Below are 55142 nucleotides of genomic sequence, written 5' to 3'. Positions count from 1 at the left end.
CCCTGAAGAAGGAGGGCTCGGCGGGTACCGCGAAGATCACGCAGTACACCCGCTACCTGACCGTGGCGCTCGCCATCCTGCAGGGCACCGGCCTCGTGGCCACCGCCCGCAGCGGCGCGCTCTTCCAGAACTGCCAGGTCGCCAACCAGATCGTGCCTGACCAGTCGATCTTCACCACCATCGTCATGGTGATCACCATGACCGCCGGCACGGCCACCGTCATGTGGCTCGGCGAGCTCATCACCGACCGCGGCATCGGCAACGGCATGTCGATCCTGATGTTCATCTCGATCGCCGCCACCTTCCCGTCCGCCCTGTGGGCCATCAAGCAGCAGGGCGACCTGGCCGGCGGCTGGATCGAGTTCGGCACCGTCATCGCCGTGGGCCTGGTCATGGTCGGACTCGTCGTCTTCGTCGAGCAGGCGCAGCGACGCATTCCGGTGCAGTACGCGAAGCGCATGATCGGCCGCCGTTCCTACGGCGGTACCTCGACGTACATCCCGCTCAAGGTGAACCAGGCGGGCGTGATTCCCGTCATCTTCGCGTCGTCGCTGCTCTATATTCCGGCGCTGATTGTCCAGTTCTCGAACGACCAGCAGTCCGGTTGGGCGACCTGGGTCACACAGAACCTGGCGGACACGGGGGCACCCGTGCACGTCACCCTCTATTTCTTCCTGATTGTCTTCTTCGCGTTCTTCTACGTGGCCATCTCGTTCAACCCCGAGGAAGTCGCGGACAACATGAAGAAGTATGGTGGCTTCATCCCGGGCATCCGGGCTGGCCGACCGACCGCTGAGTACCTTTCCTACGTGCTCAACCGGATCACCTGGCCGGGCTCGCTGTACTTGGGTCTGATCGCTCTCGTGCCGACGATGGCGTTGGCTGGTTTCGGGGCAAACCAGAACTTCCCCTTCGGCGGGACCAGCATCCTGATCATCGTGGGTGTGGGCCTGGAGACGGTGAAGCAGATCGAGAGCCAGCTCCAGCAGCGCAATTACGAAGGGTTCCTCCGCTGATGCGTATCGTCCTCGTCGGGCCGCCGGGTGCCGGCAAGGGAACGCAGGCCGCGTTCCTCGCCAAGAACCTGTCGATCCCGCACATCTCCACGGGCGACCTGTTCCGCGCCAACATCAGCCAGCAGACGGAGCTCGGGAAGCTCGCGAAGTCCTACATGGACGCGGGCAACCTGGTGCCGGACGAGGTCACCATCGGGATGGCCAAGGACCGCATGGAGAAGCCGGACGCCGAGCACGGCTTCCTGCTGGACGGCTTCCCGCGCAACGTGTCCCAGGCCGAGGCGCTCGACGAGATGCTCCAGTCCGAGAGCATGAAGCTGGACGCGGTCCTCGACCTGGAGGTCCCCGAGGAAGAGGTCGTCAAGCGGATCGCCGGGCGACGCATCTGCCGCAAGGACTCCAGCCACGTCTTCCACGTCACCTACAGCCCGCCGAAGCAGGAGGGCGTCTGTGACGTCTGCGGCGGCGAGCTGTACCAGCGCGACGACGACTCGGAGGAGACCGTCCGCAAGCGGCTGGAGGTCTACCACACGCAGACCGAGCCGATCATCGACTACTACAAGGCGCAGGGACTGGTCGTCACCATCTCCGCGCTGGGCAAGGTCGAGGAGGTCACGGCGCGCGCCATGGAGGCGCTCAAGCGTGACGAGGACGGCAAGTAGGAGCGTTCCCAGCTCCGTACGCAGCTCAGGCCGCGGTTCCCTGTGAGGGGGCCGCGGCTGCTGCGTGGGGTGGGGCCGACCTGCTCCGCCCTTATGGTTGAAACAGTCCCTCCATCCGGTCCAGGAAAGGCCCCCGCCCCCATGGTGCAGATCAAGAACCCCGAGCAGATCGCCAAGATGCGTGAGGCGGGGCTGGTCGTCGCCGCCATTCACGCGGCCACGCGTGAGGCCGCGGTGCCCGGGGCCAGTACCAAGGATCTGGACGAGGTCGCGCGCAAGGTGCTCGCGGAGCACGGGGCCAAGTCGAACTTCCTCGGGTACGGCGGGTTCCCCGCGACGATCTGCACCTCCGTGAACGACGTCGTCGTGCACGGCATCCCGTCCGAGGACGTCGTCCTCAAGGACGGCGACATCATCTCCATCGACTGCGGCGCGATCATCGACGGCTGGCACGGCGACGCCGCCTACACCGCCTTCGTGGGCTCCGGTCACGCTCCGGAGCTGATCGAGCTCTCCCGGGTGACCGAGGAGTCGATGTGGGCCGGCATCGCGGCGATGAAGCAGGGGAACCGGCTCGTGGACGTGTCGCGGGCCATCGAGACGTACATCCGCCGGCAGCCGAAGCCGGGTGGCGGCAAGTACGGGATCATCGAGGACTACGGCGGCCACGGCATCGGCACCGAGATGCACATGGACCCGCACCTGCTGAACTACGTCGACCGGCGGCGGGGCAAGGGGCCGAAGCTGGTCCCGGGCTTCTGCCTGGCGATCGAGCCGATGGTCTCGCTGGGCACGCCCAGGACCGAGGTCCTGTCGGACGACTGGACGGTCATCACGACCGACGGCACCTGGTCGTCCCACTGGGAGCACTCGGTCGCGCTGACGGAACAGGGGCCGCTGGTGCTCACCGCTCCCGACGGCGGCAAGGCGAAGCTGGCCGAGCACGGGATCGTCGCCGCGCCGGATCCGCTCGCCTGAGCGCCGTTCCGCGGACGTCGTGCTTAATGATCTGCCGGTCAGGGCAGGATTCCCCGATTCGTCTTTCCGGGGGCGCTGACGTAGACTGACTCGTCGGCTCTCGTGCACCCGCATGTCCGCATGCGCCTGTATCCCCGCGAAACAGGGAAGCACAGGAGTCGATCAAGGTAGTCGATTCCGAAGGGCGAAGCGTGGCCAAGAAGCAAGGTGCCATCGAGATCGAGGGCACTGTCGTCGAGTCTCTGCCGAACGCCATGTTCAAGGTCGAGCTCCAGAACGGCCACCAGGTCCTGGCACACATCAGCGGCAAGATGCGTATGCACTACATCCGCATCCTCCCTGACGACCGGGTCGTGGTGGAGCTGTCTCCGTACGACCTGACGCGTGGCCGGATCGTCTACCGCTACAAGTAGATCTTGCCCGCATCCCGTTTCGGCGGGGTGGTGGCACTGACCCGGAGAACCTCAATCCCATGAAGGTCAAGCCGAGCGTCAAGAAGATCTGCGACAAGTGCAGGGTGATCCGCCGTCACGGTCGGGTCATGGTCATCTGCGAGAACCCGCGCCACAAGCAGCGCCAGGGCTGACGCACGACCGATCCCTCTGCATCCATCGCAGAGATTCGCGCGACGCAAGCTGAATATGTTCATACGCAGGACCCAGGCGAGCCTTTGCCTGACACCCCCGGTTCGGAGGCCGGGGACCCAGTTCGTACCTGGTACGGCGGCTGGGAGTCGGTTCTGCGGAAGACCTCCGAAGATCACCAGGAGCCATTGAATGGCACGCGTTTCCGGTGTTGACATCCCGCGCGAAAAGCGCGTGGAGGTCGCCCTGACCTACGTGTTCGGCATCGGCCGGACGCTCTCCCAGCAGACGCTGGCCGAGACCGGCATCGACCCGAACACCCGCGTTCGCGACCTCTCCGAGGAGCAGCTCGTCGCGATTCGTGAGTACGTCGACAACAACATCAAGACCGAGGGTGACCTCCGTCGCGAGATCCAGGCCGACATCCGCCGCAAGGTCGAGATCGGTTGCTACCAGGGTCTCCGTCACCGTCGTGGTCTGCCCGTCCGCGGTCAGCGCACCAGCACGAACGCCCGCACCCGCAAGGGCCCGCGTCGCGCCATCGCCGGTAAGAAGAAGCCGGGCAAGAAGTAGTCCTCAGCGGACAACGCTTCATCAGCGGTCTTCGCTGTAGGACCGACCACCTCCCCGTAGGAGTTAGCAGATGCCCCCCAAGGGACGTCAGGGCGCCGTCAAGAAGGTGCGCCGCAAGGAAAAGAAGAACGTCGCTCACGGCCACGCGCACATCAAGAGCACGTTCAACAACACGATCGTCTCCATCACGGACCCGTCCGGCAACGTGATCTCCTGGGCCTCCGCCGGCCACGTCGGCTTCAAGGGCTCCCGGAAGTCCACGCCGTTCGCCGCGCAGATGGCCGCCGAGTCGGCTGCCCGCCGCGCCCAGGAGCACGGCATGCGCAAGGTCGACGTGTTCGTGAAGGGTCCGGGTTCGGGTCGTGAGACCGCGATCCGTTCGCTTCAGGCGACCGGTCTCGAGGTCGGCTCCATCCAGGACGTCACCCCGACCCCGCACAACGGCTGCCGTCCGCCGAAGCGTCGTCGCGTCTGACGCACGGCTGCTTCGCGCAGACTTCGGGTTCGGGCGGTACGGCTCTTCGGGGCCGTATCGCCCTTACCCTTGCAGTACCCGTCCCTTTTGCCGGGGGCGGTTCCGTCGGACGTCAAATAGCGGGCGTCCACGAAAGAAGGATCTGATCCACACATGCTGATCGCTCAGCGTCCCTCGTTGACCGAAGAGGTCGTCGACGAGTTCCGCTCCCGGTTCGTGATCGAGCCGCTGGAGCCGGGCTTCGGCTACACCCTCGGCAACTCCCTTCGCCGGACCCTCCTGTCCTCGATCCCGGGTGCGGCGGTCACGTCCATCCGTATCGACGGCGTGCTGCACGAGTTCACCACCGTGCCGGGCGTCAAGGAGGACGTCACCGACCTGATCCTCAACATCAAGCAGCTGGTCGTCTCCTCGGAGCACGACGAGCCGGTCGTGATGTACCTGCGCAAGCAGGGTCCGGGTCTGGTCACCGCCGCCGACATCGCGCCCCCGGCCGGTGTCGAGGTGCACAACCCCGACCTCGTCCTCGCCACGCTCAACGGCAAGGGCAAGCTGGAGATGGAGCTCACGGTCGAGCGTGGCCGCGGTTACGTCTCCGCCGTGCAGAACAAGCAGGTGGGCCAGGAGATCGGCCGTATCCCGGTCGACTCCATCTACTCGCCGGTTCTGAAGGTCACGTACAAGGTCGAGGCCACGCGTGTCGAGCAGCGCACCGACTTCGACAAGCTGATCGTCGACGTCGAGACCAAGCAGGCGATGCGTCCGCGTGACGCCATGGCGTCGGCCGGTAAGACGCTGGTCGAGCTGTTCGGTCTGGCCCGCGAGCTCAACATCGACGCCGAGGGCATCGACATGGGCCCGTCCCCGACGGACGCCGCCCTTGCCGCCGACCTGGCGCTGCCGATCGAGGAGCTGGAGCTCACCGTTCGGTCGTACAACTGCCTCAAGCGCGAGGGCATCCACTCCGTGGGTGAGCTCGTGGCTCGTTCCGAGGCCGACCTCCTCGACATTCGTAACTTCGGTGCGAAGTCCATCGACGAGGTCAAGGCGAAGCTGGCCGGCATGGGCCTGGCCCTGAAGGACAGCCCGCCCGGATTCGACCCCACGGCCGCCGCGGATGCCTTCGGCGCGGACGACGACGCGGACGCCGGGTTCGTCGAGACCGAGCAGTACTGAGAGCTCGGGCGAAACGGTCCGTACTCGGGTGCGGGTGCGCTGTGCTTGATCGCGCAGTTCCCCGCGCCCCTTCCGGAAGCGCCCCTTCGGGGCTGCTTCCGGATCTCCGACAGGCGACCGCCTGCTCGGATACTGACCCCGGTACCTGACACGGCCGGGGCAGACACACAGGAGAAAGAACATGCCGAAGCCCACCAAGGGTGCCCGTCTGGGCGGCAGCGCCGCGCACGAGAAGCTGCTCCTCGCGAACCTCGCGAAGGCGCTGTTCGAGCACGGCCGTATCACCACCACCGAGGCGAAGGCCCGCCGTCTGCGGCCGTACGCCGAGCGTCTGGTGACCAAGGCGAAGAAGGGCGACCTTCACAACCGCCGCCAGGTGCTGCAGGTCATCACGGACAAGAGCGTCGTCCACACGCTCTTCACCGAGATCGGCCCGCGCTACGAGAACCGTCCGGGTGGCTACACCCGCATCACCAAGATCGGTAACCGCCGTGGCGACAACGCGCCCATGGCTGTCATCGAGCTGGTCGAGGCGCTGACGGTCGCTCAGGAGGCGACGGGTGAGGCCGAGGCCGCGACGAAGCGCGCTGCCAAGGACGCCGAGGTCAAGGTCGACACGACCAAGGGCGACGAGGCCGCTGAGGCTCCCGCCGAGGAGTCGAAGGACGCCTAAGCGTTCTGCCGGGGGGCTGTGCGATCGCGGCCGCGGCGCCGTCGTGGCTTGTCGCGCAGTTCCCCGCGCCCCTTCAGGGCGTTGGCGGGTCCGTTCCTTTTCGAGGGACGGGCCCGCTTTTGTGTTGCTGAGAGGATCTGTACGTGAGTGATGAAGTTGCGCCCGGGTACGTACGTGTGCGCCTCGATCTGTCCTACGACGGGACCGAGTTCTCCGGGTGGGCCAAGCAGGCCGGTGGACGGCGGACCGTGCAGGGGGAGATCGAGGACGCCCTGCGGACGGTCACGCGGTCCGGGGGGACGACGTACGAGCTGACCGTCGCCGGGCGGACCGATGCCGGGGTGCATGCGCGGGGGCAGGTCGCGCATGTCGATCTGCCGCGGGCGGTGTGGGCCGAGCACAGCGAGAAGCTGCTCAAGCGGCTCGCCGGGCGGCTGCCCAAGGATGTGCGGGTGTGGGCCCTCAGGGAGGCGCCCAGCGGCTTCAACGCGCGGTTCTCGGCGGTCTGGCGGCGGTACGCCTATCGCGTCACCGACAATCCGGGCGGCGTCGACCCGCTGCTGCGCAACCACGTCCTCTGGCACGACTGGCCGCTCGACGTGGACGCCATGAACGAGGCCGCCGGGCGGCTGCTCGGCGAGCACGACTTCGCCGCCTACTGCAAGAAGCGGGAGGGGGCCACCACCATCCGTACGCTGCAGGAGCTGAGCCTGGTGCGGGGGGACGACGGGATCGTCACCGCCACCGTGCGCGCCGACGCCTTCTGCCACAACATGGTGCGCTCGCTCATCGGGGCCCTGCTGTTCGTGGGGGACGGTCACCGGCCGGCCGACTGGCCCGGCAAGGTGCTGGCCGCGGGGGTCAGGGACTCGGCGGTGCATGTCGTACGGCCGCACGGGCTGACGCTCGAAGAGGTCGGCTACCCCGCCGACGAGTTGCTCGCGGCGCGGAACAAGGAGGCACGGAACAAGCGGTCGTTGCCGGGGCGGGCCGGCTGCTGCTGAGCCTCGGTCCTGGGAGCCGGTCCGCAGGAGGTCGGCCGGCTGTGGGGCCTCAGCCTTGGGACCAGGTTCGCAGGAGGTCGGCGAGGGCGTCCGTTGCCTCGTCCGCGTCGGGGCCGTTGTCGCGGGCGTCCGGGGCCAGTTCCACGTGGAGGAAGCCGGCGTGGCGGCGTTCGGCGGACATGCCCTGGACGTTCGTCGTGCCTTCCAGGGGGCAGCGGGCCTCCCAGCCGCGGCAGACCCGCAGACCGTCCGCGTCGAGGCGGTCGGCCAGGGCCGAGGCCTCGCCGGATGTGCTCTGGGCGGAGCCGCCGGACACGACGGCCTCGTAGGGGCGTTCGGAGGACTCGGCGAAGCCGTGGAGCTGGAGGCCGGGCACCCCGCGCTTCTGGAGTTCGACGACCATCGTGTGGAAGGCGCTGTCCTCGCGATGGGCGACGTCGGCGGCGTCCGAGCGGCCGGCCCGGCGGTGCGCGCCGGCCACCACCAGGGAGCCCGACGGCGTGTTCTCCAGCAGCCGGACGCCGAGTCGCTCGGTGTCGCGGTCGGACACCGGGTGGGGGACCTGGATGTTCCAGCGCACGTCGGAGTCCGCGGTCAGGTAGAGGCGGCCCCAGCGCGCGGCCTCGCCCTTCGGCCGCAGGGCGGCGATCTCGTCGTAGCGGCGGCCGGAGTCGGTGTCGGTGAGGCGGGTCACGCCGAGGCCCAGCGGGGCGAGCCGTCGCTCGGCCTCCGCCGCGTCGCCGTCCAGGAGGAGCCCCACGCCGTCGGCCAGCTTCTCGAGTTGGGATGCGCCGGGCGGGGTGTAGGGATCGTCGGGCTCGAAGCCGGCGGTGTACGTGAGGATCCTGCTCCGGAGGTCCACGAGCTCCCGGGCCTGCGGAACGGACTGTTCCGTCGCATCGGGCGATGTCGTATCACAACCGGCCACGGCCAGGATCAAAACTGTTTGAGCAATAATGCGAGCAAAACGTGATTGTCTTGTGATGCGAGAGACGGGTTGGCTTGTGAGGCGCGTGTGAATATGTCGCGGTGACATTCCGTAAGTCTCTCCGTATAGGTCGCTCGCTGGCGGTTCTGGGGGCTCTGGCCGGCCTCGTCGCCGCCTGTACCTCCGAGTCGGCCGGGTCGCAGGTGAAGTCGGGCGGCCGCTCGTTCACCGTCGCCGCCGCGGGCGATGTGCTCATCCACCCCGAGCTGGTCGAACAAGCGGCGAAGGACGCCAAGAAGACCGGTGAGGGGCAGGCCGGGCTGGACTTCGGACCGCTCATGGCCGGGCTGAAGCCGGTCATCAGCAAGGCCGATCTGGCCATCTGCCACATGGAGACGCCGGTCGGCTCACCCAAGGGCCCCTTCGAGGGGTACCCGGAGTTCCTCGTTCCACCGCAGATCCTCACGACCCTCAAGGACGTGGGCTACGACACCTGCTCGACGGCCTCCAATCACACCTACGACCACGGCCTGGGGGCCGTGAAGCGCACCCTGAACGTGATGGACAAGGTGGGCCTCGGGCACACCGGTTCCGCGCGTACGCCCGAGGAAGCAGAGCAGATCAACATCCGGGACGTCAACGGCGTCAAGGTCGCCCACCTCGCCTTCTCCTGGGAGTCCTTCCTCAACCCCACGCCCGAGAAGGAGCGTTGGGCCTTCAACCGGATCGCGTTCGACGCCGTCAAGAAGGCCGAGACGAAGGCCCGCAAGAAGGGCGCCGAGGTGGTGATCCTCTCGGTCCACTGGGGCCTGGAGCACTACAACGAGCCGAGCGTGCCGCAGCTCCAGCTGGCGGAGCGGATCACCAAGGACACCGGGATCAACCTGGTGATCGGCCACCACGCCCACGTGGTGCAGCCCATCCAGAAGCTCAACGGCACCTGGGTCGCCTACAGCCTCGGCAACCAGGTGGCCCGTCACTCCTCGCCGAGCGGCCTCACCGAGGAGGGCGCGATCGGCTGGTTCGAGTTCAAGGAGACGGCCGACGGCTGGGACGTCGGCGCCCGCTACCGGACCACCCTGGTCGACATCCCGCCGGAGCTGGAGGCGGGGGAGAAGGCGCCCGAGGACGCGGTCGTGGACCACCGGGTCGTGGACGTGCAGCAGCAGCTCGACCACCCCGGCGAGCTGTCCGAGGACCGGCTCGCCCGCTACCAGCTGGCCGCCGACCGCACGCGCGGCTTCCTCTACAACCGCGGCGCCCCGGGCGGCGACGGCCTGGAGCAGCTCTCGCTTCAGGAGTGACGAGCAACACAGCTGGCCGCCGGAGCCCAACCCCGGCGCGTGTCGGCTGTCTTCTTAAGTGACGGCGTCTCATGCCCGCGTCAGCGGTGGCTCCTGCGAGCGCCTGAGTAGTGAAGAGGCGAAGGAAACCACCGGTGACTTCAACCAAAGGCGTGCCCCGCCCCGTACGGGGCGGGCGGCGACGCATGCGCAGACGCGCCGACATGCCGCTCCTGGGCGGCATCAGGCCCCCGATCGCGCTGCTGTGCCTGCTGATCCTCGCCCTGGCCGGGCTGACCGCCAAGGTGCTGGGGCCCGCCGGCGAGCCGGTGGTGCCGAAGGCGGTGCTGGGCTCCCAGCAGTACTTCGCGCAGGACGGCGCGATCGCCCTACGCGCGTCGATCGACGAGCGGGTCACCGACCTGAACCGCATGGCGACCGCGCTGAACGCGGGAAAGCCCGCTGATCCGGAGCGGGTGCTGTCGGATCTGAGCGACACGTACCAGAAGTGGACCGGCACCACGGTGTTGGACCTGGAGAGCGGCAAGGTCCTCGCCGCCCGGGGAGAAACGATTCCTCTGGCCTGGCTGGACAAGGACGTCCTCACCGGCGAGCACGCCCTGAGGCCTCGCATGGTCCGCCTGGAGACCGGCGACGTACGGCTGATGACCATGGCCCTGCTGGACTGGAAGGACCGGCCGCAGCAGCTGCTGATCGCCTCCAACAGCCTCTCCGTGCCCGCCATCAACCTGGGCCCGTTCCGCTCGATGGCGGTCGTGGCCCGCGGCGGCGAGGTCCTCGCCACCGCCGGTTTCGAACAGGCCGAGGCGCTCAACTCGGACGCGGAGCGCAGCGAGCTCTCGTTCCTCCAGAAGCAGATGAGCCGGCTCTCGGAGCGGGCTGCGAAGGAGACCGAGGCCGACCCGGTCAGCGCGCGCGAGCCCGGCTCCCGCGGCTACCCGGGCGTCAGCGGAACCCTGGTCGGCGACTCCTACAACGGCCGTATCGCCACCGCCGGCTACGCCTCCCTCGCCTCCGCCGACCCGGAGCAGCGCGAGAGCGTCGGCGCGGGCCTCGGGCTGACCGTCGTGGCCATGCTGCCCGCCGTGCAGGAACACGCCGTCGGCCAGGAGCGGGAGCTGTACGGGCTGGTGGCGGCCGGAGTCCTGGTGGTGTTCGGACTGCTGGCCGCGGCCCTGCTGTGGATGGCGGTGCAGCGGCCCCTGCTCCAGCTCTTCCTGGAATCCCGCCGACTGGCCCGCGGCGATCTGACCCGTCCCGTCGACGTGCCCCGCTGGGGCGAGGCCGCCCGGGTGGGCGCCGCCCTGGAGCGGCTGCGGGCGCAGCTGTCCGGCGGGGCGGCGGAGCACCGGCCCGCCGGCCGCAGGGGCCGGTTCGGACTGCGGGTGCCGCTGGCGCTGACCGCCGTCCTGCTGTTGCTGTGGTGCGTGCCGGTCGGGCTGCTGCTCAACCGCACGGACGCCTCGGTGAGCGTGCCGAGCACCATGGTCAACGACCAGCGCGACCGCACCGACCTCGTCGCCGACCGGGTCCGCCGGGCCCTCAACGAGGCCCAGGCCGACCTCGTCTCCATCTCCCGGCTGATCGACGCGGACGACCCCGACGCCACGACCGGTGTGCTCGACGACGCCCTGCGCAAGCACACCCGCTACGGCTCCCTGTACGTCGTCGACAAGGGCGGCGACGTCGTCGCCCGCGCCGGCGAGGAACCGCACGCCGACTGGAGCGCCGGCGAGGCGGAGCTCGTCCGGGTGTCCGGCGAGGGCGGCAAGAAGCCGGTGATCCAGGCCGGGGCCGCCGTACCGGACAAGAAGGACCTGACCCTGGTCGGCGAGGTACGGGTGGAGTTCCTCAACTCGCTCCTGGACCGCCCCGGTCTCGGCGAGGTCCGCGTGGTCGACACCGAGGCCAGGACGATCGCCGCCAGCGACGGCTTCCTCGCCTTCGAGGAGCTGCCGCGCGAGTCGCTCACCGACCTCGTGCGGGCGGGCAGCGTGCGGGTCGGCGCGGGCCCCGTGGAGAACGGGCTGCTCATCCGCGAGGGGCGGTCGGTCACGGTCGCCGCCGCGGCGCCCTTCTCCGGTGGCGGTATCGCCGCGGACGTCGGCTGGACCGTGGTCAGCTGGCAGAACGCCAAGCACTTCGAGATCGCCCCGTACGAGCGCGAGGACCGCAGTGTGCTCGCCGGGATGCTCGGGCTCGCGCTGATCGTGGTCTGCCTGGGCTGGATCCACCTGGTCGTGGTCCGGCCGCTGCGCGCGCTCGCGAGCGGCGCCGAGAAGCTGGCCGACGGCGACCTCAAGACCGTGCTGTACCCCCGCTATCACGACGAGGTGGGGGCCGTCGTCCGCAGCCTCGAACTGGTCCGCCAGCAGTTGCAGGCCCGCAGGCAGAACCAGGCGCGCCGCAGTGCCGAGCCCCGGCTCGGCGCCGGAGGAAGGTGACCGGCCGTGCTCTACCTCTACCTCGTGCTGCTGATCGGCGGGGTGTTCCTGCTGATCGCCGGCATCATCGAACAGCGCAGGCACTACGCCGCCCTGCACACCATCCCCTCCCGGGTGCTGGTCAACGGCATCCGCGGCAAGTCCTCCATCACCCGGCTGTGCGCGGGCGCGCTGCGCGGCGGTGACCTGGTCACCGTGGCCAAGACGACGGGCACCGCCGCGCGCTTCATCCACCCGGACGCGACCGAGGAGCCGGTCTACCGCAAGTTCGGCATCGCCAACGTGGTGGAGCAGATCGGCATCGTCCGCCGGGCCGCCACCTACCGTCCCGACGCCCTCGTCATCGAGTGCATGGCCGTGATGCCGGCCCTCCAGGAGGTCAACCAGAGCAAGCTGATCCGCTCCACGATCGGCGTACTCTGCAACGTCCGGGAGGACCACCTCGCCGAGATGGGCCCGACCCTGGACGACGTGGCCCGCTCGCTGTGCCGCTCGATGCCGGAGGACGGCATCTGCGTCACCGCGGAGAAGGAGCGCTTCCACATCCTCCAGGAGGAGGCGGACGCCCGGAACTGCAAGCTGATCTACGCCGACCCGGAGACCGTCACCGACGAGGAGCTGCGCGGCTTCAGCTGGTTCACCTTCAAGGAGAACGTCGCCATCGCGCTGGTCGTGGCGGACCTGCTCGGCGTCGAGCGGGGGGTCGCGCTGCAGGGCATGTACGACGCCCCGCCGGACCCGGGTGTGCTCTCGGTGGAGAAGTACGTCGCCCCCGACGGCAAGCGGCTCGCCTTCGCCAACGTCTTCGCGGCCAACGACCCCGAGTCGACGCTGATGAACATCAACCAGCTGCTCGACCTCGGCGCGATCCGCCGCCCCCTGAACGTCGTGATCAACTGCCGCCCGGACCGGGTGGAGCGCAACGGGCAGATGGGCGAGATCATCCCCGACCTCCAGCCGGACAACGTCTTCGTCATCGGCCACCCGTCGAAGAGCGCCATCGACGCCATCCCCGCCGACTGGCGCGACCGCGCGGTCGACCTGGGCGGTGAGCGCCGCGCGGCGGACGAGTTCATGCCGACCCTGCTCGGCCGGATGTCCGACGGCTCCTCCCTGGTCGCCATCGGCAACATCCACGGGCAGGGCGAGGAACTCCTGGAGTATTTGGCCGAGCTCCCGGCGGACGAGAGCGAGGCGGACGAGCCCGGACAGCCGGCCGCCGCCGCACCGCACCAGCCGCAGCGCCTGGACCCGTACGCCTCGTACCCCACGGCCTACGAGGAGCGGTACCAGGCCTCGCAGACCCAGGAGATCCCGGTCATCACCCTCCCGGCCCAGCGGTACGGCGAGCGGCCGCAGTACCAGGGGGCACAGCACTACGCCGAACCCCAGCAGTACACGGAGCCCCAGCAGTACACCGAGCCCCAGCAGAACGTCTCGGCGTGGTTCCGCGCCCCGCGTCAGCCGTCGCCCGGGCCGGGTCAGGGCCAGGCGACACAGTCGTACGGCGACGACGGAGGTGGACACCCGCCGCGCGCCTGACACCCGTCCCGCGCCCGGCGCCCCCGTGCCCGCTCCGCCCCCGCACCCGCACCCCTTCGTCCGGAGACCCCGTTGACCACCGCCGCCCTGACCCCCGAGATGGCTGCCCTCGGCATCGCCATAGGCCTGTTCTTCTCACTGCTCTGCTATCTCACGACCAACCTGTCGCCCGGCGGCATGATCACCCCCGGCTGGCTCGCGCTCACCCTCATCGAGGACCTCCAGCGCGCGGCCATGGTGGTCGGCGTCACCGCCCTGACCTACGGCGGCACCAAGATCATGCAGCGGCTGGTGATCCTGTACGGCAAGCGGCTGTTCGCCGCGGTGGTGCTGCTGGGCGTGCTGCTGCAGGCCACGGTGATGATCGTGCTCTCGCTCGAGTTCCCGCTGCTGTACGGCAACCAGACGCTCGGCTTCATCGTGCCGGGCCTGATCGCCTACCAGATGGTGCGCCAGCCCAAGGGGGCCACGCTGCTGGCCACCGGCACCGTCTCCCTCATGGCCTACATCGTCGTCGCCGCCGGCCTGCTGCTCGGCGTCATGCCGACCGTCTGAGAACCGAGGAGCAAACGATGGCAGGGAAGAAGAAGTCGCAGCCCGTCGTCACGGGTCTGGTACTGCTGGCGCTCGTCGGCGCCTCCGGCTACCTCACGGTGGAGCTGCGCAAGCAGGACGAGCAGGGCGTCACCGAGGTGCGCAACGTGGGCGTCCTGGAGGGCGGCCGCAGCACCGGCGCCTCGACGGAGACCGGCAAGGAGACCTGGTCCCGGCTGGAGAACCCGGCGCGGTCCGTGCTGCGCGGGGGCGACGGCCAGATCAAGGCCGTCTTCACCGACGGCGCGCGCATGGCGACGCTGACCGGTCCGGCCCGCACCTTCCAGGAGCCGGCCTCGACCGCGTCCAAGGTGAGCACGACGGACTGGGTGCGGCTGATGCCCGAGCGCTGGACCAAGGGCGCCGAGCAGAAGAAGTGGTTCAAGGACTGGTACGCCGAGTACAAGGACAGCAAGGAGGACGACGTCTTCGCGTTCGCCTTCCAGTACGTGGCGGGCGCCCCGGAGAAGAAGGACGCGCAGGGCACGGTCTACGCCGGTGACGCGAACTTCGGTCCGCTGAACACGACCGGCGCCGAGGGCGGCGACCTGCGCCTCGAGCAGTCCGACTTCTACGACTACCTCGGGGTGCAGTACCCGTTCCGGGACGGTGTCGTCGGGCAGCCGGAGGGCGCGCGGGCCCGCTCCATCGACTGCTCGGGCTTCATCCGCATGGTGCTGGGCTACCGGGCCCGCTACCCGCTGATGTCCTCGGACACCTCGGGCGACGGCCTGCCCCGCACGGCCAACGGCATGGCCCGTTCCAAGCAGGGTGTCGACATCCTGCCGCTCGCGGGGATCTCGGCGAAGGACCGGCCCTCGGCCATCGACCAGCTCCAGCCGGGCGACCTCGTCTTCTTCAAGCTCGACACCCGCACCGGCGAGCGGCTCGACCACGTCGGCATGGTCCTCGGCCACGACACCGAGGGGCACCTGATCTTCGTGTCCAGCCGCGAGGAGGTCAACGGGCCCACCATCGGCGACGTCGGCGGAGTGTCCCGGCTCGACGGCAACGGCTACTACGCGAAGACGCTGCGCAGCGCGAAGCGGTTGTGAGCGGGTGGCCGGCGGCTCACGGGTCGCCGGCCACCGCCGCTACTCGCTGGCCGCCGACGCCTGGGCCTCGCCCCGCCTGCGGATCTGGCGGAACGTGAACTCGGCCAGGTCGTCGCCGGCCTGGAACGCCTTGGTGTCCTTGTCCGTCATGTCCCGGCCGTTGGTGAAGCCCGTGATGGTGAAGTAGGCGTACCGGCCGTAGGAGTTGGAGGTCGAGCGGCAGACGGACGAGCTGCAGAAGTCCTTGATGCCCTTGCCCGAGAGGGACCTGACGATGTCCTTCTTGGTGTTGACCTGCCCCTTGACCTTGGCGGCCTGCGCCTCGGAGTCGAAGACGGCGACCCCGACCGTCACCGCGATGCCGTCCTTGATGTAGGACACGCGCAGGAAACGGGTGCAGTCGTTGGTGCTGAGGATCTTCGGCAGACCGCCCTTGGTGACCGCGGAGCAGTTCTTCGTGTCGTCCGTCGCGCCCTTTTTGTACACCGTCTCGCCCATGGTCAGCTGCGTGCCCGGGAAGAGGATCTGGGCGCCGAGCGGGGCGGTGTCCTTGTTCTTGCTGGAGATGAAGTCCTTCGGGTCCAGCGGCGGCGGAGCGCTCGTCGACTCGAACGACGGGGCCGCGGCGGACTCGCCGGGCAGGTCCGCCGTCGCGGGCAGACTCGAAGCCGGATTGTTGGCGGCCGAGTTGCCGTCGTTCGCCGACACCACGGCCACGGCGACAGCGGCACCGATGGCGACGGTGGCCAGCGCGCCACCGCCGATGAACAGCAACCGGCGCCGCTTGTTGCGGGTTTCGGAAGCCTCGGCGAGCGCGGCCCAGTCCGGGGTCTGATCGGCGCCGTCGTTCCACGGCTGCTGGGAATGCGGTTTCCAGGGATCCCACTGGGACTGGGGTCCCCCCTGCTGCCCGTAGCTCATGGGGCGCATCTTAGACGGCCCTCGGGTGTGCCGGTCCGCCCCAAGAGCCGCACCCGCACCTAGCGTTCACGTCGTGAGCGAGTGCAAAAGCGACATCTCCGGGTGGTTGGTACGACGGGCGAGCTGGCATCTGTGGGTGGCCCTCGGGGCCGTACTGGGAGCGGTCGCGGCGCGTACCGCGCGTGTGACCTCGGACGGAGGGATGGACAACGCCATCGTCGTGCGGGCGGCACGGGTCTGGCTGGCCGGCGGATCGCCGTATGACGACCCCCACTTTCTCTATCTGCCGAGCGCGGTGCTGGCGGCGGCTCCCCAGGCGGCCGCTCCGCGGGGTGTGCTGAGCGTGCTGGTGCCGCTGGCCGTGACCGGCTGTCTGGTGGGTGGCTGGGTGTGCGCGCTCCGGCTGCACGGTGTCGGACTGCGCACCCGTTTCGCGGCGCTGGGCCTCACCGCGCTCGCGGCCGGCTTCGCGCCCTTCGCCCACCTCGTCCTGCTGGGGAACTGGACGGCGACGGCCGCGCTCGCCCTCCCGCTCGGGCTGCTGCTGGCGGGGCGGGGGCGGTGGGTGGCCGCCGGGGCCGTGTTCGGGGCGGCGGTCGCGCTCAAGCCGCTGCTGGCACCGGTGGGGCTGCTGTTCGTGTTCGCGGGGCGGTGGCGGGGCCTGGCGGTGATGGCCGGGGTACCGGTGGTGGCGTCCGCGGGGGCGGCGCTGTGGCTGCCGGACCCCGGGGGGTTCCTCACCCGCACCCTGCCGTTCCTGCTGCGCGGAGGCGACGGTTTCGTACGGCTCTACGAGGCCTCGCCGCTCGCGGTGCTGCCGCGGACGGGGGTGCCGGAGGCGGTGGCCGCCGCGTTCGCGTTCGGGATGGCCGGAGTGGGGGTCGGGTGCGCCTGTCGGCGGTGGCGGAGTGCGCGGGGCGGGGCGCTTCGGCTGGCGGAGACCGCGGCGATGCTGCTGCTCTCGGCGTTCCTGGTGTCCAGGCCGTCGTACGACCACTATCTGCTGGTCGTGGTGCCGGTGCTGCTGGCCGGTGTGCCGTGTGCGGGGGCGGTGGCCCGGGGGCCCTGGTTCTGGCTGGCGCTGGTGCCGCAGATGCCCGGTGTGACCTGGCCCTATCTGGAGGCGGTGCAGCGCAGGGCCTTCCGGGACGCGGTGACCCTGTGTGGCCTGGCGGTGACGCTGGCCGCGCACTGCTGGAAGATCGCCGGACGGGCGCCTTCCGCCGGCGCGGGCTCCGGGGCGGCGGACCCGGGCGGGGCGTTTACGCTGGGTGTGGAACAGCGGGCGGCGGCCACGGGCAACCCATTTTGACCCGACACCGGCGCCGCAGGTATCCTGCATGTTCGTTGTGTATTGGCTTGCTCATTCTCACGGGACGGGCCCTTACACCGGTCCACCGGGCCGATGACCAGCGACCCCACGTACGCGGTATGCGTCGCCGCAGTGCGGTCCAGGCTGTCGTGATCGTTTCGGTGACCTGTTCAGGACCATTCACTCGAAGCGAAGGCTACGAACCGTGCGTACGTACAGCCCCAAGCCCGGCGATGTGACGCGCCAGTGGCACGTCATTGACGCTCAGGACGTCGTCCTGGGTCGTCTCGCCAGCACCGCCGCCTCCATCCTGCGGGGCAAGCACAAGCCGATCTACGCGCCCCACGTCGACACCGGTGACTTCGTCATCATCATCAACGCCGACAAGGTGCACCTCTCCGGCAACAAGCGGACCCAGAAGATGGCGTACCGCCACTCCGGCTACCCGGGTGGTCTGCGCTCCGTCCGTTACGACGAGCTCCTCGACAAGAACCCCGAGAAGGCCATCGAGAAGGCCGTCAAGGGCATGCTCCCCAAGAACACGCTGGGCCGTCAGATGCTCTCGAAGCTGAAGGTCTACAAGGGTGACCAGCACCCGCACGGCGCGCAGCAGCCGCAGCCGTACGAGATCACCCAGGTCGCGCAGTAAGTCCGGCCACCCCCTAAGCCTGAAGAGAATCTGAGGAGAATCGTGGCCGAGACCACTGCCGAGCAGCCGCTCGAAGAGCTTGACATCGACAGCTACACCACCGAGTCCGAGGTTCCGGTGGAGGGCGAGTACACCTCCGAGTCCCTCGCCTCGCGCTTCGGTGAGCCCCAGCCGGCCGCCGGCCTGGGCCGTCGCAAGAACGCCATCGCCCGCGTCCGGATCGTTCCGGGCACCGGCAAGTGGAAGATCAACGGTCGCACCCTTGAGGACTACTTCCCCAACAAGGTGCACCAGCAGGAAGTCAACGAGCCGTTCAAGGTTCTCGAGCTCGAGGGCCGCTACGACGTCGTCGCCCGCATCGCCGGTGGCGGTGTCTCCGGCCAGGCCGGTGCGCTCCGTCTCGGTGTCGCCCGCGCGCTGAACGAGGCCGACGTCGACAACAACCGCGGCCCGCTGAAGAAGGCCGGCTTCCTCAAGCGCGACGACCGTGCGGTCGAGCGCAAGAAGGCCGGTCTCAAGAAGGCCCGCAAGGCCCCGCAGTACAGCAAGCGCTAAGCGCAGGCTGCCTCTGCTCGTACTCCGGTACTCCGAACGCCCCGGCGGCACGCCACAGTGCCGCCGGGGCGTTCGTCTTATCCCCGGGCTCGGGCGTATAACGGCACAAGACGTTCAAAGGCTTGTGTGATCCGATGCCCAGGCATGGAATGCCTGGAAGCGGCAGCCCTCGGCGGATGCGCCACAGCGCGCGCCGGCTTCCGCATCCGGAACTGATGTTTCCTCAGGAGGACAAGTGGGACGACTCTTCGGCACGGACGGCGTGCGTGGTGTCGCCAACGCGGATCTGACCGCCGAGATGGCGCTCGGTCTGTCCGTGGCGGCAGCGCACGTACTGGCCGAGGCGGGCACCTTCGAGGGCCACCGGCCGACGGCGGTGGTCGGGCGGGACCCGCGCGCGTCCGGGGAGTTCCTGGAGGCCGCCGTGGTCGCGGGCCTCGCGAGCGCGGGCGTCGACGTGCTGCGCGTCGGTGTGCTGCCGACGCCCGCCGTCGCCTACCTGACCGGCTCGCTCGGCGCCGACCTCGGCGTCATGCTCTCCGCCAGCCACAACGCCATGCCGGACAACGGCATCAAGTTCTTCGCCCGCGGCGGCCACAAGCTCGCCGACGAGCTGGAGGACCGTATCGAGGCCGTGTACGAGGCGCATCGGCACGGTGAGCCGTGGGAGCGGCCGACCGGTGCGGGCGTCGGGCGGGTGCGGTCGTACGACCAGGGGTTCGACGAGTACGTCGGCCACCTGCTCGGCGTGCTGCCCAACCGTCTGGACGGTCTGAAGGTCGTTCTCGACGAGGCGCACGGCGCCGCGGCGGGCGTCTCGCCGGAGGCGTTCACGCGGGCCGGGGCCGAGATCATCACCATCGGGGCCGAGCCGGACGGGCTCAACATCAACGACGGCTGCGGGTCCACGCATCTGGACCAGCTGAAGGCCGCCGTCCTCGAGCACGGTGCCGACCTCGGTGTCGCGCACGACGGTGACGCCGACCGCTGCCTCGCCGTGGACCACACCGGCGAGGAGGTGGACGGCGACCAGATCCTCGCCGTGCTCGCGCTCGCGATGCGGGAGCGGTCCGCGCTGCGGTCCGAGACCGTTGTGGCGACCGTGATGTCGAACCTCGGTTTCAAACTGGCGCTGGAGCGCGAGGGGCTGAAGCTGGTGCAGACCGCCGTCGGCGACCGGTATGTGCTGGAGGAGATGAAGGAGCACGACTACGCCCTCGGCGGCGAGCAGTCCGGGCACGTCATCATCCTCGACCACGCCACGACCGGTGACGGCACGCTGACCGGCCTGCTGCTGGCGGCGCGGGTCGCGCAGACCGGGCGTACGCTGCGGGACCTCGCCGGCGTGATGGAGCGGCTGCCGCAGGTGCTGATCAACGTGCCCGACGTGGACAGGTCCCGGGTGAAGACCTCGGCGGAGCTCGCGGCGGCGGTCGCGGACGCGGAGCGCGAACTCGGCACCACCGGGCGGGTGTTGCTCAGGCCCTCGGGGACCGAGCCGCTGGTGCGGGTCATGGTCGAGGCCGCGGACATCGAGCAGGCCCGGTCGGTGGCCGGGCGGCTGGCCGACGTGGTGAAGTCGGCGCTGGGTTAGTCCCGGGGGCGTCGCCGGGGCAGCTTGGGCTGCCGCCCCGGCGGCGCAACAAAGAGTGCGCATCCGGTAACGGGTTGTTTCACTTTCGTCGAGGGGGGTCTGCCCCGGCGGTATGCCTGGCGCTCCGCCTGGACGAAAGCGAGAGACACAGCATGAAGATCATCAGCAGCACGCTCACGCGAGCGGTCGGCCCGGCCCTGGCCGCCGGTCTCGTCGTCACCGCGCTCGCCACCCCGGCGGCGGCCCAGACCCCCGGTTCCACCGCTCTGCGGATTTTCGGCAACGTCATCCTCAGCGCGCGTGCCAACGCGGTGAACAACGTGACAGCCAGTGTCGTCGGGAGCAATATCCGCCTTACGGACAGCTCGGGCGTCGCGGCGGGACCGGGTTGCAGTCAGGTGAACCCCACCACCGTCGACTGCCCCCTCCCTGCCACCCAGCTCGCGATCGGGCTGGGTGACCTGGGCGACAGCTTCAGCGGGCAGGGCCTTTCGGTCCGCACCGTCGTCGATGCCGGCACCGGCGTCGACACCGTGCGGACCGGCGCTGGCAACGACACGATCGGCGTGAACGACGGCCTGCCCGGCGACAGGGTGAACTGTGACGGCGGCGTCTCCGACGTGGTGTTCCGCGACCCGGGCGACATCATCGACCCGAACTGTGAACGGCGCTTCTAGACGCCTTTCGCTTTCGCCGTGCGCTCGCGCTGTTTCGACCACAGCCATTTCTGGGCGAACAGCGTGAGCGTTCCGGCGAGGACGATGCCGAGCAGGTTCAGCAGGAGTTGTTCGGTGGAGCCCCAGGCCTGCTTGTACTCGCTGAAGCTGAAGGCCACCGCGGCGTTCGCGGCGGCCGGGACGGTGGTCACCGAGATGGCGACGCCCACCAGCGCGCCCGACTTGGCCGAGGTCAGGGAGAGCGTGCCCGCGCAGCCCGCGAGGACGGCCACCACGAACGAGAACCAGTCGGGCCGGTAGATGAAGTTCGTATTGGGGCGCTCGGCGTCCAGCTGCTCGGCGCTGAACAGGTCCACGGCGTCCATGAAGTAGCTGAAGCCCACCGTGATCACCATCGCCGCCGCGAAGCCCACGAGCAGCGCGATCAGCGACCGCAGCGCCAGCCGCGGCGCCCGCTGGACGATCGCCGTGCTGATGCCGGCCAGCGGCCCGAACTCCGGGCCGACCGCCATCGCGCCCACGATCAGGATCGCGTTGTCCAGCACCACACCGCAGGCCGCGATCATCGTGGCGAGCGTGAGGAACGCGAGATAGGTGACGGAGAGGGTCGACTCCTCGTGCGTGGCGTCCGAGAGGTGCTCCCACAGCACCGCGTCCGCGCCCTCGCCCGGTGCCTCCTCCTCGGCCTTGTCGGCCCGCAGGGACAGCGAGAGGTCGATGTTCTCGACGGCGATCGACCCGCGCTCCTCGATGCCCAACTGCTGAAGACCGGTGAGGAGTTCGTCGCCCGCCTCGCGGGCCACGTCACACAGCACCACGTCCCCGGCGGGGTTGCGCGCCGCGCCGGGCAGCACGGCGAGGTGGGTCGCCCCGACCGTCTTCTCGATCAGGCGGACCACGTCGTCGGTCCGGTCGGCCGGTGTGATCAGGCGGAGGTGCAGCATGGCCGCAGACTAGCCCTCACAGCTTGCGCAGACTCAGGCGCTGCACCTTGTGGTCCGGGCCCTTGCGGACGACGAGGGTGGCGCGGCCTCGGGTGGGGGCGATGTTCTCCACCAGGTTGGGCTTGTTGATGGTGCGCCACATCGTGCGGGCGTAGTCGAGGGCCTCCTCCTCCGAGACCTGGGTGTACTTGCGGAAGTACGAGGAGGGGTTCTGGAAGGCGGTCTCGCGCAGCCGCTTGAAGCGGTTGAGGTACCAGTGCTCGATGTCCTCGGTGCGGGCGTCGACGTACACGCTGAAGTCGAAGTAGTCGGCGAGACCGACCCGGGTGCGGCCGTCCTTGCCGGGGAGGGCGGGCTGCAGGACGTTCAGGCCCTCGACGATCAGGATGTCGGGGCGGCGCACGGTCAGCCGCTGGTCCGGGACGATGTCGTAGATCAGATGGGAGTAGACGGGCGCCGTGACCTCGTCCTTGCCGGCCTTGATGTCGGCGACGAAGCGGGTGAGGGCGCGGCGGTCGAACGACTCGGGGAAACCTTTCCGCGACATCAGGCCGCGGGCCTGCAGCTCCTTGGTGGGCAGCAGGAAGCCGTCGGTGGTGACCAGCTCGACGCGCGGGTGCTCGGGCCAGCGGGAGAGCAGGGCCTGGAGGAGCCGGGCGACCGTGGACTTTCCCACGGCGACGGAGCCGGCGACCCCTATGACGAAGGGGGTGCCCGACTGCGAGCCCTGTTCGCCGAGGAAGGTGTTCAGCGCCCCTCTGAGTCCGTCGGTGGCGCCGACGTAGAGGTTGAGCAGGCGGGAGAGCGGAAGGTAGATGTCCCGCACCTCGTCGAGGTCGATGACATCGCCGAGACCGCGCAGCTTCTCGACCTCCTCCGCCGTGAGCGGCAGCGGGGTCTTGTCACGCAGCGCGCTCCACTCCGAGCGGGTGAGGTCGACGTAGGGAGTCGCCTCCGGCCGTTGCCGGTGGGCGCTCCGGGGCATCGAGGAGACCGGAGAGATCACAGTCCATTGTTACGGGAGTACGAACGGACGGCGGCGTGGGATCCGTCACGCGTTCGTTTTTTCGAGGGGAATCCCGACAGGACGCGGAATGTCAGTGGCGTGCGTCACAGTTGTGGGAGAAGTGGGCCCGGGCCGGGCCCACGACCCCGAGGGGTGACAGGGGTGACCCATGACGACGTATGCGATAGAGGCGGAAGGCCTGGTCAAGCGGTTCAAGGAGACCGAGGCGCTGGCCGGGGTCGATCTGGGGGCCCGCAAGGGCACCGTGCTCGGGCTGCTGGGGCCCAACGGCGCCGGGAAGACGACCGCGGTGCGGATCTTCGCGACGCTGCTCCGGCCCGACGGGGGCAGGGCCCAGGTGGCCGGCCATGACGTGGTCCGGGAGGCCGGGGTCGTACGGGCCATGGTGGGGCTGACCGGACAGTACGCCGCGGTGGACGAGAACCTGACCGGCACGGAGAACCTGCTGCTCATCGGGCGTCTGCTGGGTCTGCCCCGGCGGGAGGCGAAGGCGCGGGCCGCGGAGCTGCTGGAGCGCTTCCAGCTGGCGGACGCGGCCGGGCGGGCCGCGAAGACCTACTCGGGCGGCATGCGCAGGCGCCTCGACCTGGCGGCCAGCCTGGTGGGCCGGCCCAGCATCCTCTTCCTCGACGAGCCGACGACCGGCCTGGACCCGCACAGCCGCGGTGAGCTGTGGGACCTGCTGCGGGGGCTGGTCGCGGACGGGGCGACCGCGCTGCTGACCACGCAGTATCTGAACGAGGCCGATGTGCTCGCCGACGACATCGTGGTCATCGACAAGGGCCGGGTGATCGCCGAGGGCACGCCCGACCAGCTGAAGTCGCAGGTCGGCGGGCGAGTGCTGGAACTGCGGCCGGTGCTGGAGCAGGACCTGGCGAGGGCCCATCAGCTGGTGGCCGGGGCGGCCGGGGTGGAGGCCCGCATCGAGGGCGAGATGATCACGGCGCCCGTGAAGGACCCCGAGCTGATGCCGGCCGTCGTGCGCACGCTGGACCGGGCGGGGATCGCGGTGGGTGAGCTGGCGCTGCGCCGCTCCTCGCTGGACGAGGTCTTCCTGGCGCTGACGGGCCATCGTGCCGAGCCCGGCGGGCCGGAGGGGAACGGCGGGGCGGCCGTACGGGGTGAGGACGAGAGCGAGCTGGAGAAGGCGGTGAGCCGGTCATGACCGCGGCAGTGACCACCGTGACGGCGCCGGTCGCCAGGTCGGGGCGGGTGCGGCCGCTGGACGCGGTGCGGCAGACCTTCACGATGGCCTGGCGGAGCCTGGTGGCGGTGAAGCACAACCCGCTCGAACTGGTCGACTACAGCATCACGCCGATCATGTTCGTGTTCCTCTTCACGTACGTGCTGGGCGGGCAGATGGCCGGATCGCCGGAGGCGTACCTGAAGTACGCGCTGCCCGGGATCATCGTCCAGAACACCCTGTTCATGACGATGTACACGGCGATGGCCCTGAACACCGACCTCACCAAGGGCGTCTTCGACCGGCTGCGCAGCCTCCCTATAGCCCGCTCGGCCCCGCTCATCGGCCGCATCACCGCGGACCTCGCCAAGCACCTGTGGGCCCTGCTGCTGATGATCGGCCTGGGACTGCTGCTCGGCTTCCGGATCACCGGCGGGCTGGACGGCTTCCTGCTCGGGACGCTGCTGGTGATCGTCTTCGCCGCGGCGGTGTCGTGGAGCGCGGTGCTGATCGGGATGCTGGCCGGGGACGCGGAGAAGGTGCAGGCCTTCGCCTTCACGATCATCTTCCCGATCACCTTCACGAGCAGCGCCTTCGTCATGGTGGACACGATGCCGGGGTGGTTGCAGGCGTGGAGCGACGTGAATCCGGTGACGCATCTTTCGGACGCGTTCCGGGGGCTGCTGCTGGGTGGTGCGGTGGCCGAGCCGGTGCTGTGGTCGCTGGTCTGGGCGGCGGGGATCGCGTTGGTCTTCTATCCGGTGGCTATGCGGGCTTATCGGGCGAAGACGTAAGGACTCGCCTCCCGGTACGGCGAAGGCCCGCGCCCCTGTCGCCAGGAACGCGGGCCTCCGACCGAGCGGGGCGCCGCTCGTGGGTCAGTGCTCCGGCACGAGACCCATCGCTTCCGGGAACTCCAGAGCCAGTTCCCTCCGCTCCGGGTCTTCCTCCGCCGCGGCGAAGTCCCGGAAGAGGCCGATCAGCTCCTGCCGGTCCTCCTCGGACGCCTGGTCGAGCCCGGCCCGGAGGTCTCCCGAGGCCCACTCCGTGATCTTGACGGCGTCGTCCGGATCGATGATGTCGTCATCGGCCAGCTCCATCAGGAGCAGGAGATCCATCGCGGCCTTCGCGAGCACCCGGATGAGCGCCACCGGGGTGCGACGATCCTCGCCGTGCTCCTCCACGGCGAGGTGCATCGCCTCGGCGAATTCCGAGGCGACCGCTCTGCGTCCCGGCACTCCCTCGTGTTCGGCGTTCTCCCGGAAGAGGCGGACCAACTCATGGCGCTCCTCGTCGGAGGCGTCGGCCAGCCCGGATCCGAGGGTGCGTTCGGCCCCCTCGGTGAGCTGCAAGGCGTCATCCGGGTCGATGCCGCCGGGATCGGCCGACCGAATGGTCACGATGAGGTCCATCACGACTTTCGCGAGGACGGGCTTCAGAAGGGTCACGGTGCGACGATCCTCACTCTGATGTTGGTGATGAGCTGTTTAGCGAGGATTTTTCTGGCCTCGGCGGCCACCGTGGCGTTCGGGACCTCCCAGACGCCGGTCATTCCGTTCTGCTCCAGTGCGAGCGACTGGTTCTGTGCCTGCTTGTAGGTCTTGGGATACCTGGTGACGTTGTACTTCCGGTCGATCATGATCTTGTTGGCGACGTCGATGCCGTCGAACTTGATCTCCGCGAGCCTGGTGGCACCGGCCTTGTAGTACTGCAGGGCAGGCGCGAGGCCTGTCCGGGACCCCATCGCTCCGGCATCGTACTTGGCGGCGTCCGAGCCCGCGCTCAGGTTCTCCGTGAGCCAGCGGACCTCCCCGTCGCAGTTGTGAGCGAGGACCGGAGTCTTTCCTGCCAGCACATAGAAGGTGTGCAGGTCGGAAACCGTCAGGTCGTACACCGACCGGGGCGTCAGGCCCGACCGGTTCTGCAGGGCCGTCACGGACCGGACCGTTCCGTCCGGCGTGACCAAGCGGTCGCCGGTCCGCAGGTCGGACACCAGGGTCCACCCGCGATCGGTGACGAAGAAGCGATGGCCCGTCGTGCTGGAGAGGCGCCCGCCACCCGCCACCGTGATGTCGACCAGGTGACTGGTGTCGTGCCGGAAGGTACGGGTGACCTGCTCCGGCCTCAGCAGCCCGGTTTCGGGGTCGGCGGCCAGCACCATGTCGTTCTGCCGCACGTCGCGGATCGCTCTGCGTGATCCGTCGCCCATCAGAACCTGTGTTCCGCCCGGGAAACTGTTGATCCGGCAGGCCGTCTTGAGAGCGTCGGACGTGTTGACGATCCGCTCGACGTCGGCGAGCGTCGCGGGGTTGATGCGCAGCGCCTTGAGCGCGTTGAACGCGTCCCGCACCCCGATACCGGTACGCATGGCCGCGTCCAGGGCACGAATGCCGTCGGCCACCGCCGTGACGGCCTTGCCCGGGACGAACCAGGTCGCAGCCCAGGCGCAGCCCGAGACCGAGCCGTGGTAGCACTCGGTGAAGTCGTGCGTGAGGGCTTCGATGATCGGCGCCCACAGCTGCTCCAGAACGTCCCAGCTGCTGACGAGGATCGCCGTGTTCTGGGTGATCTTCTTGACGTCCGTGTCCAGGAAGATCGAGCTCTCGTCCGGGCATCCGGACTGAGTGGCCGGCACGTCCGGGTCGGTGCACAGGTAGTAGTCGAGGGTGACGTTGGCCGTCACCTCGAACTCGTTGCACTTGGTGGTCGGATCCGCCCAGGCGATACCGCAGACGCTGAGAGGCTTCTGGCCCAGCCACTTCGGCTCGCCGATCGGATCGATCTTGTCGATGACGTAGAACACGCCTCCGAGGCCGGTACCGGCGCCCGTGGAGACCTGCTTGTTCGCGTCCGTCCGGGCCGCCTCCTCGGCCGCCGTCTGCGCCTCTTCGGCGTACTTGTCGGCGTCCTTGGCCGCTTCCTCCGCCTCCGTGGCCGCCGCGTCCGCGCGGTCGGCGGCGGCGCGGGCGTCCTTGGCGGCCTGCTCGGCCTCCGTCGCGGCCGCGCGGGCGGCCTCGGCGTCCAGGGCGGCCTCGTCGGCCGCGTCGCGTGCGGACTTGGCGTACCCCTCGGCCCGGCCGGCTGCCTTGTCGGCGGCTGCCGCGTCCTCGGTCGCCTGACGGTCGTACTCGAGCGTGCGGGCCAGTGACTGCGTGGCCTTGGCGGCGGCCTCCGCCGCGTCGGCCGCGTAGCCCAGGGCCTCCCGGGCATAGCCTCGGGCGTCCTTGGCATGGCCGGCGGCCTTCGCCGCGTGCTGCAGGGCGGCCTTGGCGTCCCCGGTCGCCTGGTCGGCGATCGCCTGGGCGCTCGCGGCTTCCTCGGACGCGTTCTGGGCGTGGGCGGCGGCGACGGCCTTCTGCTGCTCGGCGATCGTCTTCGACGCCTGCCCGCTCAGGACGACCAGGCTCGCGGCCGAGTCGGTGGTGAGGTAGGGCGAGCCCAACTGGATGGCGTCGTTGGCCGGTGCGGCGACCTGCTCGGCGGCCTTCGAGGCGTCCACGGCCGCCTGGGCGGTGACATGGGCGAGGCCCGCGGCCTTCGCCGCGGCGGCACGAGCCTTCGCGGCCTCCTTGAGCGCCTCGTTCGCGTGCTCCCGCGCGGCCTTGGCCTCCGCCTCGGCCTCCTCGGCCAGCTGAACCGCCGTCTTCGCCTCCTGAGCGGCGTGCGCGGCGGCCTTGATCGCGTCGGCGACCGCCGCGGTGGCGACGCGTACGGCGGCGTCGGCCTTCAGCTTGGCGGCCTGGGCGGCGTCCGCGTCGGCGCGGGCCCGCCTGGCGGCGGCCTCGGCGCGGGTGGCGGCGGCGTCCGCGTCGGCGGCGGCCTGGGTGGCCGCGTCCGCCGCGGAGCGGGCGTTGACCGCGGCCGTCTCGGCGGTGTCCGCGTGCTTGTCCGCCTCGGTGGCGGCGGCACGAGCGGCGTCCGCCGCTTCGCCCGAATCCAGGGAATCTGCGTAAGCACCCTTGGCGTCGGCCTTGGCGCGAGCCGCGTCGGCCTTCTGCTCGGCGTCCCAGGCGTCGTCCCGCTTGGCCTTGGCCTTGTCGCGGGCCGTGACCGCGTCGTCCCGCTTGCTCTGGGCGGTCTGCTCGGCGCTCTCGGCCCTGTCCTTGGCGTCCTTGGCCTTCGTGGCCTCCGCCTGGGCGGTCTTCTTGTGCTGGTTCGCCTCGGCCTGCTTGGCCTCGGCGGTCTCCTTCTCCTTCTTCGCGGTCGCTTCCTCGGCCTCGGCCGCGAGCCGCCTGGAATGCGCCTCGGCCGCGGCCGCCTTGGCGTCCTGCTCGGCTCCGAGGGCCTCGGCGAGCTTCGCCTCGGCGGTCTCCTTGTCCTTCTTCGCGTTGTCGCGGTGGACCTTCGCGGCGTCGGCGGCGGCCTTCGCCTGCAATTCGGCCGTCTCGGCGGCCTCGCGACGGAACTCGGCCTTCACTTGCGCGGCCTGCGCCAGCGCCCGCTGGGCGATGGTCGCGCTGTCCGCGGCGGCGGCGCGGGTGGCGGCCTCGGCGGTCTCGCCGGCCTTCACCATCGCCTCCAGCGCGGCGACCGCGCCCTTGGTGACCTGTGCCTTCTGCAGACCCACGAGCAACCCGCGGCCCCGCGGCGCGCCTTGGCCGTCCGCGATGGTGTACGCGGCCTGCTCGGCGGTGTCTGAGGCTGCGCCCGCCTTCTGTGCCGCGGCGAGCTGACTCTTGAGGGCGGTGAGCTTGTTCGCCGCGGCGGCCTTCGCCTTCGCGATATTGGCGCTCGCCTTGGTGAACTGGGTCGTCGGCGGGACCGTGCCGGTGTGGCCGGAGGGCTTGATGGTGAGCTTCTGCGGGGTGCCGCCGGAGCACGTCCACAGCCGGGAGTCCTGGCTGTTGTCGTACGTGGGCAGGTCCAGGCATTTGCCCGTGCCGACGTTCTTCAGCGGGGTGGCCGCGCGGACGTTGTACTCCCAGGTCTGGGACGGGGAGCTGTTGCACGTCCACAGCTGGATCTTCGTGCCGTTCGCCGGGTTGTTGTTGGAGACGTCGACGCACTTGAGAGCCTTGACGTTGCGCAGGTGCAGGCCCTTGTCGTCGCCCTCGACCGTCCACTGCTGCCCGGCGGAGCCGTTGCAGGTGTAGATCTGGACGACGGTGCCGTTGGCCGTGCCGCCACCCGCCGCGTCGAGGCACATCCCGGTCTTGCCGGTCACCTGGATCGTGGTCGGCGCGTCACCGATGTAGCCGACGCCGCCCGCCGACCAGTAGTCCTGCCAGCGGGTGAGGCGGTCCGCGGCCCACGACTGGCCGAGCAGGTCGCCCAGCGTCTTGGAACCGGCGGCGAGGGCCGCGACCGCGTCATTGTTGGCGGTCAGGATCTGATTGCGTTGCGTGGCCTGGGCAGCGATCTCCTGCTGCCACTCGGTGGCCGCGGTGGCGGTGACGTCGTCCAGCGCGCCGTTCGGATCGAGGGGGTCACGCCATGCGCAGGTCGCGAAGCGGGCTTTGAGGTTTTCGACGGCGATCCGGTACTCGGCGCTGTCGGGCTGCGGGGCGGTGCGGGGGAAGCCCCCGGCCTCCAGGAAGATCCGGGCGTCGTCGGCGCCCGCGTTCGCCCCCGGAACTCCGTGCATCCAGGAGAACGCGTCCCGCTCGGCGAGGGCGCGGTTCCACTCGTCGGTCGGCAGGCTCGGGTCCGGGTCCTTGCCGTAGAGCGGTGTCCCCAGGGTGTCGACGGCCCCGAGGGTCTTCGCGTCGGCCTCGGGCGTGGAGTCCCTGTAGAAGTCGCTCTCGTTCTGCCAGAACCGGTCGGACACCCACTTGGTCAGGCCGGTCTGGCCGTAGAAACTCTGCTGGCCGTCGTTGTTGGTTCCCGGCGGCCAGTGGAAACCGGTCTCGGTGAAGCCGGCGGGGGTCGTCAGTCCCTCGACGGGCGCGTGCCAGGTGTCCCGGAGGGCGTTGATGGCGTTGAGTTCCCGGGCCGAGAGGTCGCGGTCCTTCTGATACGCCGTCGCCAGCGGCGTCTGCTCCCAGTTGTCCCGGTCCGCCAGGGTGTGCAGCTTGTCCGGCGGCTGGTTGAGCGCGTCCTGCGCGGTCTTGGCCATGGACGTCCCGCCCAGGCGCAGGACGTCGGCCATCAGGCACTGGTCCTGCCGCAGTTGCTCGGTGGCGGTGTCCTCGTACCAGGGGTGGCTGTCACTCGCCGGCGCGGCGTCCCGTGCTGTGGCGGGGACCGGGCCGGAGCCGACGGCTATGCCGGCGACAAGCGCGGTGGCGAGGACGGGTGGGAGGAGCCGGGCGGTCGCGGCGGCCGGTCTGGATTTCCTTGGTGGGCCGAGTCTGAGGAGCCTCGGCGGTCTGAAGCGCACGTGTGTACCCCCTGTCGGAGGGGAAGGGCGTCGCGGGTCGGCTCGGACGGACTCGCGGTGCGCGGGCACTCCGGCATGACGATGTGTCCCCCGTGGCGCGGCGACACTGTTCCCCCGTCGCTGGCTTGAAGTTTGCGCCGACAGCCTGGTCATGGTCCGGTCAAGCGCGCATCACTTTAGGCAGATGCCGTAAGGCGTGGGCAAGGCCCTTCCCGGCAGCTGGAAGTGGTGGCGTGAATCCACCCCCGCCTACGGGGAGGTGTGCGGAGTGGCTGATTCCCCGGTGAACGTAGGGGTGATGTGGTCTTTATGTGACTGCCTGGTGGTCGTGTTGTGTACTGAGCGGACTGAATTTGGCCTGATTCAGATCATCGCCGCGATATCCGAAATCGGGCACGAGATGCCGGATTCCGGCGGTGGGTGAGCCGTAGGCTGCCGCGCATGTGCGGAATCGTGGGATACGTGGGGTCGCAGTCGGCGCTGGAGATTGTCACGGCCGGGCTGAAGCGGCTGGAGTACCGGGGGTACGACTCGGCGGGGGTCGCCGTGCTGGCGGACGGGGGGCTGGCGGCTGCGAAGAAGGCGGGGAAGCTGGTCAATCTGGAGAAGGAGCTGACGGAGCGGCCGTTGCCGACCGGGACCACCGGGATCGGGCACACCCGGTGGGCCACGCACGGAGGGCCCACCGATGCCAACGCGCATCCGCATCTCGACAACTCCGGGCGCGTCGCCGTCGTGCACAACGGGATCATCGAGAACTTCGCGGGTCTGCGGGCCGAGTTGGAGGAGCGCGGGCACGAGCTCGGCTCCGAGACCGACACCGAGGTCGTCGCGCATCTGATCGCCGAGGAGTTCTCCGGCTGCGCCGATCTCGCCGAGGCCATGCGGCTCGTGTGCCGGCGGCTGGAGGGCGCCTTCACGCTCGTCGCGGTGCACGCGGACGAGCCCGATGTGGTGGTCGGGGCCCGTCGGAACTCCCCCCTTGTGGTGGGCGTCGGCGAAGGGGAGGCCTTTCTCGCCTCCGACGTCGCAGCGTTCATCGACCACACCCGCTCCGCGGTCGAGCTGGGGCAGGACCAGGTGGTCGAGCTGCGGCGGGACGGGGTGACCGTCACCGGGTTCGACGGGCGGCCGGCGGAGGTGCGTTCGTACCGCATCGACTGGGACGCCGCCGCCGCGGAGAAGGGCGGCTACGACTACTTCATGCTCAAGGAGATCGCCGAGCAGCCCAAGGCGGTCGCCGATACGTTGCTGGGGCGCATCGACGCCGGCGGCTCGCTGACACTGGACGAGGTGCGGATCAGCGCCTCGGAGCTGCGGGAGGTCGACAAGGTCGTCGTCGTGGCCTGCGGTACGGCCTTTCACGCCGGGTTGATCGCCAAGTACGCCATCGAGCACTGGACCCGGGTGCCGTGCGAGGTGGAGCTGGCGAGCGAGTTCCGGTACCGGGATCCGATCCTCGATCAGCAGACCCTCGTCATCGCCATCTCCCAGTCCGGCGAGACCATGGACACGCTCATGGCGCTACGGCACGCCCGTGAGCAGGGGGCCAGGGTGCTGGCGATCTGCAACACCAACGGGTCGACGATTCCGCGGGAGTCGGATGCGGTGCTGTACACGCATGCCGGGCCCGAGGTTGCCGTCGCGTCCACCAAGGCCTTTCTGACGCAGTTGGTGGCCTGTTATCTCGTCGCCTTGTATCTGGGGCAGGTGCGGGGCACCAAGTGGGGCGATGAGATCGGGGCCGTCATCCGGGATCTGTCGCACATCTCCGGTGAGGTCGAGCGCGTGCTGGAGACCATGGAGCCGGTGCGGGAGCTGGCGCGGAGCCTCGCCCACAAGAACACGGTGCTCTTCCTGGGGCGGCATGTCGGGTATCCGGTGGCGCTGGAGGGGGCGCTGAAGCTGAAGGAGCTCGCCTATATGCATGCCGAGGGGTTTGCGGCGGGGGAGTTGAAGCATGGGCCCATCGCTCTGATCGAGGACGATCTGCCGGTGGTCGTGGTGGTGCCGTCGCCTCGGGGGCGGTCGGTTCTGCACGACAAGATCGTGTCCAACATCCAGGAGATTCGGGCTCGGGGGGCTCGGACCATCGTGATCGCGGAGGAGGGGGACGAGGCGGTGGTGCCGTATGCGGATCACCTGATCTGGATTCCGGCGACTCCGACCTTGCTTCAGCCCATGGTGGCTACGGTGCCGCTGCAGGTCTTCGCCTGTGAGTTGGCTACCGCCCGGGGGAACGAGGTGGATCAGCCTCGGAACCTGGCGAAATCGGTGACGGTGGAATGAGCCGGCTTCAGGGCGTCGAGGAAGGCGGTGAAGGCGTCGGTTGGGAAGGTGAGGGTTGCCCTGGCCGGAGCCGCCCGAACCGCCGTGTGAGCTCCACGAGTTGGGTGAGTCGGAGCAAGGGCGTGGGCTGGCGCTCGTCCGGGCCTGTTCCGATCTCTGGGGGTGGCAGCCGCTGACCAGGCACGGCAACTGTGGCAAGTACGTGTGGTGTGACCTCGTTGCGGCGTAGTTCGTTGATCACGTCCGATAGGAGGGAGAGCTGATGGTCAGCTCGTCGCACGTGGCGATGCACCGGATTTTCCAGAAGGACCCGGCGCTGTTGACGCGGGCGCTGCGGCAGGTGACGACGATGCAGTACTTCTGGCGGCACCCGCTGGCGGAGCAGGTGCGAGAAGAGGGGCGGGAAGAGGGCATCGAACAGGAACGCGCGGCGAAGATCCTCGAAGTCCTCGATCTGCGCGGCATTCCGGTCCCGGCCTCGGTGCGTGAGCGGGTCAGGGCCTGCTCCGACCTCGATCTGCTCAACACCTGGTTCAAGCGGGCGGTCCGGGCCGAGCACGCGGAGGACCTGTTCCGCGAGGACGATGATCCGGGTCACTCCCGTTGAGCGCAGCCGCCTGCGTCACCCTTCAGTCCGCCTGTCCAGGGCATCCGTCCCCCACGCCGTTGCCACCGGCATGAACCTGTGCTCCCTCGCGTGTGCCGCCATACGGGTGTTGCGGGCCTCGGCCTCCGGGCCGTCCGGTAGGTGGAAGTCCCTGCCTGCCTGTGCGGAGCGGGCCTGCATGCTGGTGGCGGCCGAGACGCGGCGGCATGCGTAATGGTCGAGTGCCTCGGGTACCTCCGCCGGCGTCGCGTTCCTCAGGGCGTCGCCCAGTACCGCCGCGTCCAGGATCGCCTGGGCCGCGCCCTGTGCCTGGAACGGGACCATCGCGTGGGCGCTGTCGCCCAGGAGGGTGACACGTCCGACGTTCCAGCGGGGGAGGGGCGGGCGGGTGAAGATGCCGTAGCGGAACACCTGACCCGCGCGTTCCAGGACCTTCAGGACCCGGGCGTCCCAGCCCGTGAACTCGCTCAGCTGTTCGCCGGGTTCCGCCCTTGCCGTCCATGACTCCTGCGCGACCGCTTCCGTACTGAAGACGGCTACCACGTTGAGCAGTTCGCCGCGTCGTACCCAGTAGTGGACGAAGTGGCGGTCCGGGCCGAGCCAGGCGGCGAGTGGGGGCAGGACCAGGTCGGCGACCTCCTCGGCCGGGAGCAGGGCCCGGTAGGCGGCCGTTCCCGAGAACACCGCCTCGTCCTTGCCGAAGAGCCACTGGCGGGCGGCGGAGCGGATGCCGTCCGCGGCCACCACCAGGTCCGCGCGCAGACGCTCGCCGGTCGCCGTCGTGACGTACGCGGAGTCGTCGTCCTGGGTGATGTCGACCACCGTCGTGTTCAGGTGCACCGCCTCAGGTGGCACCGCCGCCGTCAGGGCCTTGTGCAGATCGGCCCGGTGGAGGAGCAGGTACGGCGCTCCGAACTCCTCCTCGGCCTCGCGGCCCAGCGCGTATCGGCAGATCTCCGCCCCGTCCGACCAGGTGCGGAAGCTGACGTGGGAGGGGCGGGCGGCGTGTGCGGCGACCGCGTCCAGCACGTCCAGCCGGCGCAGCACACGCGTGGCGTTCGGCGCGAGCTGGATTCCGGCGCCGACCTCGGTGAAGTGGGGGGTCCGTTCGACCAGCGTGACGTCCCAACCCGTCCGGCGCAGGCTCAGCGTTGCGGCCAGCCCTCCGATGCCTGCCCCTACGACGATCGCCCTCATGCGACGGCCGCGTCAGGCCGGCGGCACGGTAACGCCGGTCGCCGTCGGCCCAAGGCGCTTCCCTCAACCCCGTACGTCACGCCACGCCTCCGGAATCCCCTCCGCCACGTCGTGCGCCCCCACCGGCGCCCCGTCCGCCGCGAACCTCGCCGACAGGCCGTGCAGATACGCCGCCACGCTCGCCGCGTCCCACGGCGTGAGTCCCGCCGCCAGCAGCGACCCCGCCAGGCCCGACAGGACGTCCCCGCTGCCGGCGGTGGCGAGCCAGCCCGTCCCCGTCGGGTTCACCCTTACGGCGCCCTCGCCGCCCGCGTCCGCCACCAGCGTCGTCGACCCCTTGAGCAGCACGGTCGCCGCGTACCGGCCCGCCAACTCCCGTACCGAGGCCAGCCGGGCGCCCTCGACTTCCTCCCGGGAGACACCGAGCAGCGCCGCCGCCTCTCCGGCGTGCGGGGTCATCAGGGTGGGTGCCGAACGGCCCCGTACCGCGTCCGCGTCCGCCAGCCGCAGCCCGTCCGCGTCCAGCAGCACCGGTACGTCCGTCGCCAGCACCTCCGCCACCGTCGCCGCGTCGTCCCCGGCGCCCGGGCCGGTCACCCAGGCCTGCACCCGCCCCGCCTTCTTCGGGCCGCCCTCCGACACCAGCGTCTCGGGGAACCGGGCGATCACCGCGTCCCCGGCCGGACCGACGTACCGTACGGCCCCCGCCCCGCCGCGCAGTGCGCCCGCCACGGCCAGCACCGCGGCGCCCGGGTAGCGGGCCGAGCCCGCCGCGATGCCCACGACACCGCGCCGGTACTTGTCCGTCTCCGCGGCCGGGAGCGGCAACATCCGTGCCACGTCCGCGTGTTGTAGCGCCTCCAGCTCCGTCGCGTCCACCGGCAGCGCCAGTCCGATGTCCACCAGCCGCACCACACCGGCGTACTCCCGTGCCGGATCGATCAGCAGGCCCGGCTTGTGCGTGCCGAAGGTGACGGTGAGGTCGGCGCGGATCGCCGTGCCGCGCACCTCGCCGGTGTCGGCGTCCACCCCGCTCGGCAGGTCGACCGCGACCACCGGGGCCCTGGACCGCGCCGCCGCGTCGGCGAGCGGTGCCGCCTCCGGGCGCAGGCCGCCCTTGCCGCCGATCCCGACGATTCCGTCCACCACCAGGTCCGCGCGGCCGATCAGCTCCTCGGCGGCGTCGAGCCCCGCCGGCCGGCCGCCCGCCCGCCGCAGCGCCGCGAGGCCCTCCTCGTGCGCCCGGTCCGGTGACAGCAGGACCGCTGTGACTCCGGCGCCGCGCCTCGCCAGGCGGGCGCCCGCGTACAGGGCGTCGCCGCCGTTGTCGCCGCTGCCGACCAGCAGGACGACCCGGCTGCCGTACACCCGTCCCAGTAGATCCGCGCAGGCCGCGGCGAGTCCGGCCGCCGCCCTCTGCATCAGCGTCCCGTCCGGAAGCCGCGCCATCAGCTCCCGTTCGGCCGCCCTTACCGTCTCAACGCCGTACGCAGTCCGCATACGACCGAGTCTCCCGCACGGTCCGGGATGTTTCTCGCCCCCGCCGCCCCTACCCGTCCCATCCTTCTGGGGCTCCGCCCCAGACCCCGCTCCTCAAACGCCGGAGGGGCTGACTTACTCAGCCCGTCCGGCGTTTGAGGACGAGGCCCGTTCAGGGCCGATAGCGGGGGACGGGACGGGTAAGGGCGGCGGGGGCGAAGAACCCCCCGGTCCTCACCCCTCCGCCACCACCACCGCCGAAGCCACCCCCGCGTCATGGCTCAGCGACACATGCCAGGACCGCACGCCGAGTTCGGCCGCTCGGGCCGCCACCGTCCCCGTCACCTTCAACCGGGGCTGACCGCTGTCCTCCACGCACACCTCGGCATCGGTCCAGAGCAGCCCCGCCGGCGCGCCCAGCGCCTTCGCGAGGGCCTCCTTCGCGGCGAAACGGGCGGCCAGCGAGGCGATGCCCCGGCGGTCGCCGCTGGGGAGCAGCAACTCGCGCTCCAGGAACAGTCGTTCGGCCAGCCCGGGGGTACGCGCCAGCGCCGCCTCGAACCTGTCGATCTCGGCCACGTCGATGCCGACCCCGATGATGCTCATGCCGAGCACCCTATGACTCCTTGAAAGATGGTCCTCAAACGAGTGACCCCGCCGCGCGGCGCCCCCCGAACGGCAGAGCCTCACGCTTCCCTGTGCGCATGATCAGCGGACGTATCGCATGCCGGAGCATCGCCGTGCTGCTCGCCGGGGCCACCCTGCTGCCCCTCGGCAGCGCCTCGGCGGACACCGCCGACCCGGTACCACCTCCGACTTCCGGGCCCGAGACCGAACTCGTGCCCGGAGTCCCCCTGAACCTGCTCCCGCTCTGGCAGATGGACACGCCTGACCAGGCCTTGCCGCCGACGGTGTACACGCCCACCGACGAGGAGGAGGCCGTCGAGCCGCCGGACGCGCCGGACGAGGCGGACGACCTCCAGGAGCAGGTCGATCCCATCGACTCGTTCGGGGACGTGACGTGCAGCGAGGAGACCGGCGCACATCAGCGGCAGGTCGAGGGGTGGCTGAAGCTGCGGGTGGACGGGGAGCAGTCGAACGCCGACTGCCGGGCCATCCGTACCTTCCAGAAGAGGTACAAGATCAAGCCCGCCATCGGCTACGCGGGGCCTGTGACATGGGCCACCATGCGCTTGGTCTCCGCCCGCAAGGACCCCAACGCCGCGAAGAAGTGCCCGGTGCGGGTGTACCGGGTCGCCTGTGTCGACCTCGGCCGGCAGCTCAGCTGGGTGCAGCAGGGGAAGAAGGTCGTCTACGGGCCTGTGCACATCCGCAGCGGACGGGCGGGATACGACACGCGGACCGGCTGGCACCGCGTCTACTGGCGGCACAAGAACCATGTGTCGTCGCTCTACAACAGCCCCATGCCCTACTCCCAGTTCTTCAGCGGCGGCCAGGCCTTCCACGGCATCTACGGCGACATCTTCAGCGGCGTCGGCTCCATGGGCTGCGTCAATCTGCGCGTCGACGACGCCCGCCGGCTGTGGGCGGTGCTGAAGAAGAACGACCAGGTGTACGTGTGGGGGCGCAAGCCGGCGGTGTAGACCCGGCCGACGGAGAGGGGTGCCGGCTCGGCGGCGTTGCCGGACCCCTCTGAGACACTGGGGGCGCGATGACAGAGACAACAGCCCTGCGGACCGCGCCCCTGCGAGCCCGCGCCGAGATCGATCTGGCCGCCCTGCGGGCCAATGTGCGCACCCTGCGCGCCCTCGCACCGGGCGCTGCCCTGATGGCCGTCGTGAAGTCGGACGCGTATGGCCACGGGGCGCTGCGCTGCGCCCGCGCGGTGGTCGAGGCGGGCGCCCGCTGGCTGGGCACGGCGACGCCCGAGGAAGCCCTCGTGCTGCGCGCCGCCGGGCTGCGCGACGTACGGATGATGTGCTGGCTGTGGACGCCGGGCGGGCCCTGGCGGGAGGCCATCGAGGCCGACATCGACGTCTCCGTCAGCGGGATGTGGGCCCTGCGCGAGGTCACCGAGGCCGCCCGGCAGGCCGGTGCCCCCGCGCGGGTGCAGCTCAAGGCCGACACCGGCCTCGGGCGCGGCGGCTGCCAGCCGGGCGAGGACTGGGCCGAGCTGGTCGGCGAGGCGCTGCGGGCCGAGGCCGACGGGCTGGTCCGGATCACCGGGCTCTGGTCGCACTTCGCCTGCGCCGACGAGCCCGGCCATCCGTCCATCGCCGCGCAGCTCGACCGCTTCCGCGAGATGGTGGCGTACGCCGAGGGCCAGGGCGCGCGGCCCGAGGTGCGGCACATCGCCAACTCGCCCGCCACGCTCACCCTCCCGGAGAGCCACTTCGACCTGGTCCGCACGGGCATCGCGACCTACGGCATCTCACCCAGCCCCGAGCTCGGCAGCCCCGCCGACTTCGGGCTGCGGCCCGTGATGACGCTCTCGGCGTCCCTCGCGCTGGTCAAGCACGTCCCCGGCGGCCACGGTGTGAGCTACGGCCACCGCTATGTCACCCCGGGCGAGACCACCCTCGGCCTCGTCCCCCTCGGCTACGCCGACGGCATCCCGCGGCACGCCTCCGGCGCCGGTCCCGTCCTGGTCGGCGGCAAGTGGCGGACCGTCGCGGGGCGGATCGCGATGGACCAGTTCGTCGTCGACCTGGGCGGGGACGAGCCCGAGCCGGGCGCTCAGGCCGTGCTGTTCGGGCCCGGCGACCGGGGCGAGCCGACCGCCGAGGACTGGGCGCAGGCGGCGGGGACCATCGCGTACGAGATCGTCACGCGGATCGGAACGCGCGTTCCACGCGTCTATACGAATGCGTCCGAGTGACGCACTCACATGACGCGTCCGTGTGACGCGCCCATGTGATGCGTGTTCGTGATGCGGCTGTGTGACGCGGGCAATGTGATGGGCCCGCCCGAATGCGGTTATGTGAATGAGGAACGAGACGGGTAACCCGTTTCGGGCATCAGACGGGGACGCGGGGCATCACGACAACGGGCCCGGCGGCACACGGCAGACCGACAGACCGGCACCACCCAGCGAAGAGGAGCGGTACGTGAGCGAGAGCAGCGCGGAGGTCGTCTCGGCCGTCGCCTCCGCCACGGGGGCGGCCGCGAACTGGCGCAGGGCCACCGGTATCGCCGGTGCGGCGATAGGCGTGATCGCGGCCGGCGCCGCCGCGGGCGTCGCCATAGAGCGGATGACGGTGGGCCGCGGCATGCGGCAGAAGGCCCGCCTCGCCCTCGACTCGGCGGGACCGTACGGCTCGCTGCGCGGCACGCCCGGCAAGGCGCAGGCCGACGACGGCACGGAGCTGTACTACGAGGTCGACGACATCGACCCCGAGGCCGCGCCCTCCCTGAGCCCGCGCCGGCGACGGCTCTTCGGGCGCAAGGCACCCGCCCCCGTCACCGTCGTCTTCAGCCACGGCTACTGCCTCAACCAGGACTCCTGGCACTTCCAGCGGGCCGCGCTGCGCGGTGTCGTGCGCACCGTCCACTGGGACCAGCGCAGCCACGGCCGCTCCGGGCGCGGTGTCGCCCAGACGCAGGAGGGCAAGCACGTCGACATCGAGCAGCTCGGGCGCGACCTGAAGGCCGTCATCGACGCGGCCGCGCCCGAGGGGCCGCTGGTGCTGGTCGGGCACTCCATGGGCGGGATGACGGTCATGGCACTGGCCGACCAGTACCCCGAGCTGATCCGGGACCGGGTCGTCGCCACCGCCTTCGTCGGTACGTCGTCCGGGAAGCTCGGCGAGGTCAACTTCGGGCTGCCCGTCGCCGGGGTGAACGCGGTGCGGCGGGTGCTGCCGGGCGTGCTGCGGGCGCTGGGGCAGCGGGCCGAACTGGTGGAGAAGGGGCGCCGGGCCACCGCCGACCTGTTCGCCGGGATCATCAAGCGGTACTCGTTCTCGTCCCGGGACGTCGACCCGGCCGTCGCCCGGTTCGCCGAGCGGATGATCGAGGGGACGCCGATCGACGTGGTCGCGGAGTTCTACCCGGCCTTCTCCGACCACGACAAGACCGAGGCGCTGGCCCTCTTCACGGACATGCCGGTGCTGGTCCTGGCCGGGGTGGGCGATCTCGTCACCCCCAGTGAGCACAGCGAGGCCATCGCCGATCTGCTGCCGGAGGCCGAGCTGGTCCTGGTGCCGGACGCGGGGCACCTGGTGATGCTGGAGCACCCGGAAGTGGTCACCGACCGTATGGCCGACCTGCTCACCCGGGCGGGTGCCGTGCCCGCAGGGGCTACGGTTAGTGGCTATGGAAGCACCAGCAGCACCGCACAACGCGGGTGACCTTCAGCTGACCGTCACGTCTCCCGAGCAGATGCGGGAACTGGGCCGCAGGCTCGCCAAGCTGCTGCGCGCCGGCGACCTTCTGATGCTGAGCGGGGAGCTCGGCGCGGGCAAGACGACGCTGACGCGCGGACTCGGCGAGGGGATGGGCGTCAGGGGTGCGGTCACGTCCCCGACCTTCGTGATCGCCCGTGTGCACCCGTCCCTCGGGGACGGTCCGCCGCTCGTCCACGTCGACGCCTACCGGCTGTCCGGCGGCCTGGACGAGATGGAGGACCTCGACCTGGACGTCTCCCTTCCCGACTCGGTGATCGTCGTGGAGTGGGGCGAGGGCAAGGTCGAGGAGCTGACCGAGGAGCGGCTCCAGCTCGTGATCCACCGGGCCGTCGGGGACACGACGGACGAGGTACGGCAGGTGACGGTGACCGGGCTCGGGGAGCGCTGGGCGGCGGTCGATCTGAGCGTCCTGGCCACCTGAGCGGGCGGGCGTCGGGCGGGGCTCGGGCGGGGCCGCCGACCTCGATGAACATTCCGACAAGACGTCGGCAAGATATTGCGTTCCTGGTGTTGTGCGTGGTCACATGGTACCCAGTCCGTAGTTAGGTGTACCTAACTACGTCCGCCCCCGGCTCCCAGGAGGCGTCCATGCCGGCATCGGAGAACAAGGTCCAGCAGCGGCCCCAGGTGGTCGCCGGGGTGTCCATGCGCGATCTGCTGGCGGCCGGCGCCGCGGCGAACGCGGTCTCCACTCCGCCGCGGGTGCCCGACGCGGAGACGGTTGGGGCGTCGGCGGCGCATGGGGAGCGCCGGGCCGCGTAGCGCTCCGCGGGGCGCCGGGAGGGGGTGCCGCCGCGGATGTCGTGCGGCTGCGGCGCCGCGGGGGTGCCGCCGCGGAGGTCGTTCGGCTGCGGCGGCGATGGGGCTGGTCGCGCGGTTCCCCGCGCCCCTTGGGGCGTTGTCTCGCGGGCTGCTCCGATGGATTCCTGCGGCTGTCCGGCCGTGTCGTTCGGCTGCTGCGCCGTCGTGGCTGGTCGCGCAGTTCCCCGCGCCTCTTTGGGGGCGTCGCCGCTCTAGTGGATCACTACGACCGGTCGGCCGATCGTTGCGAAGGCCCACATCGCGTCGCCGTCCCGTTGGCGTTCGCGGATGCCGCCCGTCTGCTGGGACGGGTGCGGGTTGGGGAGCGGTGTCGCGCCCTCGACGGCCGCGCTGAAGCCGATGGTGACGTCGTCCACCGTGGCGAAGCGGACGACGTGCTCGATCGGGATGCCGTCCGTGCCGGTGACCGCCTTGGAGCGGGAGGTGACCGCGTACACCCCCGGGAGGGGGTCGACCGATCCGGGGGTGACGCGGAACGTCCGCTTGACCTTGCCGGCCCTGTCGACCAGCCACACCCGGTCGTCGTCGATCGAGTACACGACCCGCTGCCCCGCACCGGACCCGGCCGGCAGCGCCGTCGGTGAACGCTTGTCGCGGGGCGCCTTGGAGATGCTCACCCCGCGTGCGCTGTCGACGCGCGGCCTGCTCAGATCGGCCGGAACGGTCGCCGAGGCCTGGAAGGCGAGGAAACCGACGGTCGCGAGGGCGGCCGCGGCGAGCCCCGCAACGAAACCGGCGCTGCTTGCTGCCACCGTCGCCCACCTCAGCGTTCGCGTCCCGTGTCGTGATCAAGCCCGACCGTAGCAGTCGGTGAGCGGCGCACCGGGGCGGCGCTTCCCGAGCCGTGAGCGCCGTAGGCTGTTTGCGTGCTCTTGCTCGCTCTGGATACCGCCACCCCCGCCGTCACCGTCGCGCTGCACGACGGTACGGACGTCATCGCCTCGTCGAGCCAGGTGGACGCGCGCCGGCACGGCGAGCTGCTGCTGCCGGCCGTCGACCGGGTCCTCGCCGAGGCCGGTGTGAAACTCGACGCCGTCACCGGCGTCGTCGTAGGCATCGGACCCGGCCCGTACACCGGACTGCGCGTCGGTCTGATGACCGCCGACACCTTCGGGCTCGTCCTCGGCGTCCCCGTGCACGGCGTGTGCACGCTGGACGGGCTCGCCTACGCCGCCGACATCGAGAAGGGCCCCTTCGTCGTGGCGACCGACGCCCGGCGCAAGGAGGTCTACTGGGCGAGGTACGCCGACTCCCGCACCCGCCTCACCGAGCCGGCCGTCGACCGGCCCGCCGACATCGCCGACGAGGTCGCCGGACTGCCGGCCGTCGGCGCGGGCGCGCTGCTGTACCCGGACACCTTCCCGGGCGCCCACGAGCCCGAGCACGTGTCGGCGGCGGCGCTCGCGGGTCTGGCCGCCGAGAAGCTGGCGGCGGGCGAGGAACTGGCCGAGCCGCGGCCGCTGTACCTGCGCCGGCCGGACGCCCAGGTGCCCAAGAACTACAAGGTGGTCACCCCCAAGTGACCGAGCCCGTGACCCCCTCCGCCACCGCCTCCGCCCCCGCGCTGCGCGAGATGCGCTGGTGGGACATCGACGCCGTGCTGGAGCTGGAGAAGGACCTGTTCCCCGAGGACGCCTGGTCCCGGGGCATGTTCTGGTCCGAACTGGCCCACTCGCGCGGGCCCGACGCCACCCGGCGCTATGTCGTGGCCGAGGGCCCCGAACGGCTCGTGGGGTACGCCGGCCTCGCCTCCGCCGGGGACCTCGCCGACATCCAGACCATCGCCGTCGCCCGCGACCACTGGGGGACGGGCCTAGGTGGCCGCCTCCTGACCGAACTGCTGCACGCCGCGACCGACTTCGAGTGCGCCGAGGTCATGCTGGAGTGCCGCGTGGACAACGTCCGCGCGCAGAAGCTGTACGAGCGCTTCGGCTTCGAGGCCATCGGCTTCAGACGCGGCTACTACCAGCCGGGGAACGTGGACGCCCTGGTCATGCGACTGAACACGAAATCCGACAGCGGCTCCGCCGCGGGCTCACCTTCCGTACAAGGATCCGAGATCAATGACTGACTCGCGCGACGTTCCCCTCGTCCTCGGCATCGAGACCTCCTGTGACGAGACCGGCGTCGGCATCGTCCGTGGCCACACCCTGCTCGCCGACGCCATCGCCTCCAGCGTCGACGAGCACGCCCGCTTCGGCGGCGTCGTGCCGGAGGTCGCCTCCCGGGCGCACCTGGAGGCGATGGTCCCGACGATCGACCGCGCGCTGAAGGAGGCCGGGGTGAGCGCCCGGGACCTGGACGGCATCGCGGTGACGGCCGGCCCCGGCCTGGCCGGCGCGCTGCTGGTCGGCGTCTCGGCGGCGAAGGCGTACGCCTACGCGCTGGGCAAGCCGCTCTACGGCGTCAACCACCTGGCCTCGCACATCTGCGTGGACCAGCTGGAGCACGGGGCGCTGCCGGAGCCGACGATGGCGCTGCTGGTGTCCGGCGGGCACAGCTCCCTGCTGCTGTCGACGGACATCACCTCCGACGTCCGCCCGATGGGCGCGACCATCGACGACGCGGCGGGCGAGGCCTTCGACAAGATCGCTCGAGTGCTGAACCTGGGCTTCCCGGGCGGTCCGGTCATCGACCGCTACGCACGCGAGGGCGACCCGGACGCGATCGCCTTCCCGCGCGGACTGACCGGCCCGCGCGACCCGGCGTACGACTTCTCCTTCTCCGGCCTGAAGACGGCGGTCGCCCGCTGGATCGAGGCCAAGCGGGCGGCGGGCGAGGAGGTGCCGGTACGCGATGTCGCGGCCTCCTTCCAGGAGGCGGTGGTGGACGTGCTGACCCGCAAGGCGGTTCGCGCGTGCAAGGACGAGGGCGTCGACCACCTGATGATCGGCGGCGGTGTGGCCGCCAACTCCCGCCTGCGGGCGCTGGCCCAGGAGCGCTGCGAGGCGGCCGGTATCCGGCTGCGGGTGCCCCGGCCGAAGCTGTGCACGGACAACGGGGCGATGGTGGCGGCACTGGGCGCGGAGATGGTGGCCCGCAACCGGGCGGCATCGAGCTGGGACCTGTCGGCCGACTCCTCCCTGCCGGTGACGGACCCTCACGTGCCGTCAACCGACCACTCCCACGACCATGTGCACGAGGTCAGCAAGGAGAACCTGTACTCGTGACGGTCGCCTTGATGTGGGAGGCGCGGGCCGTGCCCGGGCGGGGCGAGGAGCTGCTCGCCTGGGCCCGGGCCCAGGAGCCGGCGATACGGCCGCTGCGCCGGGAGGTGCTGCGGGCGCCGGAGGACCGAGTGCTCGTGATCACCTGGTGGGACGCGTCCTACGACGCCGAACTGCCCGAACTGCCTGAGCCGGACGGGGCGTTGGTTGCTCGGGCGGTTCATCGGTGGCGGTTCGAGTCGGTGGAAGAGCGTGCTTGACCTCCAGGTGCGGGGAGAAGCCGACGACATCGTCATGCGCGGCTCGTTCGGGCTGGATTGGACGGAGGTGCTGCAGCATGTGGACGCCGACCGGTTTCCCTTCCTGGGCAGCCTCCTGCCCTTCGCGGACACCATGTTCAATGCACGGCAGACGGTGAGGCTGCGCCAGGAGATCGCCGATCGGTCCGTGGCCGAACTCCTGGGCCGCGATGCTGTGGCTGAGATCGAAAGGCTCTGTCTGCGGGTGGAGAGCGGATCTCATCTCTACCTGTGGTTCCTGGGGGATTAGAGGGCTTTCCTCGTCACGCCAGAGCCGACACCTCCGCCTCGCACCGCAATCGCCGATCCGGCCCCAGTTCCCGTACGGGCCCCGTGAGTTCCAGCGACTCCGTATGCCGTACCTCCGTGCTGGACCCCGCCACCCGCAGCTCCAGCACCCCCGGCTCCACCACCCTCCGCCCCGACCGGTCGGTGAACGACGACAGGTCCGCGTGGAAGTGGAACGTCACCCGGCGGGCCTCGCCCGGCGCCAGGTCCACCCGCTGGTAGCCGATCAACCGCACATCCGGCCGAGTCACCGACGCCACCGGATCGTGCAGGTACAGCTGCACGACCTCAGCCCCCGCGAGCTCCCCCCTGTTGCGGACGGTGAGGGAGAGGTCGTGGGTGCCGTCGGTCGTGATCTCCGTCGCCGTTCCCTGGAAGTCCTCCCACTCGAACGTCGTGTACGACCGCCCATGCCCGAACGCGTACAACGGCGTCGGGTCCAGATTGCTGACCTCCCCCGCCAACCCCAGCGGCGGCTGAAGGTACGTCCACGGCTGACCGCCGGGCTCCCGGGGCACGCTCACCGGTAGCCGACCCGAAGGGTTCACCCGACCCGACAGCACCCCCGCCAGGGCCGGACCGCCCTCCTCGCCCGGGAAGAACGCCTGCACGGCCGCCGCCAGCCGCCCCTGCCAGCGCCCCAGCGCGTACGGTCGGCCGGTCAGCAGCACCAGCACGACCGGCACCCCCGTCGCCACCAGCCCGTCCAGCAGCGCTCCCTGCACCCCCGGCAGCCGCAGGTCCGTCACATCGCAGCCCTCGCCCGAGGTGCCCCGCCCGAACAGCCCGGCCCGGTCGCCCAGCACCGCCAGGCAGACGTCCGCCTCCGACGCCCGCGCCACCGCCTCCTCGAAGCCGGTCGTGTCCGGGTCCGAGACTCCGCAGCCCTGCGCGAACGTCACCTTGGCGTCCGGGAGTTCGGCGCGCAGGGACTCCAGGACCGTCGGGATCTCGATGCCCATCGGCACCTCGGGGTGGTGCGTGAGGACGTGGGAGGGGAAGGAGTAGCAGCCGAGCATCGCCAGCGCGTCCGCCGCGCGGGGGCCGACCACCGCGACACGGGTGTCGGGAGGCAGCGGCAGGACGCCGGCGGGGTTGTCCAGCAGGACCACCGACTCCTCGGCCACCCGCCGCGCCAGCGCCCGGTTCGCGGGGGAGTCCAGGTCGATCCGGGACGCCGTCGGCTCGGGGTCCCAGTCCTCGTCCAGGAGGCCGAGCTCGCACTTCTGGAGCAGGACGCGCCGCGCCGCCCGGTCCACCAGTTCCTCCGGGACCTCGCCCGCCCGCACCGCCTCCAGCAGCGGCTTCCCGTAGCACTTCACCGTCGGCAGCTCCACGTCGATCCCCGCCGCCAGCGCCGCGTGCGCCGCCTGGGCCGGATCGCCCGCCACCCGGTGCAGGGTCTCCAGGAAGCCGATGCCGAAGTAGTCGGCCACGACGGTGCCGGTGAACCCCCATCGTGTGCGCAGGAGTTCCGTCAGCAGCCCCGCGTCCGCCGACGCCGGCACACCGTCCGTCTCGTTGTACGCCGCCATCACCGACCGCGCCCCGCCCTCGCGCAGGGCCATCTCGAAGGGCGGCAGCGTCACGTCCGCGAGCTCGCGCACACCCGCCCGCACCGGCGCCAGGTTCCGCGCGCCCGCCGACGCCGCGTACCCGGCGAAGTGCTTGAGCGTCGCGACGACACCGGCCGACTCCAGGCCCCGGACGTACGCCGTGCCGATCGTGCCGGTCAGGTACGGGTCCTCGCCGACGGTCTCCTCGACCCGGCCCCAGCGCGGATCGCGTACGACGTCCAGGACGGGTGCCAGCCCCTGGTGGACGCCCGCCGCGCGCAGGTCCTGGCCGATGCGCCGGGCCATCTCCTCGATGAGCGGCGGGTCGAAGGTGGATCCCCACGCCAGCGGGACCGGGTACGCCGTGGCCTGCCAGGCCGTGAAGCCCGCCAGGCACTCCTCGTGGGCCACCGCCGGGATGCCGAAGCGGCCCGCCGCGACGATACGGCGCTGGGCGCGGGCCAGTGCCCGCGCGCCTTGCGTCGGGTCCACGGGGGCGGTGCCGAAGGAGCGGGTGAGCTGGCCGAGGCCGTGGGTGATCAGCTCGGCCCAGTCGTAGTCGGCGGTCATGTCGTGCTGGTGCGGGGCGACTCCGTCGGTGCGTGCCTCGCCGTCCGTGGCGGCGCCCACCCACACGCCGTACAGCTGGGCGGTCTTCTCCTCCAGGGTCATCCGGGCCAGGAGGTCGTCGATGCGGACGGCGGCGGGCAGGGCGGGGTCACGCCAGGGGGCGGTGGTCATGAAACTCCTCGGGGCGATGGCCCACTCACGAATGTTTCGTTGTTCACCTCGAATGTTCCGGAACCTAGGCGCGGCAAGAAGGGTTCGTCAAGAGGTCGCGCAGGGATACGATCGCCGCCATGAGAGCCCCGGAGCCCGCTGAATCCCGGACGCCAGCGCGTGAAACCCGTACGGCAACGCGTGAAACCCGGACGACACCCCCGCCGGGCGGTCGTTCGTCGCAGACCGCGACGCTCGCCGAGATCGCCCGCGAGGCAGGCGTGTCCGCGCCGACTGTTTCGAAGGTCCTCAACGGTCGCGCCGACGTCGCCCCGGCCACCCGCACCCGCGTCGAGGAGCTGCTGCGCGCCCACGGCTATCGCCGACGGCGGGCCGAGGCCAGCCGTTCGCCCCTGATCGACCTGGTCTTTCACGAGCTGGAGAGCGCGTGGGCGATGGAGGTCATCCGGGGGGTGGAGAACGTCGCCCGCGACGCGGGACTGAGCGTCGTGCTGAGCGAGAGCGCGGGGCGGCTGACCCCTGGCAGGACCTGGGCCGACCAGGTCGCAGCCCGCCGCCCGCACGGCGTGATCCTCGTGCTGTCCGGCCTCGACGAGTCCCAGCGCGCGCTGCTGACCAGCCGTTCGATCCCGTTCGTGGTCATGGACCCGGCGGGTGACCCGGGCGCCGACGTGCCGTCCATCGGCGCGACCAACTGGCAGGGCGGCCTCGCCGCCACCCGGCACCTGGTCGAGCTGGGACACCGCAGGATCGGCGCGATCACCGGGCCGTCCCGGATGATGTGCAGCCGCGCCCGCGTCGACGGCTATCGCGCCGCCCTGGAGACGGCCGGGCTGCCCGTCGACCAGGACCTGATCCGGGCGGGCGACTTCCACCACGAGACCGGCTACCGGCAGGGACTCGAGCTGCTGCGCCGCCCCGACCGGCCGACCGCCGTCTTCGCCGGCAACGACCTCCAGGCGCTCGGGCTGTACGAGGCGGCGCGCGAGCTGGGGCTGCGGATCCCGGAGGACCTGAGCGTGGTCGGCTTCGACGATCTGCCGATCGCCCGCTGGGTGGGGCCGCCGCTGACGACCGTACGGCAGCCGCTGACGGAGATGGCGGAGGCGGCGGCGAAGCTGGTGCTGGACCTGGCGCGGGAGGAGGGGACGCCGGTGGCGACACGGGTCGACCTCGCGACCAGCCTGGTGGTGCGCAGCAGTACGGCGGAGCCTCCGGCGGTCTAGGAGGGCCCACCGAAGGCGGTCGGCTGTGTGATCGAAACTTTCGAGTGGCCCCTGGTGTGGCACCTGGTATGGCACATGGCGTGACCCCTGGTGTGCCTGCCGTGCCCGGGCGCTAGGACGGGAAGTCTGAGAATTTCCGAAGAAAGGCGGTCTGCCGTCCCTGCCCGTAATAATTCGGACGTACGTTCCTGCCTGTGACGGGACTTGACGCGAACGGGCGGGAAACGAACGGGGACGACGGCAGACGACCGGGCCGGCGGTCGAGGGCGGTCAAGGCCGCCGGTCTTCTCCTGGCGGGCACCCTGGCTCTGGCCGTGGCGGCGGCGGGCTGGGTCTACTGGCACCTCAACGACAACATCAAGAGCGTCGACATCGACAACGCGCTCGGCGACGACCGCCCGCCGAGGGCGATGACGACCCCGTCCCCCTCGGCGTCGCCCCTGCCGACTGGGGCCCTCAACATCCTGGTCCTCGGTTCGGACTCACGCAGCGGCGAGGAGAACCAGGAGCTCGGCGGCGGCAGCAGCACCGGCGCCCGCTCCGACACGGCGATGGTGGTCCACCTCGACGCCGGCCGCACCGCGGCGACGGTCGTGAGCATCCCGCGCGACACCCTGGTCACCCGCCCGTCCTGCCCGCTGCCGTCAGGGGGTTCGACGGAGGTGGCGTACAACTCCATGTTCAACAGCGCGTACGCGGTCGGGGGCCCCGTCTGCGCGGTCAAGACCGTCGAGTCGATCACGGGCATCCGCATGGACCACTACATCGAGATCGACTTCTCCGGCTTCGCGAAGCTGGTGGACGCGCTGGGCGGCGTCACGGTCACCACCGACGAGGACATCGACGACGAGGACAGCCACCTGACCCTGGCGGCGGGCACCCATCACCTCGACGGGACACGGGCGTTGGCCCTCGCCCGCACCCGGCACGGCATCGGCGACGGCAGCGACCTCGGCCGGATCGGTCTCCAACAGCGGCTGGTGAAGGCCCTGCTGGACCAGATCTCCGCCACCTCCCTGCTCACCGACCCCGCCCGGCTCTACCGGGTCGCCGACGCGGTGACGGCCGGCCTGACCACGGACACCGGCCTGGACTCGCTGAGCGAACTGACCGGCCTGGGGCAGAGCCTGCGGGGCCTTTCCTCGGACGCGGTGCGCACGGTCATGATGCCGGTCGTGCCGGCGCCGTCGGACAGCGACCGGGTGGTCGCCCGGGAGCCGGAGGCGGGGGAGCTGTGGGAGTCGCTGCGGTGAGAAAAAGTTCCGCGAGGAATTCCAGGAAGCGTGTCGATCCCGCGGTCCGCCGTTCGACGCAGGGGTGAGAGGCCGGGAAGGACCCGGCCCGACGCGTTCGAGGAGCCACCATGCCCCGTTACCTGTCCCTCGTGAAGATCGACGAGGCCACCGCCCCCGCCGAGGGCCCCAGCCCCGAGCTGATGCAGCGCATGGGTGAGCTGCTGGAGGAGATCACCAAGGCCGGGGTCATGCTCGACACGGCCGGACTGACGCCGTCCGCGCAGGGCAGCCGTGTGCACTGGGAGGGCGGCAGGATCTCCGTCACCGACGGGCCCTTCACCGAGTCCAAGGAGGTCGTCGGCGGCTACGCGCTCATGCAGTGCAAGGACATGGCCGAGGCACTGGAGTGGACCAAGCGGTTCGTGAAGGTGCACGGCGAGGAGTGGACGGTGACCTGCGAGGTGCGCGAGATCGCCGAGAACTGAGCCGGCCGGGCCGGCTGAGCGGGCCGAGCCCGCCGAGCCGGTTCCTTGGCTCTGTCACCGCAGGGGTGTCTGATGGTGGGCTGTGGAACCGCAGCCCCAGCCCACCGCAGACACCGGCCGTGCCCCGGCCGACGCCACGGCGACCGTCGAGACCGTCTTCCGCCTCGAGTCGCCGCGGGTCATCGCCGCCGTCACCCGCATGGTCCGGGACGTCGGCATCGCCGAGGAACTCGCGCAGGACGCGCTGGTCGCCGCGCTGGAGCAGTGGCCGCGCGACGGCGTGCCCGACAACCCCGGCGCCTGGCTCATGACCGCCGCCAGGCACCGCGCCGTCGACCTGATCCGCCGCCGCGAGAACTACGCCCGCAAGCTCGCGGAGATCGGCCGCGACCTGGAGACGACGGCGCCGCCCGAGGTACCCGCCGCCCTGTACGACCCCGACGACATCGACGACGACCTGCTCCGCCTGGTCTTCACCACCTGCCACCCGGTGCTGTCGCCGGAGGCCCGCATCGCCCTCACCCTGCGCCTGCTCGGCGGTCTGACGACGCCGGAGATCGCGAGGGCCTTCCTGGTCCCGGAGCCGACGGTCGCCCAGCGCATCGTCCGCGCCAAGCGCACGCTCGCCACCAGGAACGTCGCCTTCGAGGTGCCGTACGGCCCCGACCGCGAGGCCCGGCTCGGCTCGGTGCTCGACGTGATCTACCTGATCTTCAACGAGGGGTACGCCGCCACCGCCGGCGACGACTGGCTGCGCCCGGCACTGTGCGAGGACGCGCTGCGCCTGGCCCGGGTGCTGTCCGGGCTGATGCCGAAGGAGCCGGAGGTGCACGCCCTGACCGCCCTCCTCGAGTTCCAGGCGTCCCGCGCGGCGGCCCGCACCGGCCCGTCCGGCGAACCGATCCTCCTCAAGGACCAGAACCGCGGCCGCTGGAACCGCATGCTCATCGCCCGCGGCATCACGGCCCTGTCCCGCGCGGACGCCACGGCCCCGGGTGCCCCCGGCCCGTACGCCCTCCAGGCGGCCATCGCCGCCTGCCACGCGCACGCGTACACGTACGAGGAGACCGACTGGACCACCATCGCCACCCTCTACGCCCTTCTCGCCGCCCGAACCCCTTCCCCGGTGGTCGAGTTGAACCGCGCGGTCGCCGTGTCGATGTCCGAGGGACCTGAGCCGGCCCTGGAGATCGTCGACGCCATCGCCGCCGAACCGGCCCTGCGGGACTACCACCTGCTCCCGAGCGTGCGCGGCGACCTGCTGCTGCGCCTCGGCCGTACGGCCGAGGCACGGGCGGAGTTCGCACGCGCGGCGGCGCTGACACGGAACGAGCCGGAGCGCGAGATGCTGCTGAAGCGTGCGGCGGAGGCCGGGGCGTGACTACGCGGGCCGCCCCACCAGCATCGTCGGCGCCCCCGCCACCCGGGTCAGGAACACGGTCGCCGAGTGGGGGCCCTGCGGCTTGACCTTCTTGCGCAGCTCCTCCGGTTCGACGGCCGAGCCGCGCTTCTTCACGGTCAGCACGCCGACCTCCCGCTCCCGCAGCAGGGCCCGCAACTTCTTGACGTTGAAGGGGAGTTGGTCGGTGATCTCGTACGCCGTCGCATACGGCGTCGGTCGCAGGCTGTCCGAGGTGACGTACGCGATGGTCGCGTCGATCAGCCCGCCGTCCAGCTCTTCGGCGACCTCGGCGACCAGATGGGCGCGGATGACGGCGCCGTCCGGCTCGTACAAGTACCGCCCGACGGGCCGGACTCCGGGGTCGGGGAGGCCGCGGGAGAGCAGCGTGCGCGGGCCCGGCAGCAGGGTGGCCCGCACCGCCCCGGGGTCGGTGCCGAACCACAGCACCGCCTCCTTCACGTCCCCGCCGTCCGAGATCCACTCGGCCTCGGCCTCGTCCGGGACCGTCTCGTGCGGAATCCCGGGCGCGATCTTCAGCGCGGCGCGCGGGGCCTTGCGGGCCGTCTCGACCGCCCAGGACAGCGGCGGCGAGTACGCCTCGGGGTCGAAGACCCGTCCCCGCCCGCCGCGCCGGGCGGGGTCGACGAACACGGCGTCGTACCCGGCCGTGTCCACCTCGGTGACGTCGGCCTCCCGCACCTCGATGAGTCCGGCGAGCCCGAGGCACTCCGCGTTGGCCCGCGCCACCGCCGCCGTCACCGGATCCCGGTCCACCGCCAGCACCCGGATCCCGGCCCGCGCCAGCGCGATCGCGTCGCCCCCGATCCCGCAGCACAGGTCGGCGACCGAGCCGATCCCCAGCTCCCGCATCCGCGCGGCCCGGTACGTGGCGACACTCGCCCGCGTCGACTGCTCGACCCCGTTGGGCGTGAAGAACATCCGCCCCGCGTCCGCCGCCCCGAACTTCGCCACCGCCCGCTGCCGCAGCCGCGCCTGCCCGAGGGCGGCCGACACCAGCTCGGCGGGGTGCTCGCGGCGCAGTCTGGTGGCGACGGCGAGTTCGTCGGCGGGGTCGGTGTCCCGGACGGCGTCGAGGAGGGCGCGGCCCTCGGCGGTTTGCAGGGAGGAGAAGGCGGCGAGGTGGTCGTTCACCGGGTCATTGTCGGTCAGCCGGTGCACCGCCCGCTCTGTGGGCCAGTCGGTGGATGGTCCGCCGCCGGCCGCGGTGTCGGCTCCGGTTCGGGGCGGGTGCCTGCCAAGATCCGGCTCCATGCGACTAGTAGTACAAAATGACAAAAGTCGTCGTGTGCGTGTCCGTGGCCTCATCGCCCTGCTCGCCGTGGCCGCCGTCGCCTCCGGCTGTACGCAGCCCGGCGGGACCGGGGCCGGCGTCGCCGGGTCGGCGGGCCCCACGCCGTCCCGCGGGCCGCTCAAGGCGCCGCCACCGGTCACCGCCGCGCCCCCGCACTCGCGCGCGCACCCCAAGAAGTTCCAGTCCCACGCCGCCCGCCTCGCCGCCGCCCGGCGCTGGCGGCTGGACCGGGTCCCGCTCACACCCCCGCCGCCCCCGGTCACCAAGCCGAGGATCACCACCCGTGACGGCTTCGAGGTCGCCGGACACGAGGAGCTCGGCCTGCCACCCGTCTTCACGACCGTTCCGACCAGCCGGCGGGTCGTCTTCCTCACCATCGACGACGGCGCCGAGAAGGACCCGGTGTTCCTGCGGATGATGAGCGATCTGCGGGTGCCGTACACCGCCTTCCTCAGCGACTACCTGATCGAGGACGACTACGGCTACTTCCGGCGGATGCAGCGCGAGGGCGTCACGCTGAACAACCACACCCTCCACCACCCCTACCTGCCCGCCCTCTCCTACCGCCGCCAGCGGCACGAGATCTGCGGCATGCAGGAGGTCCTCGAGGAGCGCTACGGCAAGCGCCCGGTGCTCTTCCGCCCGCCCTTCGGCAACTACGACCGCGGCACCCTGCGCGCCGCGAAGTCCTGCGGCATCGAGTACGTCCCGCTGTGGAACGAGGAGGTGTTCGTCGACCACTGGGAGTACCGCGAGTCGGACCGGAAGATCCGACCGGGTGACATCGTGCTCACTCACTTCCGGGGCCGGGCGGACTGGAAGGGCACAATGCCCGACATGATCCGCCGGTTCCTGAACAAGGTGACGGCCGAGGGGTACGCCGTGGCCCGGCTGGAGGACTACCTGTGAGGCCGGCGCCGGGGGCGCGGGGGTTCGCGGCCGTGGTCCTGGCGTCAGCCCTGCTCGCCGGCTGCGCGGCCGGTTCGGCCGACCCCCGCGACCGGACGGCACGGTCGGCGAAGAACCCGACGCACACGACAGAGCCGTACCGCCACTGGGGCCTGAGCGCCCCGCTGCCCGCGCCCCCGTCCCCGCCCGCCCGGCGACCGCCGCGGCCGGCCGAGGGCCCGCTGCCCGTGGTCCACCGGGTCGACACCCACCGCAAGGTCGTCTTCCTGACCTACGACGACGGCGCCGAGAAGGACCCCCGGTTCGTCGACATGGTCCGCGAGCTGCGGCTGCCGGTCAGCATGTTCCTCACCGACAGCGTGGTCGGCCCGGGATACGGCCACTTCGCGCGCCTGCGGTCGGTCGGCGCGTCGATCCAGAACCACACCCTCGACCACGCCGCCCTGCGCGGACTGCCGTACGCCGGCCAGCGCGCCGAGATCTGCGGCCAGCAGAACAAGCTCCGCGCCCGCTTCGGCATCCGCCCCCGCCTCTTCCGCCCGCCCTACGGCACGTACGACACCACCACGCTGCGCGCCGCCGCCCACTGCGGGGTGACGGCGGTCGTGCTGTGGCGGGCGGCGATGGAGGGGGACGGTGAGCTGACGTACGCGAAGGGGCCGGCGCGCCTGCGCCCCGGCGACATCGTGTCCGTCCCTTCGGGTGAGCCGGCCGGGCTGAGCCTGAGGGAGCGGACCACACGGCTGCTGCGGGAGATCCAGCGGCAGGGGCTGACGGTGGGGCGCCTGGAGGACTACCTGTAGCGCGGGCCGTCCGGTACGCCGCCCAGGTACGCCGCGCCGCCGTGAATTAGCAGTCCGCTTGACCGAGTGCTAATCGCGGTCATAGTCTCGGCTCTGGCACTCCCCACTGGAGAGTGCCAACAACGCGACGGGCAGGTCCGGCACCCGCGACGACGGATCCACCTGGTCGCCACCTCAGACAGTTAACCCCGTGAGATCTCCGAAGGGGGAGGTCGGATCGTGACGACCACCAGCTCCAAGGTTGCCATCAAGCCGCTTGAGGACCGCATCGTGGTCCAGCCGCTCGACGCGGAGCAGACCACCGCCTCTGGCCTGGTCATCCCGGACACCGCCAAGGAGAAGCCCCAGGAGGGCGTCATCCTGGCCGTGGGCCCGGGTCGCTTCGAGAACGGCGAGCGCCTTCCGCTCGACGTGAAGGTCGGCGACATCGTGCTGTACAGCAAGTACGGCGGCACCGAGGTGAAGTACAACGGCGAGGAGTACCTCGTCCTCTCGTCCCGCGACGTGCTCGCGGTCATCGAGAAGTAAGACACCTCGAGCATTTTGCTTCCAGCTGCGCCCCTGGCCCCCGCGACCACATAAGAAGCCGGGCGCCCGGGGCGCAGTGTCTTTTAACCCACAGATTCCGAGAGGGCTCCCGCTGTCATGGCGAAGATCCTGAAGTTCGACGAGGACGCCCGTCGCGCCCTCGAGCGCGGCGTCAACAAGCTGGCCGACACGGTCAAGGTGACGATCGGCCCCAAGGGCCGCAACGTCGTCATCGACAAGA

The 55142-nt window shown here is 70.8% G+C and carries 54 protein-coding genes and 1 pseudogene (2 of these 55 cut by a window edge); 43 read left to right on the top strand and 12 right to left on the bottom strand.

Annotated features, from left to right (window positions below):
* The 10 genes from secY to truA form a co-directional block, all read left to right on the top strand.
* On the top strand, nt 1–1016 hold the 3' portion of the coding sequence (gene secY, locus ACIRD7_RS27820) for a preprotein translocase subunit SecY (protein WP_403457846.1). Its footprint begins 301 nt before the window's first position; the window shows 1016 of its 1317 coding nt (coding positions 302–1317); its start codon lies off the left edge, out of view; it ends in the stop codon at nt 1014–1016.
* Nucleotides 1016–1678: an adenylate kinase gene (locus ACIRD7_RS27815; RefSeq protein ID WP_403457844.1), complete on the top strand. Its 663-nt coding sequence runs from the start codon at nt 1016–1018 to the stop codon at nt 1676–1678. Before secY ends, ACIRD7_RS27815 begins: the two co-directional genes overlap by 1 nt.
* 141 nt (nt 1679–1819) lie before the next feature.
* Entirely contained in the window at nt 1820–2656 is an 837-nt protein-coding gene (gene map / locus ACIRD7_RS27810; protein ID WP_403457843.1) for a type I methionyl aminopeptidase, read from the top strand.
* Between the two features lie 191 nt (nt 2657–2847).
* Complete coding sequence (gene infA, locus ACIRD7_RS27805; protein ID WP_003948620.1) at nt 2848–3069, top strand: translation initiation factor IF-1; 222 nt, start codon at nt 2848–2850, stop codon at nt 3067–3069.
* A 59-nt stretch (nt 3070–3128) separates the two neighbouring features.
* Nucleotides 3129–3242, top strand: coding sequence for a 50S ribosomal protein L36 (gene rpmJ, locus ACIRD7_RS27800; RefSeq protein ID WP_003998809.1), 114 nt, complete (start codon nt 3129–3131; stop codon nt 3240–3242).
* A gap of 190 nt (nt 3243–3432) precedes the next feature.
* Nucleotides 3433–3813: a 30S ribosomal protein S13 gene (gene rpsM, locus ACIRD7_RS27795; RefSeq protein ID WP_020135802.1), complete on the top strand. Its 381-nt coding sequence runs from the start codon at nt 3433–3435 to the stop codon at nt 3811–3813.
* Nucleotides 3814–3883: 70 nt separating this feature from the next.
* Complete coding sequence (rpsK, locus tag ACIRD7_RS27790) at nt 3884–4288, top strand: 30S ribosomal protein S11 (protein WP_017949643.1); 405 nt, start codon at nt 3884–3886, stop codon at nt 4286–4288.
* Nucleotides 4289–4441: 153 nt separating this feature from the next.
* Nucleotides 4442–5464 carry a DNA-directed RNA polymerase subunit alpha gene (locus ACIRD7_RS27785; RefSeq protein ID WP_003966937.1) on the top strand — a complete coding sequence of 341 codons (1023 nt, stop codon included), beginning with the start codon at nt 4442–4444 and terminating at the stop codon, nt 5462–5464.
* Nucleotides 5465–5645: 181 nt separating this feature from the next.
* Entirely contained in the window at nt 5646–6137 is a 492-nt protein-coding gene (rplQ, locus tag ACIRD7_RS27780; protein ID WP_403457841.1) for a 50S ribosomal protein L17, read from the top strand.
* Nucleotides 6138–6280: 143 nt separating this feature from the next.
* Nucleotides 6281–7141 (top strand): tRNA pseudouridine(38-40) synthase TruA, encoded by an 861-nt coding sequence (gene truA / locus ACIRD7_RS27775; RefSeq protein ID WP_403457840.1) that lies wholly within the window; start codon nt 6281–6283, stop codon nt 7139–7141.
* 49 nt (nt 7142–7190) lie between these two features.
* On the opposite strand, the gene ACIRD7_RS27770 is transcribed toward truA, so the two are convergent.
* On the bottom strand, nt 7191–8003 hold the full coding sequence (locus ACIRD7_RS27770; RefSeq protein ID WP_403457839.1) for a hypothetical protein: 813 nt from the start codon (nt 8001–8003) through the stop codon (nt 7191–7193).
* 167 nt (nt 8004–8170) lie between these two features.
* On the opposite strand from ACIRD7_RS27770, the gene ACIRD7_RS27765 reads away from it, so the two are divergent.
* The 5 genes from ACIRD7_RS27765 (at nt 8171) to ACIRD7_RS27745 (ending at nt 15008) form a co-directional block, all read left to right on the top strand.
* The gene (locus tag ACIRD7_RS27765) at nt 8171–9373 is read left to right on the top strand and encodes a CapA family protein (RefSeq protein ID WP_403457838.1); all 1203 of its coding nucleotides are present in this window, start codon (nt 8171–8173) and stop codon (nt 9371–9373) included.
* A gap of 203 nt (nt 9374–9576) precedes the next feature.
* Nucleotides 9577–11817, top strand: coding sequence for a HAMP domain-containing protein (locus ACIRD7_RS27760; protein ID WP_403458215.1), 2241 nt, complete (start codon nt 9577–9579; stop codon nt 11815–11817).
* Between the two features lie 6 nt (nt 11818–11823).
* Complete coding sequence (gene pgsB, locus ACIRD7_RS27755) at nt 11824–13359, top strand: poly-gamma-glutamate synthase PgsB (RefSeq protein ID WP_403457835.1); 1536 nt, start codon at nt 11824–11826, stop codon at nt 13357–13359.
* Nucleotides 13360–13431: 72 nt separating this feature from the next.
* Entirely contained in the window at nt 13432–13914 is a 483-nt protein-coding gene (locus ACIRD7_RS27750) for a poly-gamma-glutamate biosynthesis protein PgsC/CapC (RefSeq protein WP_030950648.1), read from the top strand.
* A 17-nt stretch (nt 13915–13931) separates the two neighbouring features.
* Entirely contained in the window at nt 13932–15008 is a 1077-nt protein-coding gene (locus ACIRD7_RS27745; RefSeq protein WP_403457832.1) for a C40 family peptidase, read from the top strand.
* Between the two features lie 39 nt (nt 15009–15047).
* Here the strand turns inward: ACIRD7_RS27745 and ACIRD7_RS27740 are convergent, their stop codons facing one another.
* A complete protein-coding gene (locus ACIRD7_RS27740) occupies nt 15048–15929 on the bottom strand; it encodes a hypothetical protein (RefSeq protein ID WP_403457831.1) in 882 nt (293 codons plus the stop codon).
* Nucleotides 15930–16002: 73 nt separating this feature from the next.
* Between ACIRD7_RS27740 and ACIRD7_RS27735 the strand changes: the two genes are divergently transcribed.
* From ACIRD7_RS27735 to ACIRD7_RS27715, 5 genes are all read left to right on the top strand, one after another.
* Entirely contained in the window at nt 16003–17241 is a 1239-nt protein-coding gene (locus tag ACIRD7_RS27735; RefSeq protein WP_403457830.1) for a glycosyltransferase 87 family protein, read from the top strand.
* A 205-nt stretch (nt 17242–17446) separates the two neighbouring features.
* A complete protein-coding gene (gene rplM / locus ACIRD7_RS27730) occupies nt 17447–17890 on the top strand; it encodes a 50S ribosomal protein L13 (protein WP_030046395.1) in 444 nt (147 codons plus the stop codon).
* A gap of 42 nt (nt 17891–17932) precedes the next feature.
* Entirely contained in the window at nt 17933–18445 is a 513-nt protein-coding gene (gene rpsI, locus ACIRD7_RS27725) for a 30S ribosomal protein S9 (protein WP_019754544.1), read from the top strand.
* Between the two features lie 235 nt (nt 18446–18680).
* On the top strand, nt 18681–20039 hold the full coding sequence (gene glmM, locus ACIRD7_RS27720; RefSeq protein WP_403457829.1) for a phosphoglucosamine mutase: 1359 nt from the start codon (nt 18681–18683) through the stop codon (nt 20037–20039).
* Between the two features lie 152 nt (nt 20040–20191).
* Nucleotides 20192–20716, top strand: coding sequence for a hypothetical protein (locus ACIRD7_RS27715; RefSeq protein WP_403457828.1), 525 nt, complete (start codon nt 20192–20194; stop codon nt 20714–20716).
* On the opposite strand, the gene ACIRD7_RS27710 is transcribed toward ACIRD7_RS27715, so the two are convergent.
* Both ACIRD7_RS27710 and coaA read right to left on the bottom strand, forming a co-directional pair.
* Nucleotides 20713–21660: a DUF389 domain-containing protein gene (locus ACIRD7_RS27710; RefSeq protein ID WP_403457827.1), complete on the bottom strand. Its 948-nt coding sequence runs from the start codon at nt 21658–21660 to the stop codon at nt 20713–20715. The two genes, ACIRD7_RS27715 and ACIRD7_RS27710, sit on opposite strands and share 4 nt — an antisense overlap.
* Nucleotides 21661–21676: 16 nt before the next feature.
* Nucleotides 21677–22645: a type I pantothenate kinase gene (gene coaA, locus ACIRD7_RS27705; protein ID WP_403458213.1), complete on the bottom strand. Its 969-nt coding sequence runs from the start codon at nt 22643–22645 to the stop codon at nt 21677–21679.
* A 190-nt stretch (nt 22646–22835) separates the two neighbouring features.
* Between coaA and ACIRD7_RS27700 the strand changes: the two genes are divergently transcribed.
* Both ACIRD7_RS27700 and ACIRD7_RS27695 read left to right on the top strand, forming a co-directional pair.
* A complete protein-coding gene (locus ACIRD7_RS27700) occupies nt 22836–23852 on the top strand; it encodes an ATP-binding cassette domain-containing protein (protein WP_403457826.1) in 1017 nt (338 codons plus the stop codon).
* Entirely contained in the window at nt 23849–24664 is an 816-nt protein-coding gene (locus tag ACIRD7_RS27695; RefSeq protein ID WP_403457825.1) for an ABC transporter permease, read from the top strand. The genes ACIRD7_RS27700 and ACIRD7_RS27695 overlap by 4 nt, the downstream gene beginning before the upstream one ends.
* Nucleotides 24665–24748: 84 nt before the next feature.
* Here ACIRD7_RS27695 and ACIRD7_RS27690 read toward each other — a convergent pair whose 3' ends face one another.
* Together ACIRD7_RS27690 and ACIRD7_RS27685 are read right to left on the bottom strand one after the other, a co-directional pair.
* Nucleotides 24749–25318, bottom strand: coding sequence for a hypothetical protein (locus tag ACIRD7_RS27690; protein ID WP_403457824.1), 570 nt, complete (start codon nt 25316–25318; stop codon nt 24749–24751).
* Nucleotides 25315–29958, bottom strand: coding sequence for an RICIN domain-containing protein (locus ACIRD7_RS27685; RefSeq protein WP_403458211.1), 4644 nt, complete (start codon nt 29956–29958; stop codon nt 25315–25317). The genes ACIRD7_RS27690 and ACIRD7_RS27685 overlap by 4 nt, the downstream gene beginning before the upstream one ends.
* A 672-nt stretch (nt 29959–30630) precedes the next feature.
* On the opposite strand from ACIRD7_RS27685, the gene glmS reads away from it, so the two are divergent.
* The 3 genes and pseudogenes from glmS to ACIRD7_RS27670 all read left to right on the top strand — a co-directional run bounded on the left by glmS (nt 30631) and on the right by ACIRD7_RS27670 (nt 33085).
* Complete coding sequence (glmS, locus tag ACIRD7_RS27680; protein WP_403457823.1) at nt 30631–32478, top strand: glutamine--fructose-6-phosphate transaminase (isomerizing); 1848 nt, start codon at nt 30631–30633, stop codon at nt 32476–32478.
* A gap of 64 nt (nt 32479–32542) precedes the next feature.
* A pseudogene (locus ACIRD7_RS27675) lies at nt 32543–32707 on the top strand (ATP-binding protein); the annotation flags it as partial.
* A gap of 33 nt (nt 32708–32740) precedes the next feature.
* Nucleotides 32741–33085: a hypothetical protein gene (locus ACIRD7_RS27670; RefSeq protein WP_403457822.1), complete on the top strand. Its 345-nt coding sequence runs from the start codon at nt 32741–32743 to the stop codon at nt 33083–33085.
* Nucleotides 33086–33100: 15 nt separating this feature from the next.
* Here the strand turns inward: ACIRD7_RS27670 and ACIRD7_RS27665 are convergent, their stop codons facing one another.
* From ACIRD7_RS27665 to ACIRD7_RS27655, 3 genes are all read right to left on the bottom strand, one after another.
* Nucleotides 33101–34282 (bottom strand): FAD-dependent monooxygenase, encoded by a 1182-nt coding sequence (locus ACIRD7_RS27665; RefSeq protein WP_403457820.1) that lies wholly within the window; start codon nt 34280–34282, stop codon nt 33101–33103.
* A 63-nt stretch (nt 34283–34345) separates the two neighbouring features.
* Nucleotides 34346–35782 carry an NAD(P)H-hydrate dehydratase gene (locus tag ACIRD7_RS27660; RefSeq protein ID WP_403457817.1) on the bottom strand — a complete coding sequence of 479 codons (1437 nt, stop codon included), beginning with the start codon at nt 35780–35782 and terminating at the stop codon, nt 34346–34348.
* 213 nt (nt 35783–35995) lie between these two features.
* Nucleotides 35996–36367, bottom strand: coding sequence for a holo-ACP synthase (locus ACIRD7_RS27655; protein WP_403457815.1), 372 nt, complete (start codon nt 36365–36367; stop codon nt 35996–35998).
* Nucleotides 36368–36465: 98 nt separating this feature from the next.
* On the opposite strand from ACIRD7_RS27655, the gene ACIRD7_RS27650 reads away from it, so the two are divergent.
* The 5 genes from ACIRD7_RS27650 to ACIRD7_RS27630 all read left to right on the top strand — a co-directional run bounded on the left by ACIRD7_RS27650 (nt 36466) and on the right by ACIRD7_RS27630 (nt 40890).
* A complete protein-coding gene (locus tag ACIRD7_RS27650) occupies nt 36466–37365 on the top strand; it encodes a L,D-transpeptidase family protein (RefSeq protein WP_403457813.1) in 900 nt (299 codons plus the stop codon).
* Between the two features lie 68 nt (nt 37366–37433).
* Entirely contained in the window at nt 37434–38600 is a 1167-nt protein-coding gene (alr, locus tag ACIRD7_RS27645) for an alanine racemase (protein WP_403457812.1), read from the top strand.
* A 229-nt stretch (nt 38601–38829) separates the two neighbouring features.
* Nucleotides 38830–40071, top strand: coding sequence for an alpha/beta fold hydrolase (locus ACIRD7_RS27640; protein ID WP_403457810.1), 1242 nt, complete (start codon nt 38830–38832; stop codon nt 40069–40071).
* The gene (gene tsaE, locus ACIRD7_RS27635; protein WP_403457807.1) at nt 40037–40549 is read left to right on the top strand and encodes a tRNA (adenosine(37)-N6)-threonylcarbamoyltransferase complex ATPase subunit type 1 TsaE; all 513 of its coding nucleotides are present in this window, start codon (nt 40037–40039) and stop codon (nt 40547–40549) included. The genes ACIRD7_RS27640 and tsaE overlap by 35 nt, the downstream gene beginning before the upstream one ends.
* Before the next feature lie 167 nt (nt 40550–40716).
* A complete protein-coding gene (locus ACIRD7_RS27630; protein ID WP_403457805.1) occupies nt 40717–40890 on the top strand; it encodes a hypothetical protein in 174 nt (57 codons plus the stop codon).
* 251 nt (nt 40891–41141) lie between these two features.
* Here the strand turns inward: ACIRD7_RS27630 and ACIRD7_RS27625 are convergent, their stop codons facing one another.
* Nucleotides 41142–41702: a hypothetical protein gene (locus ACIRD7_RS27625; RefSeq protein ID WP_403457803.1), complete on the bottom strand. Its 561-nt coding sequence runs from the start codon at nt 41700–41702 to the stop codon at nt 41142–41144.
* A 114-nt stretch (nt 41703–41816) separates the two neighbouring features.
* On the opposite strand from ACIRD7_RS27625, the gene tsaB reads away from it, so the two are divergent.
* The 5 genes from tsaB to ACIRD7_RS27600 are packed head-to-tail and all read left to right on the top strand — an operon-like array spanning nt 41817 to nt 44666.
* Nucleotides 41817–42473 carry a tRNA (adenosine(37)-N6)-threonylcarbamoyltransferase complex dimerization subunit type 1 TsaB gene (gene tsaB / locus ACIRD7_RS27620; RefSeq protein WP_403457801.1) on the top strand — a complete coding sequence of 219 codons (657 nt, stop codon included), beginning with the start codon at nt 41817–41819 and terminating at the stop codon, nt 42471–42473.
* 50 nt (nt 42474–42523) lie between these two features.
* Complete coding sequence (gene rimI / locus ACIRD7_RS27615; RefSeq protein WP_403458209.1) at nt 42524–43021, top strand: ribosomal protein S18-alanine N-acetyltransferase; 498 nt, start codon at nt 42524–42526, stop codon at nt 43019–43021.
* Nucleotides 43014–44120 (top strand): tRNA (adenosine(37)-N6)-threonylcarbamoyltransferase complex transferase subunit TsaD, encoded by a 1107-nt coding sequence (gene tsaD / locus ACIRD7_RS27610; protein ID WP_403457798.1) that lies wholly within the window; start codon nt 43014–43016, stop codon nt 44118–44120. The genes rimI and tsaD overlap by 8 nt, the downstream gene beginning before the upstream one ends.
* A complete protein-coding gene (locus tag ACIRD7_RS27605; RefSeq protein WP_403457796.1) occupies nt 44117–44377 on the top strand; it encodes a hypothetical protein in 261 nt (86 codons plus the stop codon). The genes tsaD and ACIRD7_RS27605 overlap by 4 nt, the downstream gene beginning before the upstream one ends.
* Nucleotides 44370–44666 carry a hypothetical protein gene (locus tag ACIRD7_RS27600; protein ID WP_403457794.1) on the top strand — a complete coding sequence of 99 codons (297 nt, stop codon included), beginning with the start codon at nt 44370–44372 and terminating at the stop codon, nt 44664–44666. Before ACIRD7_RS27605 ends, ACIRD7_RS27600 begins: the two co-directional genes overlap by 8 nt.
* Nucleotides 44667–44679: 13 nt before the next feature.
* On the opposite strand, the gene ACIRD7_RS27595 is transcribed toward ACIRD7_RS27600, so the two are convergent.
* Complete coding sequence (locus ACIRD7_RS27595; RefSeq protein WP_403457792.1) at nt 44680–47001, bottom strand: glycoside hydrolase family 3 N-terminal domain-containing protein; 2322 nt, start codon at nt 46999–47001, stop codon at nt 44680–44682.
* A 119-nt stretch (nt 47002–47120) separates the two neighbouring features.
* Here ACIRD7_RS27595 and ACIRD7_RS27590 point away from each other — a divergent pair, with 119 nt between their 5' ends.
* The 4 genes from ACIRD7_RS27590 to ACIRD7_RS27575 all read left to right on the top strand — a co-directional run bounded on the left by ACIRD7_RS27590 (nt 47121) and on the right by ACIRD7_RS27575 (nt 51328).
* Nucleotides 47121–48227 carry a LacI family DNA-binding transcriptional regulator gene (locus tag ACIRD7_RS27590; protein ID WP_403457790.1) on the top strand — a complete coding sequence of 369 codons (1107 nt, stop codon included), beginning with the start codon at nt 47121–47123 and terminating at the stop codon, nt 48225–48227.
* 194 nt (nt 48228–48421) lie between these two features.
* Nucleotides 48422–49480, top strand: coding sequence for an LCP family protein (locus tag ACIRD7_RS27585; protein WP_403457788.1), 1059 nt, complete (start codon nt 48422–48424; stop codon nt 49478–49480).
* 110 nt (nt 49481–49590) lie between these two features.
* Nucleotides 49591–49947 (top strand): YciI family protein, encoded by a 357-nt coding sequence (locus ACIRD7_RS27580; RefSeq protein WP_403457786.1) that lies wholly within the window; start codon nt 49591–49593, stop codon nt 49945–49947.
* Between the two features lie 82 nt (nt 49948–50029).
* On the top strand, nt 50030–51328 hold the full coding sequence (locus tag ACIRD7_RS27575) for an RNA polymerase sigma factor (RefSeq protein ID WP_403457785.1): 1299 nt from the start codon (nt 50030–50032) through the stop codon (nt 51326–51328).
* On the opposite strand, the gene ACIRD7_RS27570 is transcribed toward ACIRD7_RS27575, so the two are convergent.
* Nucleotides 51329–52519 (bottom strand): methyltransferase domain-containing protein, encoded by a 1191-nt coding sequence (locus ACIRD7_RS27570; protein WP_403458207.1) that lies wholly within the window; start codon nt 52517–52519, stop codon nt 51329–51331.
* A 100-nt stretch (nt 52520–52619) separates the two neighbouring features.
* On the opposite strand from ACIRD7_RS27570, the gene ACIRD7_RS27565 reads away from it, so the two are divergent.
* The 4 genes from ACIRD7_RS27565 to groL form a co-directional block, all read left to right on the top strand.
* Nucleotides 52620–53570, top strand: a complete 951-nt coding sequence (locus tag ACIRD7_RS27565; RefSeq protein WP_403457784.1) for a polysaccharide deacetylase family protein — start codon at nt 52620–52622, stop codon at nt 53568–53570.
* The gene (locus ACIRD7_RS27560) at nt 53567–54373 is read left to right on the top strand and encodes a polysaccharide deacetylase family protein (RefSeq protein WP_403457783.1); all 807 of its coding nucleotides are present in this window, start codon (nt 53567–53569) and stop codon (nt 54371–54373) included. The genes ACIRD7_RS27565 and ACIRD7_RS27560 overlap by 4 nt, the downstream gene beginning before the upstream one ends.
* A 219-nt stretch (nt 54374–54592) precedes the next feature.
* The gene (gene groES / locus ACIRD7_RS27555; RefSeq protein ID WP_013001368.1) at nt 54593–54901 is read left to right on the top strand and encodes a co-chaperone GroES; all 309 of its coding nucleotides are present in this window, start codon (nt 54593–54595) and stop codon (nt 54899–54901) included.
* Between the two features lie 117 nt (nt 54902–55018).
* Nucleotides 55019–55142, top strand: partial view of a chaperonin GroEL gene (groL, locus tag ACIRD7_RS27550; RefSeq protein WP_403457782.1) — the 5' end (the start) only. The gene runs 1505 nt beyond the window's last position; the window shows 124 of its 1629 coding nt (coding positions 1–124); its start codon is at nt 55019–55021; its stop codon lies off the right edge, out of view.

It is taken from the genome of Streptomyces sp. NPDC093568 (assembly GCF_044764945.1).
GTDB lineage: Bacteria > Actinomycetota > Actinomycetes > Streptomycetales > Streptomycetaceae > Streptomyces.
Note: the sequence above shows the minus strand (reverse complement) of the source record. Positions and strands in the feature narration are given on the sequence as shown.

What these genes read in the sequence shown, in the direction of transcription:
- ACIRD7_RS27815 (WP_403457844.1), top strand. Translation starts at nt 1,016, where the DNA reads ATGCGTATCGTCCTCGTCGGGCCGCCGGGTGCCGGCAAGGGAACGCAG.
- map (WP_403457843.1), top strand. Translation starts at nt 1,820, where the DNA reads ATGGTGCAGATCAAGAACCCCGAGCAGATCGCCAAGATGCGTGAGGCG.
- rpmJ (WP_003998809.1), top strand. Translation starts at nt 3,129, where the DNA reads ATGAAGGTCAAGCCGAGCGTCAAGAAGATCTGCGACAAGTGCAGGGTG.
- rpsM (WP_020135802.1), top strand. Translation starts at nt 3,433, where the DNA reads ATGGCACGCGTTTCCGGTGTTGACATCCCGCGCGAAAAGCGCGTGGAG.
- rpsK (WP_017949643.1), top strand. Translation starts at nt 3,884, where the DNA reads ATGCCCCCCAAGGGACGTCAGGGCGCCGTCAAGAAGGTGCGCCGCAAG.
- ACIRD7_RS27785 (WP_003966937.1), top strand. Translation starts at nt 4,442, where the DNA reads ATGCTGATCGCTCAGCGTCCCTCGTTGACCGAAGAGGTCGTCGACGAG.
- rplQ (WP_403457841.1), top strand. Translation starts at nt 5,646, where the DNA reads ATGCCGAAGCCCACCAAGGGTGCCCGTCTGGGCGGCAGCGCCGCGCAC.
- ACIRD7_RS27760 (WP_403458215.1), top strand. Translation starts at nt 9,577, where the DNA reads ATGCCGCTCCTGGGCGGCATCAGGCCCCCGATCGCGCTGCTGTGCCTG.
- ACIRD7_RS27745 (WP_403457832.1), top strand. Translation starts at nt 13,932, where the DNA reads ATGGCAGGGAAGAAGAAGTCGCAGCCCGTCGTCACGGGTCTGGTACTG.
- ACIRD7_RS27740 (WP_403457831.1), bottom strand. Translation starts at nt 15,929, where the DNA reads ATGAGCTACGGGCAGCAGGGGGGACCCCAGTCCCAGTGGGATCCCTGG.
- ACIRD7_RS27715 (WP_403457828.1), top strand. Translation starts at nt 20,192, where the DNA reads ATGAAGATCATCAGCAGCACGCTCACGCGAGCGGTCGGCCCGGCCCTG.
- ACIRD7_RS27710 (WP_403457827.1), bottom strand. Translation starts at nt 21,660, where the DNA reads ATGCTGCACCTCCGCCTGATCACACCGGCCGACCGGACCGACGACGTG.
- coaA (WP_403458213.1), bottom strand. Translation starts at nt 22,645, where the DNA reads ATGCCCCGGAGCGCCCACCGGCAACGGCCGGAGGCGACTCCCTACGTC.
- ACIRD7_RS27700 (WP_403457826.1), top strand. Translation starts at nt 22,836, where the DNA reads ATGACGACGTATGCGATAGAGGCGGAAGGCCTGGTCAAGCGGTTCAAG.
- ACIRD7_RS27695 (WP_403457825.1), top strand. Translation starts at nt 23,849, where the DNA reads ATGACCGCGGCAGTGACCACCGTGACGGCGCCGGTCGCCAGGTCGGGG.
- ACIRD7_RS27685 (WP_403458211.1), bottom strand. Translation starts at nt 29,958, where the DNA reads ATGGCCGACGTCCTGCGCCTGGGCGGGACGTCCATGGCCAAGACCGCG.
- glmS (WP_403457823.1), top strand. Translation starts at nt 30,631, where the DNA reads ATGTGCGGAATCGTGGGATACGTGGGGTCGCAGTCGGCGCTGGAGATT.
- ACIRD7_RS27670 (WP_403457822.1), top strand. Translation starts at nt 32,741, where the DNA reads ATGGTCAGCTCGTCGCACGTGGCGATGCACCGGATTTTCCAGAAGGAC.
- ACIRD7_RS27665 (WP_403457820.1), bottom strand. Translation starts at nt 34,282, where the DNA reads ATGAGGGCGATCGTCGTAGGGGCAGGCATCGGAGGGCTGGCCGCAACG.
- ACIRD7_RS27660 (WP_403457817.1), bottom strand. Translation starts at nt 35,782, where the DNA reads ATGCGGACTGCGTACGGCGTTGAGACGGTAAGGGCGGCCGAACGGGAG.
- ACIRD7_RS27655 (WP_403457815.1), bottom strand. Translation starts at nt 36,367, where the DNA reads ATGAGCATCATCGGGGTCGGCATCGACGTGGCCGAGATCGACAGGTTC.
- ACIRD7_RS27650 (WP_403457813.1), top strand. Translation starts at nt 36,466, where the DNA reads ATGATCAGCGGACGTATCGCATGCCGGAGCATCGCCGTGCTGCTCGCC.
- alr (WP_403457812.1), top strand. Translation starts at nt 37,434, where the DNA reads ATGACAGAGACAACAGCCCTGCGGACCGCGCCCCTGCGAGCCCGCGCC.
- tsaE (WP_403457807.1), top strand. Translation starts at nt 40,037, where the DNA reads ATGGAAGCACCAGCAGCACCGCACAACGCGGGTGACCTTCAGCTGACC.
- ACIRD7_RS27630 (WP_403457805.1), top strand. Translation starts at nt 40,717, where the DNA reads ATGCCGGCATCGGAGAACAAGGTCCAGCAGCGGCCCCAGGTGGTCGCC.
- rimI (WP_403458209.1), top strand. Translation starts at nt 42,524, where the DNA reads ATGCGCTGGTGGGACATCGACGCCGTGCTGGAGCTGGAGAAGGACCTG.
- tsaD (WP_403457798.1), top strand. Translation starts at nt 43,014, where the DNA reads ATGACTGACTCGCGCGACGTTCCCCTCGTCCTCGGCATCGAGACCTCC.
- ACIRD7_RS27595 (WP_403457792.1), bottom strand. Translation starts at nt 47,001, where the DNA reads ATGACCACCGCCCCCTGGCGTGACCCCGCCCTGCCCGCCGCCGTCCGC.
- ACIRD7_RS27590 (WP_403457790.1), top strand. Translation starts at nt 47,121, where the DNA reads ATGAGAGCCCCGGAGCCCGCTGAATCCCGGACGCCAGCGCGTGAAACC.
- ACIRD7_RS27580 (WP_403457786.1), top strand. Translation starts at nt 49,591, where the DNA reads ATGCCCCGTTACCTGTCCCTCGTGAAGATCGACGAGGCCACCGCCCCC.
- ACIRD7_RS27565 (WP_403457784.1), top strand. Translation starts at nt 52,620, where the DNA reads ATGCGACTAGTAGTACAAAATGACAAAAGTCGTCGTGTGCGTGTCCGT.